The sequence below is a fragment of the Escherichia sp. E1130 genome (genome assembly GCF_005781065.1).
GTDB lineage: Bacteria > Pseudomonadota > Gammaproteobacteria > Enterobacterales > Enterobacteriaceae > Escherichia.
Genome location: NZ_VATL01000005.1, coordinates 168,457 through 224,184 on the forward strand (window position 1 = coordinate 168,457; position 55,728 = coordinate 224,184).

A 55,728-nucleotide genomic window follows, 5' to 3' on the forward strand; every position below is an offset into this window, starting at 1 on the left:
ATTTTGTCAGTCATTCAAATCCTCTCAATCGATATCTTCTGGCGCCTCAGTGGTAGCAACAACTGTGCCAGAGCTTAAGAGCAATGAGGTTATCATTCACTGTTTTATCAGACCGTGATTTTATCCACAAGTTCAATGCAACGCTGTGAATAAATTACGCACAAAATGTGACATAGAGATGAAATACCGGGAAGAGACAACGGGGTCTCTTTCCCTGCTACGGAACCCATTGCAGGGAAAGAGTATAACACGCTTTTATTATTCAGGCGTAAAATGGCGTAAATGTTGTACCGTGGCAAGCCAGGCTGCCACCCAGCCAATCATCGAACACACCAGCAGCAAAAGCAGACATTCATCGAACGATAAGCCATTGATATCAAACTTAGTTCCGAAAACCTGCGCCACTTCCGCCACCGCTGACGACAAACGCAGTACCAGAATTTCTGACAAAATTAATGACAACAATGCGCCAGAAAATCCCAACAGCGCACCGCCGTACAGGAACGGGCGAAGGATGAAACCATCCGTCGCACCAATCAGTTTCTGCACGTTGATGGAGTCACGGCGAGCAAAGATGCTCAGACGCACACTGTTGCCGATGACGAGGAACACAGCCGCCACCATCAATACGCCGATCATCGCCGAAACGCGCCCGACCAGCCCGGTCAACGCCGCCAGACGGGCAAACCAGCTGTCATCCATCCGCACTTCGTCAATGCCGTTAATCTGAGTGATTCGATCGCGCAGCGTATTCAGTGACTCCGTCCCCTGAAAATCGAGTTTCGGGATCACCACCGCTACTGCCGGAAGCGGGTTTTCTTCCAGCATATCCAGCGCACCACCAAAGCCAGACCAGTTACGGAACTCGCCCAGTGCGTCTTCACGAGAAAGATAGTTCACTTTCTCCACGCCCTGCTCGGCCTGTAGCTGCGCCACTACGCCTGCTGCGGCGTCATCATCCAGTGTTTTTTGTAGATAAACGGTGATTTGTGGTGACGGATAATACTGCGTCGCCGCCTGGTTAACGTTTTTGTACACCATATAACAGACGCTTGGCAGCGTCAGGGAGATGGCGATGACCATCACGGTTAGAAACGTGGCGAACGGTTTGCTTTTCAGATCCTGCAAAGCGCCGTGGAACGCATAGCGCACCTGTTCGTTGAAAACGTTGGTTTTGCGATTTGCCGGTTTTGGCGAGGACTTCGCGCGTTTCGGCGCGTTACGCCCACCGTCGCCAGAGCCGCCAGCCGATTTACGGAAGCGATCAAGACGCCCGCCAAACTGCCGGATATGATTGATTGCATCGCGCTTATTCATGGCCCACGCCTCCATGCAAGTGACCATCGCTCAGGGTGAGCATGCGATAGGAACGTCGTGAAATCAGGTTGATGTCGTGTGTAGCCATCAATACTGTTACCCCAACGCGATTAAACTCTTCAAACAGACGTAAAATCCCTTCTGACAGCGCATCATCCAGGTTACCGGTCGGTTCGTCCGCCAGCAGTACCGCAGGTTTGTTCACCACCGCGCGGGCAATGCCAACGCGCTGCTGTTCACCGCCAGAAAGCTGTATTGGAAAGTTTTTCGCTTTGTCCAGTAGCCCGACTTTGTCCAGCGCCGCCGATACACGGCGACGAATATCGTCACCGCTGGCACCGGCGATAATCAACGGGATCGCCACGTTATCATAGACAGTACGGTCCATCAGTAGATGGTGATCCTGGAAAATCATGCCGATCTGGCGGCGCAGAAACGGAACTTCACGGTTTTTCAGACGCGTGATGTCATGGCCGCTAAACCAGATTTTCCCGGCGCTTGGCCGCTCAATCCCACAGATCAGCTTCAGGAGGGTACTTTTCCCTGCACCGGAATGACCGGTCAGAAACGCCATCTCACCCGGCTGCATATGAAACGTAACGCCCTGCAGCGCCTGTCTCCCACCGAGATAAGCCTTGCTGACATGTTCAAAGCGAATCATTGTTAATCCTCTCGGGCAAAAAGTGCCTCTATAAAGTCGTCCGCCTTAAACGGACGCAAATCCTCAATACGTTCGCCGACACCAATATAGCGGATAGGAATACCAAACTGGTCAGCCACCGAGAAAATTACCCCGCCTTTCGCCGTGCCGTCCAGTTTCGTTAACGTGATGCCGGTTAAGCCAACCGCTTCGTGGAACAGTTTGGCCTGGCTTACCGCATTCTGCCCGGTGCTGGCATCGATAGTCAGCATAACTTCATGCGGGGCTTCAACGTCGAGTTTCTTCATCACGCGGACGATTTTCTTCAGCTCTTCCATCAGGTGCGATTTGTTCTGCAAGCGTCCGGCGGTATCGGCAATCAGAACGTCAACATTACGCGCCTTCGCAGCCTGAATGGCGTCGAAGATAACAGAGGCGGAATCCGCACCGGTATGCTGAGCAATCACCGGGATATTGTTGCGCTGCCCCCAGACCTGAAGCTGCTCAACCGCTGCCGCACGGAAAGTATCGCCCGCCGCCAGCATGACAGATTTACCTTGCTGTTCAAACTGACGCGCCAGCTTGCCAATCGTCGTGGTTTTCCCCACGCCATTGACGCCGACCATCAGGATCACAAACGGCGCTTTGCCTTCGACGTTCAGTGGTTCATCGACTTTCGCCAGAATCTCGCCCATCTCTTCTTTCAGCAGGCCATAGAGCGCCTCGGCGTCACGAAGCTGCTTGCGGGATGCGCCTTCTGTCAGATTGGTGATGATTTTACGCGTGGTTTCCACACCCACATCGGCGATCAAAAGCTGCTCTTCCAGCTCCTCAAACAGATCATCGTCGATTTTTTTACCGCGGAACAGGCTGATAAATCCGGAACCGAGATTTTCTTTGGTTTTTAACAGGCTGCGTTTCAGGCGCGCGAAGAAACCTTCTTTGGTCGGTTTTTCTTGCTCCTGGGCAATTTCTTCAACCGGCTGCTCTTCTTCTGCCGGAGGAACCACCATCACCGCCTCTTCTGCCGCTTCGGCAGCCAGCGCCTGTGCTTCCAGCTCTTCGTCGGTGATTTCTTCTTTAGCCGCTTCTTCTTGCGCCGCTTCGACAATCTCCACGGTTTCCGCTTCTGCCTGCCATTCTTCTGGCGAAACCTCTTCGGCGTTGACGTCTTCCGGCAACGGCAGCTCTTCACGCTCGATAGCCACTGGCTCCGGCGTGACTTCAGGTTCAACTACCGGTGCTGGCGATTCTTCCACTACGAGTTCTGGCTGCGCACTGGCTTCCGCTTCGACAACAGCGTCAGGCTGCACTTTCTCGCTTTCGGCAACCTGTTCCGTCACTTCCACCACTTCGGCAGCAAAAGTTTCCGCCTCGGCTTCAGTATGGGACTGCGGCAACTCCTCAACAGGTTGTTCAGCAACCTTCGCAGGCTCTTCTGCCTGGACAGTTTCTTCTACAACCGATTGATCATTTTGGACTTCTGTCTCTTTTTCCGGTGTCTGCTCTTTTTGACCAAAGCCCAGCCAGGAAAAAAAGCCACGTTTTTTTTCTTTCGCCATCTGCGACTACACTCCTCGCTGTTGCTTCATGGCACAGCGTTAACGCTATGTACATAGCAGCTAAAAAAATGATGAAATAGTCTATCACTTAACTGAATACACATCACCGCCTGCAATTATGTGTTATCTGGCGGATTGAGCAATTTATCATGAAAAAACCGAATCATTCCGGTAGCGGCCAAATCCGCATTATTGGCGGGCAGTGGCGAGGCCGTAAACTCCCGGTTCCGGACAGCCCTGGCCTGCGCCCCACCACCGATCGCGTGCGCGAAACGTTATTTAACTGGCTGGCTCCGGTTATCGTCGATGCGCAATGTCTGGATTGCTTCGCCGGTAGCGGCGCGCTGGGGCTGGAAGCCTTGTCTCGCTACGCTGCGGGTGCCACGCTGATTGAGATGGATCGTGCGGTGCATCAGCAATTAATCAAGAATCTGGCAACCCTGAAAGCAGATAATGCGCGGGTAGTTAACAGCAATGCAATGTCATTCCTGGCGCAAAAAGGCACACCGCATAATATCGTGTTTGTCGATCCGCCATTCCGCCGAGGCTTGTTGGAAGAAACCATTAATTTACTGGAAGACAACGGCTGGCTGGCTGACGAAGCCTGGATATATGTCGAGAGTGAAGTAGAAAATGGCCTGCCCACTGTTCCGGCAAACTGGTCGTTATATCGGGAAAAAGTGGCGGGTCAAGTTGCTTATCGGTTGTATCAGCGTGAAACACAAGGAGAAAGTGATGCTGATTAATATTGGACGTTTGTTAATGCTTTGCGTATGGGGATTTTTAATCCTCAATCTTGTTCAGCCATTTCCGCGACCGCTGAATATTTTCGTTAACGTGGCGCTGATTTTTACCGTGCTGATGCATGGTATGCAGCTGGCGCTATTGAAATCCACTTTGCCGAAGGATGGTCCGCAGCTTACCACCGCCGAAAAGGTGCGTATTTTCCTTTTCGGCGTGTTTGAACTGCTGGCCTGGCAGAAGAAATTTAAAGTTAAAAAATAACCTTATTCTTCGCCAACAAAGCTGACAAAACGCGTGCCTTTATAGCTCAGCGTACCTTTATCGCCCACTGTCAGGGCGTGGTACTGCTGGGCGTCGAGGCGGAACGTCTGCTCCAGTCCACCGCTTTGCGGTTTGAAGCTTGCCTCATAGCGCATACTGGTGCCAGCCGGAGTCACTTCCTGCTGGCGCGAACGGCGATCGTTAATTGGTTTTTCCCGCTTGTTACTCACCACCACCAGTTTTTGCTGGAGCGGTGCCATATCATTATCAACTTTTTCCCGCCGCTGCTGCATAAAGCGAAATGATGCAGCGACAACAATTAAGCCAATGATAACAATAAAGAAAAGAGGTGGTTTACTCATCTTTGTACCTTATCGGAAAATGCGGAAATAAGCATACCCTGCCCGTTATGGTGTTGTCATCTGTCCGCCCTCGCCACTAAACTGAATAGCAAGACTGTAGGCATTCCGCTTACTAAATAATAACGAATTCAAGGAACTAAGATGCTTTGGTCGTTTATCGCTGTCTGTCTTTCCGCATGGCTATCTGTGGATGCCTCCTATCGTGGTTCAACCTGGCAACGCTGGGTGTTTAAGCCGTTAACTCTTCTTCTCCTGCTATTACTGGCCTGGCAAGCGCCGATGTTCGACGCCATTAGCTATCTGGTGCTGGCGGGGCTATGTGCGTCGCTGCTGGGCGATGCGCTAACGCTATTGCCACGTCAGCGTCTGATGTACGCCATTGGCGCATTTTTCCTCTCGCACCTGCTGTACACCATCTATTTCGCCAGCCAGATGACGCTCTCTTTCTTCTGGCCATTGCCGCTGGTGCTGCTGGTACTGGGCGCGCTGTTGCTGGCCATTATCTGGACACGCCTGGAAGAGTTACGTTGGCCCATTTGTACCTTTGTCGGTATGACGCTGGTGATGGTGTGGCTGGCAGGCGAACTGTGGTTCTTCCGCCCGACCGCTCCGGCGCTCTCTGCGTTTGTCGGCGCTTCGTTACTGTTTATCAGCAACTTTGTCTGGCTGGGTAGCCACTATCGCCGCCGCTTCCGGGCCGATAACGCGATTGCTGCTGCCTGCTACTTTGCCGGTCACTTCCTCATCGTCCGCTCGCTGTATCTCTGATAAAACTTGACTCTGGAGTCGACTCCAGAGTGTATCCTTCGGTTAATGAGAAAAAACTTAACCGGAGGATGCCATGTCGACTCCTGACAATCTCGGCAAGAAAGCCCCTCAATTTGCTGCGTTCAAACCGCTAACACCAGTAAAGAACGCTAACGACTGTTGCTGCGACGGCGCATGTTCCAGTACGCCAACACTCTCCGAAAACGTCTCCGGCAACCGCTATAGCTGGAAAGTCAGCGGTATGGACTGTGCCGCCTGTGCGCGCAAGGTAGAAAATGCCGTGCGCCAGCTTGCAGGCGTGAATCAGGTGCAGGTGTTGTTCGCCACCGAGAAGCTGGTGGTTGATGCCGACAATGACATCCGTGCACAAGTTGAATCTGCGGTGCAAAAAGCAGGCTATTCCCTGCGCGATGAACAGGCCGCCGACGAACCGCAAGCATCGCGCCTGAAAGAGAATCTGCCGCTGATTACGCTTATCGTGATGATGGCAATCAGTTGGGGACTGGAGCAGTTCAATCATCCGTTTGGTCAACTGGCGTTTATCGCGACCACGCTGGTTGGGCTGTACCCAATTGCTCGTCAGGCATTACGGCTGATCAAATCCGGCAGTTACTTTGCTATTGAAACGTTAATGAGCGTAGCCGCCATTGGTGCGCTGTTTATTGGCGCAACGGCTGAAGCCGCGATGGTGTTGCTGCTGTTTTTGATTGGTGAACGACTGGAAGGCTGGGCCGCCAGCCGCGCGCGTCAGGGCGTCAGCGCGCTAATGGCGCTGAAACCGGAAACCGCCACGCGCCTGCGTAACGGTGAGCGGGAAGAGGTGGCGATCAATAGCCTGCGCCCTGGCGATGTGATTGAAGTTGCGGCAGGTGGGCGTTTGCCTGCCGACGGTACACTGCTCTCGCCATTTGCCAGTTTTGATGAAAGCGCCCTGACCGGCGAATCCATTCCTGTGGAGCGCGCGACGGGCGATAAAGTTCCTGCAGGCGCCACCAGCGTAGACCGTCTGGTAACGCTGGAAGTGCTGTCAGAACCGGGTGCCAGCGCCATTGACCGGATTCTGAAACTGATCGAAGAGGCCGAAGAGCGCCGCGCGCCCATTGAGCGGTTTATCGACCGTTTCAGCCGTATCTATACGCCCGCGATTATGGCCGTCGCTCTGCTGGTAACGCTGGTTCCGCCGCTGCTGTTTGCCGCAAGCTGGCAGGAGTGGATTTATAAAGGGCTGACGCTGCTACTGATTGGTTGCCCGTGTGCGCTGGTGATTTCTACGCCTGCGGCGATAACCTCCGGGCTGGCGGCTGCAGCGCGTCGTGGGGCATTGATTAAAGGTGGCGCGGCACTGGAACAGCTAGGTCGCGTTACCCAGGTGGCGTTTGATAAAACCGGAACGCTGACCGTCGGGAAACCACGCGTTACCGCCATCCATCCGGCAACGGGTATTAGCGAATCTGAACTGCTGACACTGGCGGCGGCAGTCGAGCAAGGCGCAACGCATCCACTTGCGCAAGCCATAGTTCGTGAAGCGCAGGTCGCTGCACTCGCCATTCCCGCCGCCGAGTCACAGCGGGCGTTGGTCGGGTCTGGCATTGAAGCGCAGGTTAACGGTGAGCGCGTATTGATTTGCGCTGCCGGAAAACATCCTGCTGATGCATTCGCCGGTTTGATTAATGAACTGGAAAGCGCCGGGCAAACGGTAGTGCTGGTGGTACGTAACGATGACGTGCTGGGTGTCATTGCATTGCAGGACACCCTGCGCGCCGATGCCGCAACTGCTATCAATGAACTGAACGCGCTGGGCGTCAAAGGGGTGATCCTCACCGGCGATAATCCACGCGCAGCGGCGGCAATCGCCGGGGAGCTGGGGCTGGAGTTTAAAGCTGGATTGTTGCCGGAAGATAAAGTCAAAGCGGTGACTGAGCTGAATCAACATGCGCCGCTGGCAATGGTCGGTGACGGTATTAACGACGCGCCAGCAATGAAAGCTGCCGCCATCGGAATTGCAATGGGTAGCGGCACAGACGTGGCGCTGGAAACCGCCGACGCAGCATTAACCCATAACCACCTGCGCGGTCTGGTGCAAATGATTGAACTGGCGCGCGCCACTCACGCCAATATCCGCCAGAACATCACCATTGCGCTGGGGCTGAAAGGCGTTTTCCTCATCACTACGCTATTAGGGATGACCGGGTTGTGGCTGGCAGTGCTGGCAGATACGGGGGCGACGGTGCTGGTGACGGCGAATGCGTTAAGGTTGTTGCGCAGGAGATAAAGGTGTTGCCTGATAGCCTCTGGCTATCAGGCTTAGTGCTGAGGCGGGAACGGCGGCATGGTCAGAATAGCGTAATATAGCGCTAACATCAGAATGACTGAGATAACACAGCATGCAGCAACCAGGCGGGATGCTAATGATGGCCTTTTGAACATCAACCACAGGGCATAAGCAAGCCCAACACCGTTAAGTAAAGGTAAAAAAATCATTAGCCAGAGCCAACCCCAGGCAAGTACCCCCAGCCATCCCCCCACGACGATAAAAACAGGGATCAGCCAATTGGGAGTGAAGATCGCCAGCAATCCCAGCAATGCCAGACAAACTGGAATTAAATAATCCATTTTTGTATTCCATTACGCTTGCGTGCCGGATGCGGCGTGAACGCCTTATCCGGCCTACATAAGGCATCGAACTCGTAGGCATGATAAGACGCGACAGCGTCGCATCAGGCATTGCGCACCGTATCGCCAGATGCAGCTTGAACGTTTTATCCGTCCTACAAACCCGTTGCAAACCGCAAAATTGAGCGCGATCGGTCCGCTAGCCTGCTCCACCTTAACCCGATTTGCGAATCAAATAACGATAAGGCAGTCCATCCGTCTCTTTAGCAACCAGTTCGTGTTCCATAAAGGTACAAAACCCAGGAATATCTCGGGTCGTCGCCGGATCGTCGGCGATAATCAGTAACGTTTCGCCAGGCTGCATATTGCGCACGGTTTTGCGCACCATCATCACCGGTTCCGGGCAGCGCAGGCCAAGCGCGTCGAGTGTGTGGTCAGGGCTGGAAAAGAGATCGGTCATTTTCTTCTCATCACATAAAAAAACGGCGCTAGTTTACGCTCTGTATGTCCGTTAGCAAACCAGGTTAACGATTGCGTGAAAATTAGCCATTGCATTGTCAACGTAAAGCAGTATCATGCGGCGGCTCGAAAAAAGGGTAAGAACGTTATTTAATCAAGGTAAAATAGCGTGTCGTACGTATTGGGTTCCCTCACCCCAATGGTTAATCAAAAAGGTACAATATGAACGTTTCCTCACAAACTCAACGCTATAAGGCGTTGTTCTGGTTATCGTTATTTCATCTGCTGGTGATCACCTCCAGTAACTATCTGGTTCAGCTTCCGGTCTCCATTTTTGGTTTTCACACCACCTGGGGTGCGTTTAGCTTTCCGTTTATCTTTCTCGCTACCGACCTGACCGTGCGTATTTTTGGCGCACCGCTGGCCCGTCGTATCATCTTTGCAGTGATGATCCCGGCGTTATTGATCTCCTATGTCATCTCGTCGCTGTTCTATATGGGTTCATGGCAGGGATTCGGCGCTCTCGCCCACTTCAACCTGTTTGTCGCCCGTATCGCTGCCGCCAGTTTTATGGCCTACGCACTGGGGCAGATCCTCGACGTGCATGTATTTAACCGCCTGCGCCAGAATCGCCGCTGGTGGCTGGCACCGACGGCGTCCACACTGTTCGGTAACGTCAGTGACACACTGGCCTTCTTCTTCATTGCTTTCTGGCGTAGTCCGGATGCCTTTATGGCCGAACACTGGATGGAAATCGCGCTGGTTGATTACTGTTTCAAAGTGTTAATCAGCATCGTTTTTTTCCTGCCAATGTATGGCGTATTACTCAATATGCTATTGAAAAGACTGGCAGATAAATCCGAAATCAACGCTTTGCAGGCCAGTTAAAGGTTCGTTATCAGACTTGTGATAAGATGGATGAATGAGCCGTTATGGCCGTTTATCGAAAGGAAGATGTCAATGCGCAATCTGGTTAAATATGTCGGAATTGGCCTGCTGGTTATGGGGCTTGCGGCCTGTGATGATAAAGACACTAACGCTACAGCGGAAGGTACAGTCGCGGAAAGTAACGCTACCGCGAATCCCGTCAACCTGCTTGATGGCAAGTTAAGCTTCTCGCTGCCAGCGGATATGACCGACCAGAGCGGTAAGCTGGGAACACAGGCCAATAACATGCACGTCTGGTCCGACGCCACCGGGCAGAAAGCGGTGATTGTTATTATGGGCGATGATCCGAAAGAAGACCTGGCTGTGCTGGCGAAGCGTCTGGAAGATCAGCAACGTAGCCGCGATCCACAGCTGCAAGTGGTGACCAACAAAGCCATTGAGCTGAAAGGTCACAAAATGCAGCAGTTAGACAGCGTTATCTCTGCTAAAGGCCAGACGGCGTACTCTTCCGTCATTCTGGGTAACGTGGGCAACCAACTGCTGACAATGCAAATCACACTGCCTGCTGACGATCAGCAAAAAGCGCAGACCACCGCAGAAAACATCATTAACACGCTGGTTATTCAGTAAGTTTTAAGATGACGAAACGGCCTCAGGTGCTTCCACCGGAGGCCGTTTTTTTAATCGCCACGTCAGCAATAACGCGATTGCGACCAGCCCCGCCGCCGCCAGATAAATCACCGGTACGCCCGCCCAACTCATCACCAGCCCTGCCAGTGGTCCGGTCACGCCAAGCGATAAATCCATAAATACGGTGTAGGTTGCCAGCGCCGCCCCCTGATTCTGCTGCGGCACCGCTTTGACCGCCACTACGCCCAATGCCGGGAACACCAGCGAAAAGCCCGCCCCCGCCAGTAAGACGCCGATTTTCGCCATCCACGGCATAGTCGCCACGCCAACCAGCAGTAGGCCGATTATCTCAACGCTAAAGCAGAGCATCGCCACGTTTAAGCCACCAATGCGGTTTATGCCGTTAGGGAATAACAATCGCGTTCCAACAAACGCACAGCTAAACAACGTCAGCGCGAAGGCCGCACCGTCCCAGCCTTTAGCGTCATAAAACAGCGTGATAAAGGTGGCGATAACGCCAAACCCGGCGGAAGCCAACGCCAGCGCCATACCGTACAGCCAGACGCGCCCAAGTACCGCGCGAAACGGCAGAGGTTTGCCTTTACTGGCTTTCACCGTCGGACGCGGTATTGCCAACAAAATAGCCACCAGCGCCACGCCCATAATGATTAATGCCAACGCCTGCAAACCGCCCCAGTGATAAAACACCACACCTAACGGCGCGCCCATCGCCATCGCTCCGTAAGTGACAATGCCATTCCACGAAATCACTCGCCCGATATGCAGCGAACCGACCACGCCAACGCCCCACAGTGTCGACCCCGTTCCGGCAAAACTTTGCCCAATCCCAAGAATCACGCGCCCCAGGCAAAGTAATAACAGACTGATAATTGGCAGACTGGCGGTTAACCCAGCCACCAGATAACCCAGCCCGCTCAAAAAGCAGCCGCACAAACCGAAGACGACAATCTTTTTTGGCCCCAGCAAATCAGCATAACGCCCGGCATGAGGACGACTCAGCAACGTGGCGAAATATTGCAGACTGATAACCAACCCCGCCCAGAAGGCGCTAAAGCCCATCACATCATGGACATAGCCCGGTAGCACGGCGAGCGGTAACCCAATGGTCAGATAGCTGGCGAAGTTAAACATGACAATGGAGACAATGCGCAAATTCAGGCGCATTCCGTTAAGCGCCGGTTCGGCAACAGGTACGGGCATGAGAAGCACCACATTTTTACAACAGTGTTTCATTTTTACCACGTGGTGGCGTGTAAATCAGCAAGAAGAATCAGAATATTGCTGGCGTGACTCCCGCTACACTTAATACAAAAAGTCATAAGGAAGCCCCAATGGAAACATCTCAACCCGATAAAACGGGCATGCACATTCTACTCAAGCTGGCTTCACTGGTAGTAATCCTCGCGGGTATTCACGCAGCGGCAGATATCATTGTGCAATTGTTACTGGCGCTGTTTTTCGCCATCGTCCTCAATCCACTGGTGACCTGGTTTATTCGTCGCGGAGTTCAGCGTCCCGTTGCCATTACGATTGTAGTCGTAGTGATGTTGATAGCGCTTACTGCGCTGGTCGGTGTGCTGGCGGCATCGTTTAACGAATTCATCTCTATGCTGCCGAAGTTTAATAAGGAGCTGACGCGCAAGCTTTTTAAATTGCAGGAGATGCTGCCTTTTCTTAATTTGCATATGTCGCCGGAACGAATGTTGCAGCGGATGGATTCAGAAAAAGTGGTTACCTTCACCACCGCTTTAATGACCGGGCTTTCCGGGGCCATGGCGAGCGTACTTCTGCTGGTGATGACCGTTGTTTTTATGCTGTTTGAAGTACGCCACGTCCCTTACAAAATGCGCTTTGCGTTGAATAACCCACAGATTCACATCGCCGGATTACACCGCGCATTAAAAGGCGTTTCGCATTATCTGGCATTAAAAACGCTGCTAAGTTTATGGACGGGCGTTATCGTCTGGCTGGGGCTGGCGCTGATGGGCGTGCAGTTTGCGCTGATGTGGGCGGTACTGGCTTTTTTACTCAACTACGTCCCCAATATCGGCGCGGTAATTTCCGCCGTACCGCCAATGATTCAGGTGCTGCTGTTTAATGGTGTTTACGAATGTATTCTGGTCGGCGCATTGTTTTTAGTTGTCCATATGGTCATCGGCAATATTTTAGAACCACGGATGATGGGCCATCGCCTGGGGATGTCCACCATGGTGGTATTTCTTTCGTTGTTGGTTTGGGGATGGCTGCTCGGTCCGGTAGGGATGCTACTTTCGGTGCCATTAACCAGCGTCTGTAAAATCTGGATGGAAACCACTAAAGGCGGTAGCAAACTGGCGATTTTACTGGGGCCAGGCAGACCGAAAAGTCGGTTACCGGGGTAATAGCGCACCCTGATCAGACAATGGCCACCGTTTATCTAACGGTGGCCATTTGATTCGAGAAAATGATGCAATATTATTCAGAAAATTAATTTCTAAAAACCACTCCTTAAGTCAAATATATATAAACACCGAATAATCATTAAATTCCCATCCCAGAGAACGCACTGATTATATTGTGTTATTTTTATTGCCTCATTTTTCTCACTCACTTATAGTTGGTCCCCGCTGGCAGTAATTTAGTCATCTCAAAATGATTTGTTCTGATGTGCACTTACTGACTTATCTCATAAGTAAATTTTTCGCTAAATAAAGAATAGTGATACCAGCAATTACAGTTAAATCCTGCTTTACTCGTAAAAACAATACTTTAATGGGGCTTTAATGAAACACTACATGAAATGGTTTGCTGCTATTGCTGTTGTCGGCGCTTTAGCGGGTTGTGCGCGTACTGCACCAATTGATCAAGTCCACTCAACCGTCAGCGCCGGTCATACCCAGGATCAAGTTAAAAAAGCGATTCTGAAAGCTGGCGTTGAACGCAAATGGATTATGTCCGAAGCCGGACAAGGTGTAATTAAAGCACGTCAACAGTCACGCGATCATTCAGCAGAAATTCGCATTAACTACACGGCATCCAGCTACGATATCAATTATGAAAATAGTCAGAACCTGCAAGCATCAGGCGGACAAATTCATAAAAACTATAATCGCTGGGTCCGCAATCTCGACAAAGATATTCAACTGAATTTGTCGGCTGGCGCAGATTTGTAATTTCCCCTAAAGTCGGGCCGCTTCGGTCCGATAATAATTTAATTCCCTCTTAACAGGTTGTGCCCAACATGTACGAACAGGATTCTCTTAGCGCACTGGATGCGATTACCGAAGCTCAACGCATTGCCTTTGCCCCCATGCTTTTTCAAACAGCTCTCTGCCTGCGTAATGCGGGTGTACTTTCTTATCTGGATCGGCAAGGCAAACATGGCGCAACGCTGTCTGATATCACCGAAAATAGTCATATCAACGAATATGCTGCCAGCGTTCTGTTAGATATGGGCTTAAGCGGGCGAATTATTACCTGCAAAGAGGGAATTTATTACCTGGCGAAAATCGGTCATTACCTCCTGCATGACACCATGACGCGCGTGAATATGGATTTCACCCAGGATGTCTGTTATCAGGGGCTATTCTTCCTCGCCGATTCACTCAATGAAGGCAAACCTTCCGGGTTAAAAGTATTTGGCGACTGGCCGACGATATATCCGGCACTTTCACAATTACCTGACGCTGCCCGTGAAAGCTGGTTCGCGTTTGATCATTACTATTCAGATGGCGCATTTAACGCCGCACTGCCTTATGTATTCGCCAACAACCCCACAACCTTGTACGATGTAGGCGGCAATACCGGTAAGTGGGCTTTGCGCTGCTGTAAATACAACGAAAACATCACCGTTACGTTATTAGATCTGCCACAACAAATCGTGCTCGCCAAAGAAAATATCACGAATGCAGGCTTTTCTGATCGTATAGATTTCCATGCTGTGGATATGCTAAGCGATGCGCCGTTACCGGGCGAGGCTGATATCTGGTGGATGAGTCAATTTTTAGACTGTTTTTCACCCGAACAAATAATTAGCATACTCAGCAAAGTTGCCAGCGTAATGAAGCCCGGGGCAAAACTTTGCATTATGGAGTTGTTCTGGGATGCGCAGCGGTTTGAAGCGGCATCGTTTAGCCTGAATGCCTCCTCACTTTATTTCACCTGCATGGCAAACGGTAACAGTCGTTTCTATAGCGCAGAGAAATTTTACGACTATCTGAATAAAGCAGGATTTCAGGTAGCAGAGCGCCACGATAATTTAGGCGTTGGGCATACATTATTGATATGCCAAAAGAAATAATCGTCACTTAATAATTTTGGTTTACCGCGGGCGCGCGTTGATGAAATTTACATTAAATATTACCGACTGGAAGGCACTGGCGCCTGGACTTAGCGAAGCCCAGCAATGGCAAGCATGGTCGCGCCAGCCTTGGGCGGTTGACCCTGCGGCACCGTTGGCAAAATTATGCGAATTGCCAATGATGACCGCCCGCCGTCTCAGTTCTGGCAGTAAACTGGCCGTGGAGTGCGGTCTGGCAATGCTACGCCGCCATCAAATAGACGCCGTTTTGTATACCAGTCGTCATGGCGAACTGGAACGCAATTACCGCATTGTTCATGCACTGGCAACCGAACAGGCACTCTCTCCGACAGACTTCGCGCTCTCCGTACACAACTCTTCCGTGGGCAACCTGACCATTGCGGCCAAACAACCGATCGTTTCGTCATCGCTTTCGGCTGGTCGCGACAGTTTCCAGCAAGGTTTATGTGAAGTGCTTAGCCTGTTACAAGCGGGATACCAGCGCGTGTTGATGGTCGATTTTGATGGCCTTCTGCCTGAGTTCTATCACCCACAACTGCCAGCAGAAATGCCGACCTGGCCGTACGCCGTCGCGCTGGTGATTGAAGCTGGCGATGACTGGCAATGTGAAACACAGCCAGCCATTGCGGGCAATGAAACATCACTGCCGCAAAGCATGTTATTTTTACAGCACTATTTACAAAACGCTAATAAATTTTCACTGCCTGGCGAGCGCGTGCAATGGCGCTGGAGCCGCAGATGCGTAAGCTGATGTCGCGCCTGGAGTGGGCATGGCGACTGGTTATGACCGGGTTGTGTTTTGCCCTGTTTGGCCTCGGCGGACTACTGCTCTCTGTGGTGTGGTTTAACGTATTGTTAGTTTTGGTGTGGGATACTTCCCGCCGCCGTCGTGTGGCGCGCCGCAGCATTGCCGCCAGTTTTCGTCTGTTTTTAACAGTCGCAAAAGGGCTTGGCGTGCTGGATTATCGGATTGATGGGGCTGAAATTTTACGTCAGGAACGCGGTTGCCTCGTCGTAGCCAATCATCCCACGCTGATCGATTACGTACTGCTGGCGTCAGTCATGCCAGAAACTGACTGCCTGGTGAAAAGCGCGCTGTTAAAAAATCCTTTTCTTGGCGGCGTCGTGCGGGCGGCAGATTATTTAATCAACAGCGAAGCTGAAACCCTCTTACCCCGTTGCCAACAGCGACTGGCACAGGGCGACACTATCTTGATTTTCCCCGAAGGCACGCGAACGAAGCCTGGTGAAAAAATGACGTTGCAGCGCGGGGCAGCGAATATTGCCGTGCGCTGTGCCAGCGATTTACGCATCGTGACGATCGGCTGTAGCGAGCATCTGCTGGATAAACAAAGTAAATGGTATGACGTTCCGCCTGCCAGGCCGTTTTTTACGGTTGAAGTCCGTGGGCGGGTAGAAATCAATAAATTTTACGATGCAACTTCACAAGAACCGGCGCTGGCAGCAAGGCAGTTAAACCGGCATCTTTTGCTTCAATTACAACAAGGTTGTTTACCTCTCTCAGGAATAAATAATGCAAGCGCTTTATCTGGAAATTAAAAATCTCATCATCAGCACCCTCAATCTGGACGAGTTGACTCCTGATGATATCGATACCGATGCGCCGCTGTTCGGCGACGGTTTAGGGCTGGATTCCATCGATGCCCTGGAACTGGGGCTGGCAGTGAAAAATGAATATGGCGTTGTACTTTCCGCGGAAAGTGAAGAGATGCGTCAGCACTTTTTCTCCGTCGCCACTCTGGCCTCTTTCATTGCTGCACAACGCGCCTGAGGAAAGCCATCATGACAGAACAACAAACCGTCTATCAGGAAGTCTCAGCCCTGCTGGTCAAGCTGTTTGAAATCGATCCGCAGGACATCAAACCTGAAGCGCGCCTGTACGAAGATCTGGAACTGGACAGCATCGACGCCGTTGACATGATTGTGCACCTGCAAAAGAAAACCGGTAAGAAAATCAAGCCGGAAGAGTTTAAAGCAGTGCGTACAGTCCAGGATGTCGTAGAGGCCGTAGAACGCCTGCTACAAGAAGCCTGATCTGATGTCGGGCATTCGCTCGCTACCGATTATTAAGCTGCTGACCGGATTATTGCTGCTCGCCTGGCCGTTCGTGATTTGGCTTGGTTTGGCACATAACGGCCTGCATTGGCTGTTGCCGCTGATGGCGCTGCTGCTTTTGTTGCGCCTGCGCCAGACCCGTCGCCAGGCGGGGCCACTACAAGCCGTCACACAAATCGTCGCTGTCGTAGGCATCGCCTTGTGTGTCGCCAGCTTTCTGTTGAAAACGCACCAGCTACTGCTGTTTTACCCGGTAGTGGTTAATACGGTAATGCTGGCGGTTTTTGGCGGTTCGCTGTGGTCGGCAATGCCGATAGTTGAGCGGTTGGCGCGTTTGCAGGAGCCAGACCTTCCAGAAAAGGGCGTGCACTATACCCGCCACGTCACGCAAATCTGGTGCGGCTTTTTCATCATCAACGGCGGAATTGCCCTCTTTACCGCGCTGCATGGCGATATGTCGTTATGGACTGCCTGGAACGGCATGATCGCTTATTTGTTGATGGGAACATTAATGGCTGGTGAATGGCTGGTGCGCCGTCAGGTGATGAAAAGAGATCGCTCATGAAGCAGACCTTACCGCTTGCACGCTGGCTGACTGCGCCACGCCCTGATGACACGCCCATTGCGTGGCTGGACGAAAGCACCTGGACGCTGGGCGATTTGCGTCACGATGTCGCGCAACTTATCTGCCGTTTACAGCAACAGCCCGGGAAACGCTGGGCGCTATGCTTTGAGAACAGCTATCTGTTTATCGTTGCCCTGCTCGCCACGCTACACGCCGGAAAAACGCCGGTGCTTCCGGGGCATAACCGCGTCATCCAGCTTAATGAGCAACGTGAACTGTTCGATGGTGTGCTTAGCGACAGCGAACTTAACTGGCAAGGTTCATTGCTGTTGGTAGCAAGTTCCCCACAAGTCGCGCCACAATCATTCACCTTTGCTGCTATAGCGCCAGACGCTTATATCGAGCTATTTACCTCTGGTTCCACGGGACAGCCGAAGCGGGTGATTAAACCTGTTCATTTGCTGGACCGTGAAGCAGAACTGCTGGCTGAACGATTAGGCGCACGTCTGGCGGGTTGTCGGGTGGTCGGTTCCGTATTACCGCAGCATTTGTACGGCCTGACTTTTCGCATTTTCTTGCCAATGGCGCTGGGATTACCCCTGCATGCCGCCATGCTCTGGTATGTCGAACAGTTTGCCGCGTTGAGTCATCAGCATCGCTATATCTTCATCAGCAGCCCGGCATTTTTGAAGCGTCTGGATGCTCAGCTATCCCCGCCGCCTGTTCAGGTGCTTCTCTCTGCTGGTGGTGAGCTACCGTGGCAGGACGTACAACACACCGCGAGCTGGCTACGCGTCTGGCCTGATGAAATCTACGGCAGCACGGAAACCGGCGTCATTGCCTGGCGTTACCGCGATCAGGAGCAACGACGCTGGCTGCCCTTTCCAGGTATGAAGTTCCAGGCCGAAGGTGATTCTTTTCGCCTCTTTTCACCGCTGATGACGGAAGATAACGGCCTGTTGCTCGACGATGCCTTACAGTTTAGCGAAGACGGCCAGTTCCATCTGATGGGGCGTCGCGGACGCATCGTTAAGATTGAAGAAAAACGTATTTCTCTGCAGGAAGTGGAACAACGTCTGCTGGCGCTGGACGGTATTCGCGAGGTGGCGGCAGTTCCCGTTACGCGCGGCGGGCGTCAGTGCATTGGCGTTTTGCTGGTGCTGGATGACGAAGCTCATCTGCAATGGCAGAACGGTGGCGGGCATAGCCAGGAAATGACCTGGCGGCGATTACTGCGCCCGACGCTGGAGCCAGTTGCCATTCCGCGTTACTGGCGCGTTATTGATGAAATGCCAGTAAACAGTATGAACAAGCGTGTCTATGCGCAATTACAGGAGTTATTTCATGAAGCCCCATGAAATCGAGCGCCATCAGGCACAAGCGAATCACCTTGAGATTGTTTTGCATCTCAGGGCAGATCTGTTCTGGTTTCGCGGTCATTTTGCCGTGCAACCATTACTCCCCGGCGTGGCGCAAATCGACTGGGCGATGAGCTACGCGCTTGCCCTGCTCGCGCCCGGCTGGCGTTTTCACTCCATTCAGAACATAAAATTCCAGGCGCCTTTACTGCCGGATAACCACGTCACCCTCACGCTTAACTGGCAGGAAGATCGCCAGATTCTGAGCTTTAGCTATCAGCGTCACGACGGTGACGCCCGCCACACCGCCAGTAGCGGGAAGATCCGCCTATGTCGGTAAACTTTTCTCCCTGCGTGTTGATCCCCTGCTATAACCACGGCGCAATGATGCCGGGCGTGCTGGCGCGTCTTAAGCCATTTAATCTGCCCTGTATTGTGGTGGATGATGGCAGCGATGCCGCCACGCAACAGCAACTGGATAAGCTGGTTAGCGAACAGCCTGGCGTGACCTTAATTCGCCTGGCAGAAAACGCAGGTAAAGGCGCGGCGGTGATGCGCGGCTTACAGGCGGCGGCAGACGCAGGGTTCAGCCATGCGGTACAGGTGGATGCTGACGGCCAGCACGCGATTGAAGATATCCCCAAACTGCTGGCACTTGCCGAACAGCACCCTGCGGCGCTGATCTCCGGCCAGCCGATTTACGATGAATCCATCCCCCGCTCACGGCTGTACGGGCGCTGGGTCACCCACGTCTGGGTATGGATCGAAACGCTCTCCCTGCAACTGAAAGACAGCATGTGCGGCTTTCGCGTTTATCCGGTTGCGCCAACGCTGCAACTGGCAAAACACGCCACCATCGGCAAGCGGATGGATTTCGACACCGAAGTGATGGTGCGCCTCTACTGGCAGGGAAATACCAGTTATTTCGTGCCGACCCGCGTCACCTATCCGCTGGACGGGCTTTCGCATTTTGATGCCCTGAAAGATAACGTCCGCATCTCGCTCATGCACACGCGTCTGTTTTTCGGCATGTTGCCGCGTATTCCTTCGCTGTTAATGCGCCGCTCTTCCAGCCACTGGGCGCGGCAGAGTGAAGTGAAAGGATTATGGGGAATGCGCCTGATGCTGCTGGTCTGGCGTCTGCTGGGAAGAACGGCGTTTAGCGCGCTGCTTTACCCGGTAGTGGGCGTCTACTGGCTCACCGCCTCCCGTGCGCGTAAAGCATCGCAAGACTGGCTCGCCCGTGTGCGCCAGCATCAACCACAGGCAGCAAAACTCAACAGCTACCAGCACTTTTTACGTTTCGGCAACGCCATGCTCGACAAAATCGCCAGTTGGCGCGGCGAGCTGCAACTGGGGCGCGATGTGCTGTTTGCGCCAGGCGCAGAAGCGGCGCTTGACGTCCGCGATCCGCGCGGCAAATTGCTGCTGGCCTCGCATCTTGGCGATGTGGAAGTGTGCCGGGCGCTGGCAAAAATTCAGGGCTACAAAACCATTAACGCGCTGGTGTTTAGCGAAAACGCCCAACGCTTTAAACAGATAATGCAAGAGATGGCTCCTCAGGCAGGCATTAACCTGCTCCCGGTAACAGATATCGGCCCGGAAACCGCCATCCTGCTGAAAGAGAAGCTGGATAACGGCGAATGGGTGGCGATTGTCGGTGACCGCATCGCCGTCAACCCGCAACGCGGCGGCGACTGGCGCGTCTGCTGGAGTCCGTTTATGGGTCAGCCTGCACCTTTCCCACAGGGGCCGTTTATTCTCGCGTCCATTTTGCGCTGCCCGGTGAATCTGATTTTCGCCCTGCGCCAGCACGGCAAGCTGCATATTCACTGCGAAACCTTTGCCGACCCACTGCAGCTGCCGCGCGGCGAACGCCAACAGGCGCTGCAAAACGCTATCGACCACTACGCCGCGCGTCTGGAACATTACGCGCTCCAGTCGCCCCTCGACTGGTTTAATTTTTTCGATTTCTGGCAACTGCCGGAAATTCAGGACAAGGAGTAAAGGGTGCTTAACGATCCCCGATTTACCGCTGAAGTCGAGCTGACCATTCCCTTTCACGACGTCGATATGATGGGCGTGGCCTGGCACGGTAACTATTTTCGCTACTTTGAAGTGGCCCGCGAGGCGCTGCTCAACCAGTTCAATTACGGCTATCGGCAGATGAAAGAGTCCGGTTATTTGTGGCCGGTGGTCGATGCGCGGGTGAAATATCGCCACGCCCTCACCTTTGAGCAACGCATCCGCGTGCGTGCGCATATCGAAGAGTTCGAAAACCGTCTGCGGATTGGCTATCAGATTTTCGATGCCGAAACGGGAAAACGCGCCACCACCGGATACACCATCCAGGTCGCAGTAGACGAGCAAAGCCGCGAACTGTGCTTTGTCAGCCCCGATATTCTGTTTGAACGCATGGGAGTCAAACCATGAAATTTTTACCGCTGCTGGCGCTGCTGGTTAGCCCGTTTGTCAGCGCCCTGACCCTGGACGATCTTCAGCAACGCTTTACCGAACAGCCGGTGATCCGCGCCCATTTCGATCAAACCCGGACGATTAAAGATCTGCCGCAGCCGCTGAGATCGCAGGGCCAGATGTTGATCGCCCGCGACCAGGGGCTATTGTGGGATCAAACCTCACCGTTCTCCATGCAGCTATTGCTGGACGATAAACGCATGGTGCAGGTGATCAACGGTCAGCCGCCGCAAATCATCACGGCAGAAAATAACCCGCAGATGTTCCAGTTTAACCACCTGCTGCGCGCGCTGTTCCAGGCCGATCGCAAAGTGCTGGAACAAAACTTCCGCGTCGAATTTGCTGACAAAGGCGAAGGCCGCTGGACGCTGCGCCTGACCCCAACCACCACGCCGCTGGATAAAATTTTCAACACCATCGATCTCGCCGGGCAAACCTATCTGGAGAGCATTCAGCTTAATGATAAACAGGGCGATCGCACCGATATTGCTCTTACCCAACATCAACTGACGCCAGCGCAACTGACCGATGACGAACGCCAACGTTTTGCCGCCCAGTAAACGCCCCGCGCTGTTATGGGGGATCGTCTGCCTGGTCATGGCGGCGGCGTTGCTGATTCTGCTGCCGCAATCACGGCTGAACAGTAGCGTGCTGGCAATGTTACCCAAACAGGCGATGGGCGATATTCCCCCAGCGCTGAATGACGGCTTTATGCAGCGTCTGGACCGCCAACTGGTGTGGCTGGTCAGCCCCGGTAAAGAGGCTAATCCCAGGGTGGCTCAGGAGTGGCTGACGCTGCTGCAAAAATCCGCTGCGCTCGGCGACGTTAAAGGGCCAATGGATGCTGCCAGCCAGCAGGCGTGGGGAGCATTTTTCTGGCAGCACCGCAACGGCCTGATTGACCCCGACACTCGCGTCCGCCTGCAAAACGGCGGCGAAGCGCAGGCGCAGTGGATCCTCTCCCAGCTTTATTCTGCGTTCTCCGGGGTAAGCGGCAAGGAGCTGCAAAACGATCCGCTGATGTTAATGCGCGGCTCGCAGCTGGCGATGGCGAAAAACGGCCAGCGTTTACGACTGATGGACGGCTGGCTGGTGACGCAGGATCCCCAGGGCAACTACTGGTATCTGCTGCACGGAGAACTGGCGGGATCGTCGTTTGATATGCAGCAAACCCACAAGCTCATCACGACCCTGAATACGCTGGAAAAAGATCTGAAAACACGTTACCCGCAGGCGCAGCTGCTCTCGCGCGGCACGGTGTTTTACAGCGATTACGCCAGCCAACAGGCGAAGCAGGATATCTCCACCCTGGGCGTGGCAACGCTGCTGGGGGTGATATTGCTGATTGTGGCGGTGTTCCGCTCTCTACGTCCGTTGCTGCTTTGCGTGATTTCCATCGGCATCGGCGCGCTGGCGGGAACGGTCGCCACCTTGTTGATTTTCGGTGAATTACACCTGATGACGCTGGTGATGAGCATGAGCGTTATCGGCATTTCCGCTGACTACACGCTCTATTACCTCACCGAACGGATGGTGCACGGCAACGACGTTTCGCCGTGGCAAAGCCTGGCGAAAGTGCGTAATGCCCTGCTTCTGGCGCTGCTCACCACCGTGGCGGCATATCTGATTATGATGCTCGCCCCCTTCCCCGGTATTCGCCAGATGGCGATTTTTGCCGCCGTCGGGTTGAGCACCTCCTGTCTGACCGTCCTGTTCTGGCATCCGTGGCTGTGTCGTGGCCTGCCGGTGCGTCCGGTTCCGGCGATGGCGCTGATGCTGCGCTGGCTGGCAGCGTGGCGGCGTAATAAAAAACTGTCGCTGGGTCTGCCCGTCGCGCTGGCGCTGTTTTCGCTGGCGGGGATGTCAATGCTGCGCGTCGATGACGATATCTCGCAGTTACAGGCGCTGCCGCAGCATATTCTGGCCCAGGAGAAAGCCATTACCGCCCTGACCGGACAAAGCGTCGATCAAAAATGGTTTGTGGTTTACGGCGACTCCCCACAGCAAACATTAAGACGGCTGGAGAAATTTACCGCTTCGCTGGAGAAGGCGAAAAAAGACGGCCTTATCAGCAACTACCGCACCATTCCGCTGAACTCCCTGGCGCGGCAGGAGGAAGATTTACACCTGCTGAAAACGGCGGCCCCGACGGTAACAAAAGCACTGCAAAATGCCGGGCTGACGGCAGTGAATCCGGATCTCAACGCCATGCCGGTGAACGTTGATGAATGGCTGGCAAGCCCCGCCAGTGAAGGCTGGCGTCTGCTGTGGCTGACGCTGGAAAACGGCGCAAGCGGCGTGCTGGTGCCAGTTGAAGGGGTTAAAAATAGCGCGGCGCTACAGGAAATCTCCACATATTACCCTTGTGGCATTGCCTGGGTTGATCGCAAAAACACCTTTGATGAATTATTCGCACTTTACCGCTACGTCTTAACCGGTTTGTTGCTGGTGGCGCTGGCGGTTATTGCCTGCGGCGCAGTGGCCCGCCTCGGCTGGCGCAAAGGGCTTATCAGCCTTGTACCTTCGGTGCTTTCGCTGGGCTGCGGTCTGGCGGTGCTGGCAATGAGCGGGCAGGCGGTGAATCTCTTTTCGCTGCTGGCGCTGGTGCTGGTGCTTGGCATCGGTATCAACTACACGCTGTTTTTCAGTAATCCGCGCGGTACACCGTTAACTTCACTACTGGCGATCACGCTGGCAATGCTCACCACCTTGCTGACGCTGGGTATGCTGGTATTCAGCACCACCCAGGCCATCAGCAGTTTTGGCATTGTGCTGGTGAGCGGTATTTTCACTGCCTTCCTGCTTTCGCCGCTGGCTATGCCCGATAAAAAGAGAACAAAAAAATGATCAAACCTACCTTCTGGCGAGCGCTCGCCCTGACCGCTACGCTTATCCTCACCGGCTGTAGCCACTCGCAACCAGAACAGGAAGGCCGCCCACAGGCGTGGCTGCAACCTGGCACGCGCATCACGCTACCGGCACCAGGGATTTCACCCGCCGTCAATTCCCAACAACTATTGACCGGCAGCTTCAACGGCAAAACCCAGTCGCTGCTAGTGATGCTTAACGCCGACGACCAGAAAATAACCCTTGCCGGGCTGTCGTCGGTCGGCATTCGCCTGTTTCTGGTGACCTACGATGCGCAAGGGCTACGCGCCGAGCAATCCATCGTCGTCCCACAGTTACCGCCCGCAAGTCAGGTACTGGCTGACGTAATGCTCAGCCACTGGCCGATTAGCGCCTGGCAACCGCAACTCCCCGCAGGCTGGACGCTTCGCGACAACGGCGACAAACGCGAGCTGCGTAACGCCAGCGGCAAACTGGTCACGGAAATCACCTATCTGAATCGCAAGGGCAAACGCGTGCCAATCAGCATTGAGCAGCATGTCTTTAAATACCACATCACCATTCAATACTTAGGTGACTGATATGATTTATATTTCCGTCGTCGGCATGATCAACGCCCTGGGAAATAACCTTGACGAAATCGCGACCAACCTGACTCGCGGTGCCGCTCCCGGAATGCGCCCACGCGCAGGCTGGTTGCAGGGGCATCCGCAGGCAGTCCTGGCTGGCGTGGATGGCGAGCTTCCGCTTATCCCGGAAAAATTCGCTGCGCACCGCTCGCGCAACAATCAGATCCTGCTGGCGGCGCTGGCGCAGATCCAGCCGCAGGTTGATGACGCTATCGCGAAATATGGCCGCGAGCGCATCGCGATTGTGCTTGGCACCAGCACCTCCGGCCTGCATGAAGGCGACACGCACGTTAAGCTGCGCACCAACGGACAGCCGAGCACCACGTGGCACTATGCACAACAGGAACTCGGCGATCCGTCGCGTTTTCTCAGCCACTGGCTGGCGCTCGACGGCCCGGCCTATACCCTTTCAACCGCCTGCTCCTCCAGCGCCAGAGCGATGATCAGCGGGCGCAGACTTATCGAAGCGGGGCTGGTCGATGCCGCCATTGTGGGTGGCGCAGATACCCTGAGCCGAATGCCGATTAACGGTTTTCACAGCCTCGAATCGCTCTCGCCAACCTTATGTCAGCCGTTTGGTCGTGACCGCGCAGGTATCACCATTGGCGAAGGGGCTGGACTAATGCTGCTGACCCGCGAACCGCAGCCCATCGCGTTGCTGGGCGTTGGTGAATCAAGCGACGCTTACCATATTTCGGCCCCGCATCCGCAGGGCGAAGGGGCGATCCGCGCTATTAATCAGGCGCTGACCGATGCGCAGCTTACGCCAGATGACGTCGGCTATATCAACCTGCACGGCACCGCCACACAACTCAACGATCAGATTGAATCAATGGTGGTTAACGCCCTGTTTGGCGAACGCGTACCTTGCAGCTCCACCAAACATTTGACCGGACACTCGCTGGGCGCGGCGGGCATTACCGAGGCGGCAATCAGCATGTTGATCTTACAGCGTGATTTACCGCTGCCCGCTCAGGACTTCAGCCTGTCGCCGCGCGATCCCAGGCTGCCACCGTGTGGCATTATCGAACAACCGCAGCCGCTGGCACGTCCGGTGATCCTGTCCAATTCCTTCGCCTTTGGCGGCAATAACGCCAGCATTCTGCTCGGGAGGGTTTCGTGAGCCACTATTTATCACCCGGCGCTTATCTGCCCCACGACGCGCCCATGTTACTGCTGGAAGAAGTGGTGAGCGTCAGCGATGACAGCGCGGTCTGCCGCGTAACAGTCTCGCCCAGTGGCGTACTGGCACCGTTTCTCGACCCGGACGGCAATCTCCCTGGCTGGTTTGCCCTTGAACTGATGGCGCAAACCGTCGGCGTCTGGTCTGGCTGGCATCGCCACCAGCAGGGCAAAAACAGTATTGAGTTAGGGATGGTACTGGGCGCGCGTGAATTGCTTTGCACCACTGGCATTCTGCTCACAGGCCAGACGCTGACCATTACCGTCAAACTGCTGATGCAAGACGATCGCTTCGGCAGTTTTGAGTGCAGCATCAACGACGGCGAGGCGACGGGCCGCATTAACACCTTCCAGCCGACCGCGGAAGAACTTACCACCCTGTTTCAACAAGGAGCGTCCTGATGAGTCGTTCAGTTCTGGTTACTGGTGCCAGCAAAGGCATTGGTCGCGCCATCGCCTGCCAACTGGCGGCAGACGGCTTTAACATTGGCGTTCACTATCACCGTGACGCCGCAGGCGCTCAGGAAACGCTGAATGCCATTGTCGCCAACGGTGGTAACGGGCGTTTGCTCAGTTTCGACGTCGCAAACCGCGAACAATGTCGGGAAGTGCTGGAGCACGAGATCGCGCAACACGGCGCCTGGTACGGCGTAGTCAGTAACGCCGGGATCGCCCGCGACGCCGCTTTTCCGGCTTTAAGCGATGACGACTGGGATGCAGTGATCCACACCAATCTCGACAGTTTCTACAACGTCATTCAGCCGTGCATTATGCCGATGATCGGTGCGCGCCAGGGCGGACGCATCATCACGCTGTCCTCGGTTTCCGGCGTAATGGGCAATCGCGGCCAGGTGAATTACAGCGCTGCCAAAGCCGGAATTATCGGCGCAACAAAAGCACTGGCTATCGAACTCGCGAAGCGCAAAATCACCGTCAACTGCATCGCGCCGGGACTTATTGATACCGGGATGATCGAAATGGAAGAGAGCGCCCTGAAAGAGGCAATGTCGATGATCCCAATGAAACGCATGGGCCAGGCGGAAGAAGTTGCCGGGCTTGCCAGCTATTTAATGTCTGATATTGCGGGTTACGTCACCCGCCAGGTTATTTCCATCAACGGAGGGATGTTATGACACGTCGCGTAGTGATTACAGGAATGGGCGGCGTGACTGCCTTTGGTGAAAACTGGCAGGACGTTTCTGCACGCTTACTGGCGTATGAAAACGCGGTGCGCAAAATGCCGGAGTGGCAGGTCTACGATGGCCTGCACACCCTGCTTGGCGCGCCTATTGATGATTTCACGCTGCCGGAGCACTACACCCGCAAGCGTATCCGTGCGATGGGCCGCGTGTCGCAAATGTCGACCCGCGCCAGCGAGCTGGCGTTAGAGCAGGCAGGGTTGATTGGCGATCCGATATTAACCAGCGGCGAAACGGGCATTGCGTACGGTTCATCGACCGGCAGTACCGGCCCGGTAAGCGAGTTCGCCACCATGCTGACTGAAAAGCACACCAATAACATCACTGGCACCACCTATGTGCAGATGATGCCGCACACCACCGCCGTTAATACTGGCCTCTTTTTCGGCCTGCGCGGGCGGGTGATCCCAACCTCCAGCGCCTGTACCTCCGGCAGCCAGGCGATCGGTTATGCGTGGGAAGCCATTCGCCACGGTTATCAAACGGTGATGGTTGCTGGTGGTGCCGAAGAGTTATGCCCTTCAGAAGCAGCGGTATTTGATACGCTTTTCGCCACCAGCCAGCACAATGATGCGCCGAAAACCACACCTTCACCGTTCGATGAAAACCGCGACGGGCTGGTGATTGGTGAAGGCGCAGGGACGCTCATCCTCGAAGAACTGGAGCACGCCAAAGCGCGCGGCGCGACCATTTACGGTGAAATCGTCGGCTTTGCGACTAACTGCGACGCCGCGCATATCACCCAGCCACAGCGTGAGACCATGCAGTATTGTATGGAGCAATCGCTGAAAATCGCCGGGTTAAGCGCACAAGATATCGGCTATATTTCAGCGCATGGCACGGCGACCGATCGTGGTGATATGGCAGAAAGTCTGGCGACAGCAACCATTTACGGTGATAATGTGCCGCTCTCCTCGCTGAAAAGTTATTTTGGTCATACGCTTGGTGCCTGTGGCGCGCTCGAAGCCTGGATGAGTCTGCAAATGATGCGCGAAGGCTGGTTTGCTCCTACGCTAAACCTGAATAAACCAGACCCGAATTGTGGCGCGCTGGATTACATCATGCATGAAGCCCGCAAGGTTGATTGTGAGTTTTTGCAGAGTAACAACTTTGCCTTTGGCGGCATTAATACATCCATCATCATTAAACGTTGGCCCTGATATGTATCGGATAGTTCTGGGGAAAGTTTCGACCTTAAGCGCAGCTCCACTGCCACCGGCTTTACACGATCAAGCACCGCAAGGTCCACGACGCGAACGCTGGCTGGCGGGGCGTGCATTGCTTTCGCACACGCTTTCCCCGCTACCGGAGATCATCTATGGCGAACAAGGCAAACCTGCATTCGCGCCGGAAACGCCGCTATGGTTCAACTTAAGCCATAGCGGTGACGATATCGCCCTGCTGTTGAGCGATGAAGGCGAAGTCGGCTGCGATATCGAAGTGATTCGCCCGCGCGCCAACTGGCGCTGGCTGGCGAACGCCGTGTTCAGCCTCGGGGAACATGCTGAGATGGACGCCGTGCATCCTGATCAGCAACTGGAAATGTTCTGGCGCATCTGGACGCGCAAAGAAGCCATCGTTAAACAGCGTGGTGGCAGCGCCTGGCAAATCGTCAGCGTAGACAGCACCTATCAGTCATCGCTGTCAGTTAGCCATTGCCAGCTCGACAATTTAAGCCTGGCAATCTGCACCCCTACCCCCTTTACGCTCACCGCCGACAGTGTGCAATGGATCGATTCAGTTAACTGATCCGCCCGTCCGACTGCCTATCTCTTGATCCAGAACAGGTAATCAGTATGACGAATACTTAAAATCGTCATACTGATTTCCGCCATCTATTTTAATCCATTGGGGTTACCATGCTCTCCACACTCCGCCGCACTCTATTTGCGCTGCTGGCTTGTGCGTCTTTTATCGTTCATGCCGCCGCGCCAGATGAAATCACCACCGCCTGGCCGGTGAATGTCGGGCCACTAAACCCGCATCTTTACACGCCTAACCAGATGTTCGCCCAGAGCATGGTTTATGAACCGCTGGTGAAATATCAGGCAGACGGTTCGGTGATCCCGTGGCTGGCAACAAGCTGGACCCATTCGGAAGATGGCAAAACCTGGACCTTCACTCTGCGTGATGGCGTGAAATTCTCTAACGGCGAACCGTTTGATGCAGAGGCGGCGGCAGAAAACTTCCGCGCAGTGCTCGATAACCGTCAACGTCACGCCTGGCTGGAGCTGGCAAACCAGATTGTTGATGTCAAAGCACTCAGTAAAAACGAGCTGCAAATCACCCTGAAAAGCGCCTACTATCCTTTCCTGCAAGAACTGGCCCTGCCCCGCCCTTTCCGCTTTATCGCCCCCTCGCAGTTTAAAAACCATGAAACCATGAACGGGATTAAAGCGCCGATTGGCACTGGGCCGTGGGTTTTGCAGGAATCGAAACTGAATCAGTACGATGTCTTCGTCCGAAACGAAAACTACTGGGGCGAAAAGCCGGCGATTAAAAAGATCACTTTTAACGTGATCCCGGACCCGACTACCCGCGCGGTAGCGTTTGAAACTGGCGATATCGACCTGCTGTACGGAAACGAAGGGTTATTACCGCTCGATACCTTCGCCCGCTTTAGCCAGAACCCGGCTTACCACACTCAACTGTCACAGCCGATCGAAACCGTGATGCTGGCGCTCAATACCGCCAAAGCCCCCACCAACGAGCTGGCAGTACGTGAAGCTCTTAATTACGCGGTGAACAAAAAATCGCTGATTGATAACGCGTTGTATGGTACCCAGCAAGTCGCCGACACCCTGTTTGCCCCTTCTGTGCCCTACGCCAACCTCGGCCTGAAACCACGCCAGTACGATCCGCAGAAAGCGAAAGAGTTGCTGGAAAAAGCCGGTTGGACGCTACCTGCGGGCAAAGACATCCGCGAGAAAAACGGTCAGCCGCTGCGCATTGAACTGTCGTTCATCGGCACCGATGCGTTAAGTAAATCGATGGCGGAAATCATTCAGGCTGATATGCGCCAGATTGGCGCAGATGTCTCGCTGATTGGCGAAGAAGAGAGCAGTATCTATGCTCGTCAGCGCGACGGTCGTTTTGGCATGATTTTCCACCGCACCTGGGGCGCGCCATACGACCCACACGCCTTCCTGAGTTCAATGCGCGTACCGTCGCACGCTGATTTCCAGGCACAGCAAGGATTAGCCGACAAGCCGCTGATTGATAAAGAGATCGGCGAAGTGCTGGCGACCCATGACGAAACGCAACGTCAGGCGCTGTATCGCGACATTCTGACCCGTCTGCATGACGAGGCGGTTTATCTGCCTATCAGTTACATCTCAATGATGGTGGTATCAAAACCGGAGCTGGGTAACATCCCCTACGCGCCGATCGCCACCGAAATTCCGTTCGAACAGATTAAACCGGTGAAACCTTAATGTTGCGTTACGTATTACGCCGCTTTCTGCTGCTGATCCCGATGGTGCTCGCCGCCTCGGTGATCATTTTTCTGATGCTGCGCCTCGGCACCGGCGACCCGGCGCTCGATTATCTGCGTCTGTCTAACCTGCCGCCGACGCCGGAGATGCTGGCTTCTACCCGCACCATGCTGGGACTGGATCAGCCGCTGTACGTCCAGTACGGCACCTGGTTGTGGAAGGCGCTGCATCTTGACTTTGGTATCTCATTCGCCAGCCAACGCCCGGTGCTGGACGATATGCTGAACTTCCTGCCCGCCACGCTGGAACTTGCAGGTGCGGCGCTGGTATTAATTCTGCTTACCTCAGTGCCACTCGGTATCTGGGCGGCGCGCCATCGCGACCGTCTGCCGGATTTCGCCGTACGTTTTATCGCGTTTCTCGGCGTGTCGATGCCCAACTTCTGGCTGGCGTTTTTACTGGTGATGGCGTTTTCGGTGTATCTGCAATGGCTACCTGCGATGGGCTACGGCGGCTGGCAGCACATCATTTTGCCTGCGGTTTCCATCGCCTTTATGTCGCTGGCGATTAACGCGCGGCTGCTGCGCGCCAGTATGCTGGACGTTGCCGGTCAGCGTCATGTGACCTGGGCGCGACTGCGCGGTTTGAACGACAAACAGACCGAACGCCGCCATATTCTGCGCAATGCGTCGCTGCCGATGATCACCGCCGTGGGGATGCACATCGGCGAGCTTATCGGCGGGACGATGATTATCGAAAACATCTTTGCCTGGCCGGGCGTCGGGCGCTATGCGGTGTCGGCGATTTTTAACCGTGACTATCCGGTTATTCAGTGCTTTACGCTGATGATGGTGGTGGTTTTTGTGGTCTGTAATTTGATTGTTGATTTGCTCAACGCCGCGCTGGACCCGCGCATTCGTCGTCATGAAGGAGCGCACGCGTGAACTTTTTCCTCTCTTCCCGCTGGTCGGTTCGCCTGGCGCTGATCATTATCGCCCTGCTGGCGCTGATTGCGCTCACCAGCCAGTGGTGGCTGCCGTATGACCCCCAGGCGATTGATTTGCCTTCGCGCCTGCTTTCACCGGATGCGCAGCACTGGCTGGGCACCGATCATTTAGGGCGCGATATTTTCTCGCGGCTGATGGCAGCGACCCGCGTGTCGCTCGGTTCGGTAATGGCCTGCCTGCTGCTGGTACTGACATTAGGGCTGGTTATTGGCGGCAGCGCCGGACTGATTGGCGGGCGCGTTGATCAGGCCACCATGCGCGTCGCCGATATGTTTATGACCTTCCCGACCTCGATTCTGTCGTTCTTTATGGTTGGCGTGCTCGGCACCGGGCTGACCAACGTAATTATCGCCATCGCCCTGTCGCACTGGGCGTGGTATGCACGCATGGTGCGCAGCCTGGTGATTTCACTGCGCCAGCGCGAGTTTGTGCTGGCGTCACGGCTTTCTGGTGCGGGCCATGTGCGGGTGTTTGTTGATCATCTGGCAGGTGCGGTGATCCCCTCGCTGCTGGTGCTGGCAACGCTGGATATCGGCCATATGATGCTGCACGTCGCGGGTATGTCCTTCCTCGGCCTCGGCGTGACCGCGCCGACCGCCGAATGGGGCGTGATGATTAACGACGCGCGCCAGTATATCTGGACCCAGCCGCTGCAAATGTTCTGGCCGGGGCTGGCGCTGTTTATCAGCGTGATGGCCTTTAACCTGGTGGGTGACGCACTGCGCGATCATCTGGACCCTCATCTGGTGACGGAGCACGCACACTAATGCCGCAACAGATTGAACTGCGCGATATCGCGCTACAGGCCGCGCAGCCGCTGGTGCACGGCGTATCGTTAACCCTGCAACGCGGGCGTGTGCTGGCGTTAGTCGGCGGTAGCGGCAGCGGAAAATCACTGACCTGCGCCGCGGCGCTGGGCATTCTGCCCGCAGGAGTTCGCCAGACGGCGGGGGAAATTTTAGCCGATGGCAAACCGGTTTCGCCTTGCGCCCTGCGCGGTATCAAAATTGCCACTATCATGCAGAACCCGCGCAGTGCCTTTAATCCGCTGCACACCATGCAGACCCACGCGCGGGAAACCTGCCTGGCGTTAGGGAAACCCGCCGACGACGCCACGCTTACCGCGGCCATAGAAGCGGTGGGGCTGGAAAACGCCGCACGCGTGCTGAAGCTGTACCCGTTCGAGATGAGCGGCGGCATGTTGCAGCGCATGATGATTGCGATGGCGGTGCTGTGTGAATCACCTTTTATCATCGCTGATGAACCCACCACCGACCTTGACGTGGTGGCGCAGGCGCGCATCCTCGATCTGCTGGAAAGCATTATGCAAAAACAAGCGCCGGGAATGCTGCTGGTCACCCATGATATGGGCGTGGTGGCGCGTCTGGCGGATGACGTGGCGGTGATGTCGCACGGTAAGATTGTCGAACAGGGTGATGTAGAAACGCTGTTTAACGCCCCCAAACATGCGGTGACGCGCAGCCTGGTTTCTGCGCATCTCGCCCTCTACGGTATGGAGCTGGCATCATGACTTTACTTAACGTCTGCGACCTTTCCCATCACTATGCGCACGGTGGATTTAGCGGTAAGCACCAGCATCAGGCGGTGCTGAATAACGTTTCCCTGACCCTGAAAAGCGGTGAAACCGTCGCTCTGTTAGGGCGCAGTGGCTGCGGAAAAAGTACCCTCGCGCGGCTGCTGGTAGGCTTAGAATCGCCCTCACAGGGAAATATTAGCTGGCGTGGCGAACCGCTGACGAAACTTAATCGCGCGCAACGTAAAGCGTTTCGCCGCGATATTCAGATGGTGTTTCAGGACTCCATCAGCGCCGTGAATCCGCGCAAAACCGTGCGCGAGATCCTGCGTGAACCGATGCGCCACCTGCTATCGCTGAAAAAATCCGAACAACTGGCGCGCGCCAGCGAAATGCTGAAGGCGGTCGATCTTGACGACAGCGTGCTCGACAAACGCCCACCGCAGTTAAGCGGCGGCCAGCTCCAGCGCGTCTGCCTGGCGCGCGCGCTGGCGGTCGAACCGAAACTGCTGATTCTGGATGAAGCCGTTTCTAACCTTGATCTCGTGTTACAGGCGGGCGTCATTCGCCTGCTGAAAAAGCTACAACAACAGTTTGGCACCGCCTGCCTGTTCATCACCCACGACTTACGTCTTGTAGAACGCTTCTGTCAGCGGGTGATGGTGATGGACAACGGACAAATCGTCGAAACCCAGGTGGTGGGAGATAAATTAACCTTTTCCTCTAACGCCGGACGTGTGCTACAAAACGCGGTATTACCCGCATTCCCCGTGCGCCGTCGCGCCACAGAAAAGGTTTAACGCAAATGCAACGAGTCACCATCACGCTTGATGACGATTTACTGGAGACGCTGGACAGCCTGAGCCAGCGTCGTGGTTATAACAACCGTTCCGAAGCTATCCGCGATATTCTGCGTAGCGCCCTGGCGCAGGAAGCTACCCAGCAGCACGGCACACAAGGTTTCGCGGTGCTGTCGTATGTGTATGAACACGAAAAACGCGACTTAGCCAGCCGTATTGTCTCCACGCAGCATCACCACCACGATCTCTCGGTCGCCACGCTGCATGTGCACATTAATCACGACGACTGTCTGGAAATTGCCGTGCTGAAAGGTGACATGGGCGACGTGCAGCATTTTGCCGATGACGTTATCGCCCAACGCGGCGTGCGGCACGGGCATTTGCAGTGCTTGCCGAAGGAAGATTGAGTTATTTCTAAAACGAGGAAAGAAAAGATATTAACTGAACTTAATTTATATAATTAAGTTCAGTTGCATAGATAGCTCCTGTAAAGGCAGATATTCTGCGTAATGTACGCCGCTAAAATTTATAAATGATTCAAACGCTCATTCAGCGTTTCAATAATATAAGTATTAACAGAGACTTGTTGCTGCGCAGCCGCATTATTAAGGCGTTCACTCAGCGATTCTGGATAGCGTAACGTAAAGGTTTTAATCTTTTCTGTACGCGCATACGGCTCAATACCCGCAGCTTTACAATCCTCAAGATACTCTCGCAGGGAAAGCTCCCCTTCTTTTTGCAGCCCCTGAATGCTGTCAGAGACAAAATCACAATAACCTGACAAGCCCAGGAATTTGCCACGAAATGCATTTAGTTCTGGCACGTAGGTAATAACAGCAGGTTGCCCGGCAATCTCCATAGAGTTTGGCGTCTTCAGTTTGATCATGGTTTTACCCCTATACTTAGTAACCAGTCACGCACGCTTTCTACAGCGCCTTTATCGGTATCTGGCGACGGATGAGGCCGATGGAAACACGCAACGCTCATATTTAGTATGAACTTACAACGCGAACCTCTTCCTTCCTTAATTTCTCCGCCTAATGCTTTAACCAGTGACTCTATATCAGACCACTTGATCCCTTGAGGAACAGGAGATTTAAATATTTGATCCAATGTGTTTTTTTGTTTCTTCCGTAAAGCCTGTACCTGGGTTCTCATGGCATGTCCTTATGACTTCACTTTATGACATCAATAGTATGACATCACAGTATGAAGTCAAGTTTCCCTTCCTTACGCCATTGTCCCAATCGTCTTCCTGAATCGCAGCAGCGCGATGGTGAAAAACGCGCCGCCAATTGCCATCAGCGTCAGGAACTGCGGCCAGACGATTTCGAATCCGGCACCACGGTAGAGAATGGCCTGTGCAAGGCTGACAAAATGTGTCGTCGGCATGGTCAGCATAATGTCCTGCACCATCTGCGGCATACTTTCGCGCGGCGTGGAGCCACCAGAAAGCATTTGCAGCGGCAGCAGCACCAGAATCACCAGCAGCCCCAGTTGCGGCATTGAACGCGCTATCGTCCCCATAAAAATGCCAATTGACGTAGTGGCAAACAGACTGAGCGCCACGCCCAACATAAACAGCGGGATAGAGCCTTCAATCGGTACGCCCAGCACGCCTTTCACCATCAATACCAGCGATAATCCCGATACCACCAGCACCACCAGCCCCATCGACCAGACCTTCGCCATCATGATCTCAAACGGCGTTATCGGCATCACCAATAAATGTTCCACCGTGCCGTGTTCACGCTCGCGGATCAGCGCCGATCCGGTCAGCACAATCGCCAGCATGGTAATGTTGTTGATGATCGCCATCACCCCGCCAAACCACGCAGGATCAAGGTTCGGGTTAAAGCGCATCCGGGTTTCCAGCGATACCAACGGTTCGCTGTTATCACGGTAGCGTGCGACAAAGCTGTTCACTTCACCGTTGATAATATTCTGGATATACCCGTTGCCAGTGAATGCCTGGCTCATGCGCGTGGCATCAACGTTCACCTGAATATCCGGCTGGCGTCCGGCGAGGACATCACGCTGAAAATTAGGCGGGATATTTATCGCGAAGGTATAGCGTCCGGCGTCCAGTCCGGCATCCATCTCATCGGCGGTGATCATCTCCGGTGGCAAAAACCACGGGCGATAGAAGCTGTTAACGATCCGGTTCGATAACTGCGATTGATCCATATCGGCAATGGCGATCGGCGCCAGGTTCAATGATCCTGGCGTGACGGTCGCTGACGAATACACCGACACCGTAAACGAGAAGACAATCAGCGTCAGCATCGCTTTATCGCCGAGCAGGCTGCGCAACTCTTTGATACCCAGATTAAAAATATTGCGTAAATGGCGCATCATCCCTCCTGTTTTTTCAGCAGCAGGATGCTTAAGCCCATCACCAGCGGGATGGCTATCAGCAACGGGATAAAAAGTTGCCACAAATCAGTCAGATCAAGTGCCTTCGAGAACGTCCCGCGGGCGATAGTCAGAAAATGACTGGTCGGGTAAACCTCGCCGATCCAACGTCCAGGCCCTTCCAGCGAAGCTACCGGATCGATCATCCCGGAAAACTGTGTCGCCGGGATCAACGTGATAATCGCCGTACCGAAAATGGCGGCAATCTGGCTTTTCATAAAGGTGGAGATCAGCAGCCCCATTCCAGTGGCGATGATGATATACAGCAGCGCCGCCAGGGTGAGCGTCAGGAAACTGCCTTTATGCGGTACGCCAAACACAAACACCGACAGGCCGCAGAGCAGGAAAAAGTTCAGCATCCCCAGCGCGATGTACGGCAGCTGTTTGCCAAGCAAAAATTCGCTGCGGGTGGTAGGAGTCACGTAAAGGTTGATAATCGACCCAAGCTCTTTTTCCCGCACCACGCTAAGGGCGCTTAGCATTGATGGAATCATCATCAGCAGAAGCGGGATCACCGCCGGAACAATCGCTGGCAGGCTTTTTACGTCCGGGTTATAGCGATAGCGCGTCTCAATGTTCATCAGCCCGCTTTGGCTGGCTGGCGTGGATTGTCGACTCGCCACATCCTGTAGCCAGCTCTGGTGCATGGCCTGCACGTAACCTTTTACCGTTTCGGCACGGCTCGGCATCGCACCGTCGATCCAGACACCGAGTTCCACAGGCGTACCACGCGCGATATCGCGCCCGAAATTGGGTGGGATCTCAATCGCCACCGTGATATCGCCCGCACGCATCCGACGGTCAAGTTCGTCATAACTGGTGAGCGGCGGCTGTTCGATAAAGTAACGGGAACCGGAGAGATTGAGCGTCCACGCCTGGCTACTGACGGTCTGGTCGCGGTCAAGCACCGCAAAGCGCAGGTTTTCCACATCCATACTGATGCCGTAACCCATTATCAGCATCAGGATCACCGTTCCCATCAGCGCCAGCGTCGAACGTACCGGATCGCGTCGCAGTTCCAGTGCTTCGCGACGGCTGTAGCTAAACAGACGGCGCAAGCTAAATCCCTGACGCGGCGCGTGGGTAGTGTCATGTACCACAGGTGGCGCTTCGGCTTCGTTGCTCTGCCCTGCCGCCTCCTGCAAATAGGCGATAAATGCCTCTTCCAGACTGGCGGCTCCACGTTTTTCAACCAGTTCCTGCGGTGTACCGCTGGCAAGCACTTTTCCGGCGTGCATCAGTGAGATACGGTCGCAGCGTTCCGCTTCGTTCATAAAGTGGGTGGAGATGAAGATAGTCACTTTGTCCTGGCGCGAGAGATCGACCATCAACTGCCAGAACATATCCCTCGCCACCGGATCGACGCCAGAAGTGGGTTCATCGAGGATTAACATTTCCGGGCGATGAATCACCGCCACCGCCAGCGAAAGCCGCTGGCGAATGCCGAGCGGCAATGACTCCGGCAGAACATCTTCAACGTCGTTGAGCTTAAAACGCTTGCTCATTTCAGCCACTCGCGCGGGAATTTCCGCTTCCGTGATGTGAAACAAACGGGCATGTAACTCCAGGTTTTGCCGCACGGTGAGTTCGTTATAGAGCGAAAACGCCTGCGACATATAGCCCACCCGACGGCGAGTATCGATATCTTTTGGATCAACCGGTTGCCCGAACAGCCACGCCTCACCTTCGCTGGCGGGCAGTAGTCCGGTAAGCATTTTCATGGTGGTGGATTTACCGCAGCCGTTCGAACCGAGAAAGCCAAAAATCTCCCCGCGTGGAATGCGGAAATTGACGTGATCAACAGCGACAAAGGAACCAAAACGCATGGTCAGATCGCGCGCTTCGATGGCAATCTCTGCGTTTTCAGCTTGATACGGTGGGATCACTACCGCCTGATGCGCCTGGCGTTGCGCTTCTGGTAACAAAGCGATAAACGCTTCTTCCAGCGTGGCGCTTTGCGTTTGCTGCCGCAGCTCTTCGGCGCTGCCGGTCGCCAGCACTTCTCCGGCATTCATCGCTACCAGCCAGTCGAAGCGTTCGGCCTCTTCCATGTAGGCGGTGGCGACCAGCACACTCATGTTGCTTTGTCGCTGGCGAATACTGTCGATCAGATCCCAGAACTGGGCGCGGGAGAGCGGGTCAACCCCCGTTGTTGGCTCATCAAGAATCAACAGTTCCGGGTCGTGGATTAACGCACAGCACAGCCCAAGTTTTTGCTTCATCCCGCCGGAGAGTTTCCCTGCCGGACGATCGCGAAATGGTGCTAACCCGGTGCTGGTCAGCAGCTCATTAATTCGCACTTCCCGCTCCGCTTTGTCGTGACCGAACAGGCGGGCGAAAAAATCGACGTTTTCATACACCGACAAGGTGTGGTAGAGGTTTTTGCCCAGCCCTTGCGGCATCCAGGCGATGCGCGGGCAAACGTCGCGGCGATGCTTCGGGTCGCGCATATCGCCGCCCAGCACCATCACGTTGCCCTGCTCAATGACACGAGCACCGGAAATCAATGACAATAAACTCGACTTACCGACGCCGTCCGGGCCAATCAGCCCGACCATGCAGCGGGCCGGAATCTCGAGAGTGATATTGTTCAGCGCAACGGTTTTTCCATAATGCTGGCTCACGCCCACCAGTTGCGCGACAGGCGGGACGGGAACCAGTTCCAGATGCGTCATTGCGGCAACCTCACCACCAGGTCTTCAGGCCACGGAAGTTCTTCATTCACCCGCACCCACGCCACGCCCGGCAAGCCCGTTTTGACATATTCCAGATGCTGCTGGAGTAATTCCGGTGGGATGCGCGCTTTGACGCGAAACATCAGTTTCAGCCGTTCATCGCTGGTTTCGACGGTTTTTGGCGTGAACTGGGCGACGCTGGCGACAAAGCTGATGGTCGCAGGAATACGCAGATCTGGCGCAGCATCGAGGATCAGCCGTGCTTCACCGCCAAGTTTCAGCGTGCCCGCCTGTTCGGTTGGCAGGAAGAAGGTCATGTAGACGTCGCTCAAATCGACCATATTCAGCACCCGACCACCTGCCGCCAGCACTTCGCCTGGCTCGGCAACCCGATACTGCACGCGTCCGTCACGCGGGGCTTTCAGTTCACTGTCATCGATATCTGCGGCAATGCGCCGCTCAGTGGCTTGTGCCGCTTCGACGCGCGTTTGCGCCTGAATGATATTGGTGCGTGCCGCCTCTATAGCGGCTTTAGAAGCCGAAACCTGGGCTTTTGCCGATTCCAGCGCAGCACGGGCGCCTTCGGCAGCGGCGCGGTCGTCATCCAGCTGTTGCGCAGAAATAGCCCCACGATGGGCGAGCGAGCGGGAACGGGTATGACGTTTGGCTACGGAGTCCAGTTCAGCCTGGCGTTGATTAACCAGCGACTGTGCGGCACGAGTTTCACTTTGCCGCTGTTCCAGCAGAGCCTGCGCGGCGGCAACGGCACTTTGCGCCTCTTTGATTTGCGCGATGGCCTCCAGTCGCTGTTCCTGCAACACACGAGTATCCATCTTCGCCAGCACTTCGCCTTTGCGAACAAACTGGCCTTCTTTCACCAGAATGGTGTCGATACGCCCGGCAATTTTGCTGGCGATATCCACTTCCGTCGCTTCAATGCGCCCATTGCTGACGGCAAAGCCTTCCGGCACACCTGCTGGACGCAACAGCCACCACGCCACGATAGCAGCCACCGCCAGTAACCCGACAACCCACCACGCCAGATGGCGCTTAATATTATCCATAATCGACCCGCCATAATCCCTGTAAGCAATCGACGCGTGTTACAACTGCCACCGAACGACGTTCAGCGAATTATTCCATCCGGGATAAGAAGGAAACGGCAAAGGCGGCCAGGGCGCAGCAAACTGAGCACCAACGGGGAAGGTCTGGTGAAAACGGGTAGTAATGTTGTCATCATCAGCATTCCTGGCCGTAAATGAAACACGCATACTCATAAGTTAAATCAATTAAATACTAACAGTTATATTCATGTTGTCTATTTGATTACCATCAGCTTGTGATACATCGCGATGTTCTTCTGTTCGATAGCGTTTTTAACCAAAAATCTTCTGCACAGGTTCTCAGGCACTACTGCGCAGGTTTCCGTAACAGAAAACCCGATGACTATCACATAGCGTTATTATCGCCGAGGTGCAAATATTTACCGAAAGCGAAATAATTTTTTGAAAAGATGATAAAGGCTTATGTATTAAATAAAGCGGTCTCGAACAAGGTCGTTTAAAGCAACAAAATAAAAATATACTCGTCATACTTCAAGTTGCATGTGCTGCGTCTGCGTTCGCTCACCCCAGTCACTTACTCATGTAAGCTCCTGGGGATTCACTCGCTTGTCGCCTTCCTGCAACTCGAATTATTTAGAGTATAAGATAAAGATATTAACTCGGAATTTACCTTAGGATAAATATTTATTTATCAGCATTAACTCACATCTAAAACTTAACACTCCGGGCAATAAATCCGGCTATAGTAAAGTTACTTGTTACATTTGGTGGTATCTCATTGTTATATTTAACTGACTAAAAATACTACTGATACGCTTTCTTATATTAGCAGAAAGTACACATGGAGTTTAAAATGAATATATATATCGGATGGCTATTTAAATTAATCCCTTTAATTATGGGGATAATATGTATTGCATTGGGTGATTTTGTATTAGCAGGTTCCGGGCAAAGTGAGTATTTTGTGGCGGGACATGTACTTATTTCGCTTTCTGCAATATGTCTGGCGTTATTCACTACTGCATTTATTATTATTTCGCAGTTAACGCATGGTGTGAATAAGCTCTACAGCACACTTTTTCCTGTTATTGGTTACGCTGGGTCTGTCGCAACTATGATTTGGGGATGGTTGCTGCTGGCAAGTGATAATGTCATGGCCGATGAATTTGTTGCCGGACATGTTATTTTCGGTGTTGGGATGATTGCTGCCTGCGTATCAACCGTGGCGGCGTCTTCCGGGCATTTTCTGCTAATTCCCAAAAACGCCTCGGGCAGTAAGAGTGATGGTACGCCGTTGCAGGCTTATTCTTCGACAATCGGTAATGGCTTAATTGCCGTTCCCGTTCTGCTTACTCTCTTTGGTTTCATTTGGTCAGTCGCGCTGTTACGTAGTGCAAATATCACACCACATTATGTTGCTGGTCACGTACTGCTGGGGTTAACGGCAATTTGCGCTTGTCTTATTGGTCTTGTCGCCACTATTGTCCATCAAACGCGGAATACGTTCTCAATGAAAGAGCATTGGCTGTGGTGCTATTGGGTTATTTTACTTGGCTCACTGACGGTTATTCAGGGGATCTACGTTTTAGTCAGTTCTGATGAAAGTGCTAGACTGGCACCCGGCATTATTCTTATTTGTCTGGGAATGATTTGCTACAGTATTTTCTCCAAAGTGTGGTTGTTGGCGCTGGTATGGCGACGCACCTGTTCGTTAACCAACAGAATACCCATGATTCCGGTATTTACCTGTCTGTTTTGCCTGTTCCTCGCAGCGTTCCTTGCTGAAATTGCGCAAACCGACATGGCTTATTTTATTCCTTCGCGAGTTTTGGTTGGCTTAGGTGCAGTGTGTTTTACACTGTTTTCCATCGTTTCTATATTAGAAGCGGGGTCTGCGAAAAAATAATAGAAAAGGCTTCAGATAAGGCGTCGAGCGTCTTATCTGGACTTTGTTCAGGTAATCCCCCCCTGGTTACACCGCGAAAACGAGGGGGGGGCATTTTGCCTCTTATTCTGCCGCCAAATCCTGCGCACAAGCCCACGCACTGGACCACGCCCACTGGAAGTTATAGCCCCCTAGCCAGCCGGTAACGTCCATCACTTCGCCGATAAAGTACAAGCCCGGAACTTTACGTGCTTCCATCGTTCGTGAAGAGAGTTCATTGGTGTCCACGCCGCCGAGCGTCACTTCGGCGGTGCGATAGCCTTCAGTGCCGTTAGGTTGTACGCGCCAGTCGGTCAATGTGGCAATGAGCGCCTGTTGGTCACGCACGTTGAGCTGTTTTAACGAGACGTCCGGGATTTGCCCGAGTTGTTGTAACCGTTCAACCAACCGTTTCGGCAAATGAACCGCCAGCGTGTTCTTCAGGCTCTGATTCGGATGCGCGTTACGCTGTTCATTAAGAAAAGTGTCCAGGTCGACATCCGGTAGCAGATTGATGCTGACAAATTCACCCGGTTGCCAGTAGCTGGATATCTGCAATACCGCAGGGCCAGACAAGCCGCGGTGGGTGAAGAGTAAGTTTTCACGGAACACGGTGCCGTTTTCAGCGGTGATCACCGACGGTACCGCCACGCCCGCCAGCACCTGTAACTCGTCCAGCAACGGTTTATGCAGGGTGAATGGCACCAGGCCTGCGCGCGTCGGCAACACGTTGAGGCCAAATTGTTCGGCAATCTTATAACCAAACGGCGACGCGCCCAGACCCGGCATCGAGAGGCCTCCGGTCGCGATGACCAGTTTATCGCAACCTACGGTCATGCCGTTCAGTTCAAGCGTGAATCCCGCGTCATCCTTCGCCACGCTCAACACTTCGCTACGTAATCTGAAGGTCACATTGCCCTTCTCGCACTCATCCACCAGCATGTCGACAATCTGCTGAGCGGAGTCATCACAGAAGAGTTGCCCTAACGTTTTCTCGTGCCAGGCGATGCAGTGCTTATTGACCAGATCAATGAAATCCCACTGAGTAAATCGGGCAAGCGCAGACTTGCAAAAATGCGGATTCTGGCTCAGATAGGCACCTGGTTCGACATAAAGGTTGGTGAAGTTACAGCGCCCACCACCAGACATGAGGATTTTGCGCCCCGGTTTTTTGCCATTATCGATCAGCAAAACTCTGCGCCCTGCCTGACCTGCCAGCGCAGAACAGAACATACCCGCCGCGCCAGCGCCTATAATAATGGCATCAAACTTTTCCACGTTGCGTTCCTCTTAGAAAAAACGGGCGTGAATTGTAAAGATTCCTCAGTGGTCGCACCAGCATCAATATTACTTAGGGGAAGTATTTGTCTGAATTATATAAGATAATTATTTTTTGAGCGAAATTCATACAGGAGGCAAATCAAAAAAATCTATATTTCACTTTGCCCGCGCCGCGAAAGTCACTGATAATGCGCCGCGTTCATGTCCTCAAAATGGCGTAACGTCCTATGCTACATTTGTTTGCTGGCCTGGATTTGCATACCGGGCTGTTATTATTGCTTGCACTGGCTTTTGTGCTGTTCTACGAAGCCATCAATGGTTTCCATGACACAGCCAACGCCGTGGCAACTGTCATCTATACCCGCGCGATGCGTTCTCAGCTCGCTGTGGTTATGGCGGCAGTGTTCAACTTCCTGGGTGTTTTGCTGGGTGGTCTTAGTGTTGCCTATGCCATTGTGCATATGCTGCCGACGGATCTGCTGCTTAATATGGGATCGTCCCATGGTCTTGCCATGGTGTTCTCTATGTTGCTGGCAGCAATTATCTGGAACCTTGGTACCTGGTACTTTGGTTTACCTGCATCCAGCTCCCATACGCTGATTGGCGCGATCATCGGTATTGGTTTAACCAATGCGTTGATGTCCGGTACGTCAGTGGTGGATGCACTCAATATCCCGAAAGTATTAAGTATTTTCGCATCTCTGATCGTTTCCCCTATTGTCGGCCTGGTGTTTGCTGGCGGTCTGATTTTCTTGCTGCGTCGCTACTGGAGCGGCACCAAGAAACGCGCCCGTATCCACCTGACCCCAGCGGAACGTGAAAAGAAAGACGGCAAGAAAAAGCCGCCTTTCTGGACGCGTATCGCGCTGATCCTTTCCGCTATCGGCGTGGCGTTTTCTCACGGCGCGAACGATGGTCAGAAAGGCATTGGTCTGGTTATGTTGGTTCTGATTGGCGTCGCACCAGCGGGCTTCGTGGTGAATATGAATGCCACTGGCTACGAAATCACCCGTACCCGTGATGCCATCAACAATGTGGAAGCTTACTTTGAGCAGCATCCTGCGCTGCTTAAACAGGCGACCGGTGCCGATCAGTTAGTACCGGCTCCGGAAGCAGGCGCAACACAACCTGCGGAGTTCCATTGCCATCCGTCGAATACCATTAACGCGCTCAACCGCCTGAAAGGCATGCTGACCGCCGATGTGGAAAGCTACGACAAGCTGTCGCTTGACCAACGTAGCCAGATGCGCCGCATTATGCTGTGCGTTTCTGACACTATCGACAAAGTGGTGAAAATGCCTGGCGTCACTGCGGATGATCAGCGTCTGTTGAAGAAACTGAAGTCCGATATGCTGAGCACCATCGAGTATGCTCCGGTGTGGATCATCATGGCGGTCGCGCTGGCGTTAGGTATCGGTACGATGATTGGCTGGCGTCGTGTGGCGACCACTATCGGTGAGAAAATCGGTAAGAAAGGCATGACCTACGCTCAGGGTATGTCTGCTCAGATGACGGCAGCGGTGTCTATCGGTCTGGCGAGTTATACCGGGATGCCGGTTTCCACCACTCACGTACTCTCCTCTTCCGTAGCGGGGACAATGGTGGTTGACGGCGGCGGCTTACAGCGTAAAACCGTAACCAGCATTCTGATGGCCTGGGTGTTTACCCTCCCGGCTGCAGTTCTGCTCTCCGGTGCGCTGTACTGGATCTCCTTGCAGTTCCTGTAATCGCACGCATAAAAACGAGCGGGTCAGTTTACTGGCCCGCTTCAGATTGTTGACACAGTGCGCTTTGTTCATGCCGGATGCGGCGTGAACGCCTTATCCGGCCTACAAAAACATGCAAATTCAAGAGATTGCAGAGATTATGTAGGCCTGATAAGCGTAGCGCATCAGGCAATTTTGCGTTTGTAATCAGTCTCGAGCGGGTCAGTTTACTGGCCCGCTTTTTTTATGCGTTATTACCGTGGCGCTTAATGCCAAATCACCAACGCAATCAGGCTTACCACCACCAGGCCACACAATGCGCTGGTCAGAATAAACTGACGACGCACGCGCTCGCAGCGACGGATAAACTCATCATCGTGATGATCGCGATAACGTTGGGCATAGATATACCAAACGAGACGCACCTGTTTGTTGGGTTGGCCATGTGAGGTAAAAAAGCCCCCTCCATCAACATATTGATAGAGCAATGGATCGCAATTACGCAGTACCACTAACAACGCGCGTAGTGATGAGAAATAGCGCGCCATGTTAACAATGCAAACGACACATAAAGCCCAAAATAATGCGACGGTGCTTATCATACCCCCTCCCCGGCGACCTGCCCGCGGAGTTCCCCTCCGGGGCTACCGCTCCCGATACGCTGCCAATCAGTTAACACCAGGTCCTGGAGAAACCGCTTTTGTGATGACAAACATCCGAGCGGCTCTATAGATAGTGTAGGAGATCAGGTTGTTTTTTTTCCATAAGGTTAACCACTATCAATACATTCATGTAGAAAATTTGATTATCTGATTGGTAAGCAAGGCGGATTGACGGATCATCCAGGTCGCTATAAGGTAAGGATGGTCTTTTCACTGAATCTTTACGGCTGGGTTAGCCCCGCGCACGTAGTTCGCAGGACGCGGGTGACGTAACGGCACAAGAAACGCAAGCTGGCCAGTCATCGACAACTTTATGGAAGGAGTAACACTATGGCTTATAAACACATTCTCATCGCGGTCGATCTCTCCCCGGAAAGCAAAGTTCTGGTAGAGAAAGCAGTCTCTATGGCTCGCCCCTACAATGCGAAAGTTTCTCTGATCCACGTAGATGTAAACTACTCTGACCTATACACCGGACTTATTGATGTAAATCTGGGTGACATGCAGAAACGCATTTCCGAAGAGACTCATCATGCATTGACCGAACTCTCCACCAACGCAGGCTACCCAATTACTGAAACCCTTAGCGGCAGCGGCGATTTGGGTCAGGTGCTGGTTGATGCGATCAAGAAATACGACATGGACCTGGTTGTTTGTGGTCACCACCAGGACTTCTGGAGCAAACTGATGTCTTCCGCGCGTCAGCTGATCAACACCGTTCACGTTGATATGCTGATTGTTCCGCTGCGCGACGAAGAAGAATAATATCTCCCCTACTTGCTCCTGGACGCCCGCTTATGCGGGCGTTCTGCTTTTTGTGTTGTACCCGAATGCGACGTGCGGGTACAAACACGAGGTCGCTCAATCAAGCCGGTATTCATCTGCGGTCAGAAACTTCAACTACGCATCGAATAATTCAAATTTACCCCACCAAAAAAACAGCATTTAACGCCATCATAACTCAAACAATCAGCATGATTAGCTGGTTATTTTTTGCTGAGATAGTGCATTAATGCATTCATTGCATCAATATTAAGAATTTTAGACATGTGTAAACTCTTTCGCGCGCAATCACTTACGCGTTCATACTTTTCATGATGGTATTGAAAGGCTAAAAATTATGAATACAACAACACCCACTGGGATGCTGCAACAACCTCGCCCATTCTTCATGATCTTTTTTGTCGAACTATGGGAGCGATTCGGTTACTACGGCGTGCAAGGCGTCCTGGCCGTTTTCTTCGTTAAACAGCTCGGTTTCTCACAAGAACAGGCTTTTGTCACCTTTGGTGCCTTCGCTGCGCTGGTCTATGGCCTTATCTCGATCGGTGGTTATGTTGGCGACCATCTGTTAGGAACTAAACGCACCATTGTCCTTGGGGCAATTGTTCTGGCGATGGGCTACTTCATGACCGGGATGTCGCTACTCAAGCCAGACCTGATATTCATCGCGCTGGGAACAATCGCCGTCGGCAACGGCCTGTTTAAAGCCAACCCGGCAAGCCTGCTTTCGAAGTGCTATCCACCGAAAGATCCACGTCTCGATGGCGCTTTCACCCTGTTCTATATGTCGATCAATATCGGCTCGTTGATTGCGCTGTCGCTAGCACCGGTTATCGCTGACAGATTTGGCTATTCCGTCACCTATAACTTATGCGGAGCAGGATTGATTGTCGCGCTACTGGTTTACATCGCCTGTCGCGGAATGGTGAAAGATATTGGTTCTGAACCAGATTTCCGACCGATGAACTTCAGCAAATTGTTGTACGTGCTGATGGGCAGCGTGGTGATGATTTTCGTTTGCGCATGGCTGATGCACAACGTGGAAGTCGCCAATCTGGTACTGATTGTTCTCTCTATCGTCGTGACCATTATCTTCTTCCGTCAGGCATTCAAGCTGGATAAAACCGGGCGCAATAAGATGTTTGTCGCCTTTGTGCTGATGCTTGAAGCGGTAGTGTTTTACATCCTCTACGCCCAGATGCCAACGTCGCTGAACTTCTTTGCTATCAACAACGTGCATCATGAAATTCTCGGTTTTTCCATCAACCCGGTGAGCTTCCAGGCGCTTAACCCGTTCTGGGTGGTGCTCGCCAGCCCAGTTCTGGCAGGCATTTACACGCATCTGGGTAACAAAGGCAAAGACCTCTCCATGCCGATGAAATTTACTCTCGGTATGTTTATGTGCTCGCTAGGCTTTTTGACAGCCGCAGCAGCGGGAATGTGGTTTGCGGATGCCCAGGGGCTGACATCGCCATGGTTTATCGTGCTGGTTTACTTATTCCAGAGCTTAGGTGAACTGCTTATTAGCGCCCTGGGCCTGGCAATGATTGCCGCTCTGGTGCCACAACATTTGATGGGCTTTATTCTCGGGATGTGGTTCCTTACGCAGGCTGCCGCGTTCTTGCTGGGCGGCTATGTGGCAACATTTACCGCAGTACCAGACAACATTACCGACCCGCTTGAGACGCTGCCTGTCTATACCAACGTGTTTGGTAAGATTGGTCTGGTTACACTGGCCGTTGCAGTAGTGATGCTGTTGATGGTGCCGTGGCTGAAACGCATGATTGAGACGCCGGAAAGCCATTGATTATTTTGGAAGAAAACAGGGTAGCGATAACGCTACCCTGTTTTACTTTTATGCCGGTGTACCCGCATAAATATCAAAGCGATGCCCTTTGGTGACAACCGCGTTTGGCGTGGCGACATTCGCCAGCGGCGGCGCGTAGTCCGGGCGCTTTACCACCACACGTTTGGTCGCCAGCAGCCGCGCAGGCTCCAGCAACCCATCGGCGTCGAGATCCGGCCCCACCAGCGACTGAAACACGCGCATCTCTTTTTTCACCAGCGCGCTTTTCTGCTTATGCGGGAACATCGGATCGAGATAGACCACCTGCGGGCGCGGGGTAATATCAGTCAGCGCCGTCAGGCTGGAGGCGTGGATCAGCTGCAAACGCTCCTGCAACCAGCCGCCGATCTCCGCATCCGCATAACCACGCGCCAGGCCATCGTCGAGCAATGCAGCAACCACTGGATTACGCTCCAGCATCCGTACGCGGCAGCCGACCGAAGCCAGCACAAAGGCATCGCGCCCCAGCCCTGCGGTAGCATCGACGACATCCGGCAGATAATCGCCTTTAATGCCCACCGCTTTCGCCACCGCCTCACCGCGACCACCGCCAAATTTGCGGCGGTGTGCCATCGCCCCGCCAACAAAATCAACGTAAATGCCGCCAAGCTTTGGCTCATCGCGCTTGCGCAGTTCCAGATGCTCCGGCGTTAACACCAGCGCCATCAGGTTGTCTTCATCATGTTCCAGCCCCCAGCGGGCCGCCAGAACAGATAAGGCGCCGTCTCCGGCGCCCGTTTCATCAATTAAGCAGATTTTCACTGAATGATCAGCCCTTAATGCCGTAATGCTCCAGCATCGCATCCAGTTGCGGTTCACGACCACGGAAACGTTTGAACAGATCCATCGGCTCTTCTGAACCACCACGGCTCAGAATATTGTCGAGGAACGACTGCCCGGTTTCACGGTTGAAAATGCCCTCTTCCTCAAAACGCGAGAAGGCATCTGCTGCCAGCACATCGGCCCACAGGTAGCTGTAGTAGCCTGCCGCATAACCACCGGCGAAAATATGGCTGAAAGCGTGCGGGAAACGGCCCCATGACGGAGACGGTACCACGGCAACCAGTTTCTTGATTTCTGCCAGAGTTTCGAGGATTTTCGCTCCCTGATCCGGGCGGAACTCTGCATGGAGGCGGAAATCGAACAGGCCGAACTCCAGCTGACGCAGAATAAACAGCGCCGCCTGGTAGTTTTTCGCTGCCAGCATTTTATCCAGCAACTCCTTCGGCAGCGGTTCGCCGGTTTCATAGTGACCGGAGATAAACGCCAGCGCCTCAGGCTCCCAGCACCAGTTTTCCATAAACTGGCTCGGCAGTTCGACCGCATCCCACGGCACGCCGCTGATCCCGGAAACACCAGCGGTTTCAATGCGGGTAAGCATATGATGCAGGCCGTGACCGAACTCGTGGAACAGGGTGATCACTTCGTCGTGGGTAAACAGCGCCGGTTTGCCATTTACCGGGCGGTTGAAGTTACAGGTCAAATACGCGACCGGTTTTTGCAGCGAACCGTCTGCTTTACGCATCTGGCCTACGCAGTCATCCATCCACGCCCCGCCGCGCTTGTTCTCACGGGCATACAGGTCGAGGTAGAAGCTACCGCGCAGTTCGTTGTTTTCGTCATACAGTTCGAAGAAACGTACATCCGGATGCCAGACATCAACATCTTTACGCTCTTTAGCGGTGATTCCGTAAATACGTTTCACCACTTCAAACAAGCCGTTAACCGCTTTGTTTTCCGGGAAGTACGGACGCAGCTGTTCGTCACTGATGCTGTAAAGATGCTGTTTTTGTTTTTCGCTGTAGTAAGCGATATCCCACGGCTGCAGCTCATCGACACCAAATTCGGCTTTGGCGAAGGCGCGCAGCTGCGCCAGCTCTTTTTCGCCCTGCGGACGCGCGCGTTTTGCCAGATCGGTTAAGAAATCCAGCACCTGCTGCGGGTTTTCTGCCATTTTAGTGGCGAGGGATTTAAAGGCGTAGTTTTCAAAGCCCAGCAGTTGCGCCAGTTCGTGACGCAGCGCGAGGATCTCTTCCATCACCTTGCTGTTATCCCACTTACCGGCATTCGGCCCTTGATCGGAGGCGCGGGTGCTGTAAGCGCGATACATCTCTTCACGCAGAGCCTGGTTGTCGCAGTAGGTCATTACCGGCAGGTAGCTTGGGATATCCAGCGTCAGCAGGTAGCCTTCCAGTTCTTTCGCTTCGGCCTGGGCTTTTGCCGCAGCCAGTGCGCTTTCTGGCATACCCGCCAGCTCAGCTTCGTCGGTAACGAGTTTGGTCCAGCCCATCGTCGCATCAAGGACGTTGTTGCTGTACTGGTTGCCCAGCTCGGAAAGACGGGTAGCAATTTCGCCGTAACGCTGCTGTTTCTCTTTCGGCAGACCGATGCCAGAGAGTTCGAAGTCGCGCAGTGCGTTATCAACCGCTTTCTTCTGCGCCGTATTCAGCGTGGCGTAGTTATCGCCATCGCGCAGATCGCGATACGCTTTATACAGCCCTTCATGTTGCCCTACCCAGGTGCTGTATTCTGACAGCAGCGGCAAGGTTTGTTCGTAGGCTTCGCGCAGTTCCGGGCTATTTTTCACCGAGTTCAGGTGGCTGACCGGGGAGAAGATACGCCCCAGCACATCGTCCACTTCCGCCAGCGGCTGGCAGAGATTTTCCCAGGTGTACGGTGCCCCTTGCGCTACTACGCGCTCCACATTTTCGCGGCAGTCGTTCAGCGCCTTAGTCACGGCTGGAACCACATGTTCCGGGAGAATTTTAGAAAACGGAGGCAATTCAAAGGGAGTCAGTAACGGATTCGTCATAGGTACAGTCCTGGTTAAAGAGGGGAACAAAACGCTCACAGGCGCTTTCGCCGGGTGTGACACAAAGCATCTCGTCCGGCGCGTAATGGCAATAGCATGGGGTTAAGTGTAGTGAATTTCAATGAGAAACGTTACGCTTTCGCGGCGGCGGCCTCTTTTCGGTATACTGTCCAGATACGCTTTTGTGCGCCCCAAATACGGGCCGATTTTTACTTACCGGAACACCTTTACCCATGCTCAGTTATCGCCACAGCTTTCACGCTGGCAACCACGCCGACGTCCTTAAACATACCGTTCAGAGCCTGATCATCGAGTCGCTGAAAGAGAAAGATAAACCGTTTCTCTATCTCGACACCCACGCAGGCGCCGGGCGTTATCAGTTAGGCAGCGAACATGCCGAGCGTACCGGCGAATATCTCGAAGGTATCGCCCGTATCTGGCAGCAGGAGGATTTGCCTGCGGAGCTGGAGCCGTACATCAATGTGGTAAAACACTTCAACCGTAGCGGTCAGTTGCGTTACTACCCCGGTTCGCCGTTGATTGCTCGCCAGCTACTGCGCGAACAAGACAGCCTGCAACTGACCGAGCTGCACCCGAGCGATTACCCGTTGCTGCGTTCTGAATTTCAGAAAGACAGCCGTGCGCGCGTGGAAAAAGCCGACGGTTTCCAGCAGCTTAAGGCCAAGCTGCCGCCGGTTTCCCGCCGAGGTTTAATCCTTATCGACCCGCCGTATGAAATGAAAACCGACTATCAGGCGGTGGTCAGCGGGATAGCAGAAGGTTACAAACGTTTCGCCACTGGCACTTACGCATTGTGGTATCCAGTAGTGCTGCGCCAGCAAATTAAGCGCATGATCCACGACCTGGAAGCGACCGGCATTCGCAAAATTCTGCAAATTGAACTGGCGGTGCTGCCAGACAGCGATCGCCGTGGCATGACCGCTTCCGGCATGATTGTGATTAACCCGCCGTGGAAGCTGGAACAGCAGATGAATAACGTGCTGCCGTGGCTGCACAGCAAACTGGTTCCGGCTGGCACCGGGCACGCCACCGTAAGCTGGATCGTGCCGGAGTAATTGCAGCCATTGCTGGCACCTATTACGTCTCGCGCTACAATCGCGGTAATCAACGATAAGGACACTCTGTCATGACTAAACACTATGATTACATCGCCATCGGCGGCGGCAGCGGCGGTATCGCCTCCATCAACCGCGCGGCTATGTACGGCCAGAAATGCGCGCTGATTGAAGCCAAAGAGCTGGGCGGCACCTGCGTGAACGTCGGCTGCGTGCCGAAAAAAGTGATGTGGCACGCGGCGCAAATCCGTGAAGCGATCCATATGTACGGCCCGGATTATGGTTTCGATACCACTATCAATAAATTCAACTGGGAAACGTTGATCGCCAGCCGTACCGCTTATATCGACCGTATTCATACTTCCTATGAAAACGTGCTCGGTAAAAATAACGTTGATGTAATCAAAGGCTTTGCCCGCTTCGTTGATGCCAAAACGCTAGAGGTAAACGGCGAAACCATCACGGCCGATCATATTCTGATCGCCACCGGCGGTCGTCCGAGCCACCCGGATATTCCAGGCGTGGAATATGGTATTGATTCCGATGGTTTCTTCGCCCTTCCTGCTTTGCCAGAGCGTGTAGCGGTTGTTGGCGCAGGTTACATCGCTGTTGAGCTGGCGGGCGTGATTAACGGCTTGGGCGCGAAAACGCATCTGTTTGTGCGTAAACATGCGCCGCTGCGCAGTTTCGACCCGATGATCTCTGAAACGCTGGTTGAAGTGATGAACGCCGAAGGCCCGCAGCTGCACACCAACGCCATCCCGAAAGCGGTGGTGAAAAATGCCGATGGCAGCCTGACGCTGGAGCTGGAAGATGGTCGCAGTGAAACGGTGGATTGCCTGATTTGGGCGATTGGTCGCGAGCCTGCCAATGACAACATCAACCTGGAAGCCGCTGGCGTAAAAACCAACGAAAAAGGCTATATCGTCGTCGATAAATATCAAAACACCAACGTTGAAGGTATTTACGCGGTGGGCGATAACACGGGTGCAGTGGAACTGACACCGGTGGCAGTTGCAGCGGGTCGCCGTCTCTCTGAACGCCTGTTTAATAACAAGCCGGATGAGCATCTGGATTACAGCAACATTCCGACCGTGGTCTTCAGCCATCCGCCGATTGGTACTGTTGGTTTAACGGAACCGCAGGCGCGCGAGCAGTACGGCGACGATCAGGTGAAAGTGTATAAATCCTCTTTCACCGCGATGTATACCGCCGTCACCACTCACCGCCAGCCGTGCCGCATGAAACTGGTGTGCGTTGGACCGGAAGAGAAGATTGTCGGTATTCACGGCATTGGCTTTGGTATGGACGAAATGTTGCAGGGCTTCGCGGTGGCGCTGAAGATGGGCGCAACCAAAAAAGACTTCGACAACACGGTTGCCATTCACCCAACGGCGGCAGAAGAGTTCGTGACAATGCGTTAAATGTTAAAGGGCTAAGAGTAGTGTGCTCTTAGCCCTTAATTACGTTTCCGCTATCAGTTCAGAAGCTGAAGCAGAAAGCGGATCAGTTCCAGCAGCGCAATTAACGCCCCAAGAACGATGATTGCTTTATCAATCACCCGTTTTCTCCATGCGATGGAGTGAGAATGCATCCGCTTACTCATCCACTGCCTGTCACGGCGCATACCCCATTGTTAGATAATGGCATTCTCACTCCGGCCAGAGCATCAGTTAACGGCACCACCCGTACCACTGATCAGGACTTTGAAAGCGTTTATGCGCATTGCCAGAGTGAAAATGCCTCAGAGCTAACTGGATAATCATACAGTGAAATTAGGCTAAATAACCAGCATAACCTTGCAATGTATCCTTTAAGGTAATAGCATGGAAAAGTTAGATGTGGGCATTCTCACTCCAGTCAGAGCCACCAACTCAGGGCTGAAGAGTAAAAAAACCGACGCAAAGTCGGTTTTTTTACGTCCTGATTCGGACAAGGCTTAATACGGCGATAATCCGGTGAAAGTATATAAATCATCTTTCACTGCGATATATACCGAAGTGCTCCCTCTGCCAGCTGAAGAAATAGCTAATTCTTGCAATGTTAGCCACTGGCTAATAGTATTGAGCTGTTAGATGATGGCATTCTCACTCCAGCCAGAGCCACCAACTCAGGCTGAAGAGTAAAAAAACCGACGCAAAGTCGGTTTTTTTACGTCCTGATTCAGACCGCCTTTCAAATGAATACCCAACTCAAAATTCACACCTATTACCATCTTCTGCACTTACACATTCATTAATTCATATATGTTTTTGACTTATCCGCTTTGAAGAGAGACACTGCCTGTAACAATCAGGAGCGCAATATGTCATTTATGTTACCCATCCAACTGTTCAAAATTCTTGCCGATGAAACCCGTCTGGGCATCGTTTTACTGCTCAGCGAGCTGGGAGAGTTATGCGTCTGCGATCTCTGCACTGCCCTCGACCAGTCGCAGCCCAAGATCTCCCGTCACCTGGCATTGCTGCGTGAAAGCGGACTATTGCTGGACCGCAAGCAAGGAAAGTGGGTTCATTACCGCTTATCGCCGCATATTCCAGCATGGGCAGCGAAAATTATTGAGCAGGCCTGGCGATGTGAGCAAGAAAAGGTTCAGGCGATTGTCCGCAACCTGTCTCGACAAAATTGTTCCGCAGACTGTAATAACATTTGCAGTTAAAAAATTTATCCAAACACATATGGATTTTCGCATGTGTTTTATCCGGGAGGCATTATGTTACTGGCAGGCGCTATCTTTGTCCTGACCATCGTATTGGTTATCTGGCAGCCGAAAGGTTTAGGCATCGGATGGAGTGCAACGCTCGGCGCAGTACTGGCGTTAGTTACGGGCGTGGTACATCCGGGTGATATTCCGGTGGTGTGGAATATCGTCTGGAACGCGACGGCTGCGTTTATTGCCGTCATTATCATCAGCCTGCTACTGGATGAGTCCGGCTTTTTTGAATGGGCGGCGCTGCACGTCTCACGCTGGGGCAATGGACGCGGTCGCCTGCTGTTTAGCTGGATTGTCCTGCTCGGTGCCGCCGTTGCGGCCCTGTTTGCCAATGATGGCGCGGCGCTTATTTTGACGCCGATTGTCATCGCCATGCTGCTGGCTTTAGGTTTTAGCAAAGGCACGACGCTGGCGTTCGTGATGGCAGCGGGATTCATTGCCGATACAGCCAGCCTGCCACTTATTGTCTCTAACCTGGTGAATATCGTTTCGGCAGATTTCTTTGGTCTTGGCTTTCGCGAATATGCCTCGGTGATGGTGCCGGTGGATATCGCCGCGATACTAGCGACCCTGGTGATGTTGCATCTCTATTTCCGCAAAGATATTCCGCAGAACTACGATATGGCGCTGCTAAAATCTCCCGTAGAAGCGATTAAAGATCCTGCTACGTTCAAAACTGGCTGGGTTGTTTTACTGCTTCTGCTGGTGGGATTTTTCGTTCTGGAACCACTCGGCATTCCGGTAAGCGCCATTGCGGCAGTGGGCGCGCTGATTTTGTTTGCGGTCGCTAAACGCGGTCATGCGATTAATACGGGCAAAGTCCTGCGCGGTGCCCCCTGGCAGATTGTCATCTTCTCGCTCGGCATGTATCTGGTGGTTTATGGCCTACGCAATGCAGGACTAACGGAATATCTTTCTGGCGTACTCAACGTGCTGGCAGATAACGGCCTGTGGGCCGCGACGCTCGGCACCGGATTCCTCACCGCCTTCCTCTCTTCTATTATGAACAATATGCCAACGGTGCTGGTTGGCGCATTGTCCATTGATGGCAGCACGGCATCTGGCGTTATCAAAGAAGCGATGGTTTATGCCAACGTGAT

60 protein-coding genes and 1 pseudogene (2 of these 61 cut by a window edge) are annotated in these 55,728 nt (G+C 53.5%); 42 read left to right on the forward strand and 19 right to left on the reverse strand.

Going from position 1 to position 55,728, the window contains the following annotated elements; translation table 11 throughout:
* From rpoH to ftsY, 4 genes are all read right to left on the reverse strand, one after another.
* A protein-coding gene (gene rpoH / locus FEK66_RS06635; protein WP_000130217.1) for an RNA polymerase sigma factor RpoH crosses the window boundary here: on the reverse strand, positions 1 to 14 show its 5' portion. Its footprint begins 841 nt before the window's first position; only the first 14 of its 855 coding nucleotides appear in the window; the start codon lies at positions 12 to 14; its stop codon lies beyond the left edge, outside the window.
* 244 nt (positions 15 to 258) lie between these two features.
* Positions 259 to 1,317 carry a permease-like cell division protein FtsX gene (gene ftsX, locus FEK66_RS06640; RefSeq protein WP_130209080.1) on the reverse strand — a complete coding sequence of 353 codons (1,059 nt, stop codon included), beginning with the start codon at positions 1,315 to 1,317 and terminating at the stop codon, positions 259 to 261.
* Positions 1,310 to 1,978, reverse strand: a complete 669-nt coding sequence (gene ftsE, locus FEK66_RS06645; protein WP_000617723.1) for a cell division ATP-binding protein FtsE — start codon at positions 1,976 to 1,978, stop codon at positions 1,310 to 1,312. Before ftsE ends, ftsX begins: the two co-directional genes overlap by 8 nt.
* 2 nt (positions 1,979 to 1,980) lie before the next feature.
* A complete protein-coding gene (gene ftsY, locus FEK66_RS06650; protein ID WP_130260966.1) occupies positions 1,981 to 3,519 on the reverse strand; it encodes a signal recognition particle-docking protein FtsY in 1,539 nt (512 codons plus the stop codon).
* 149 nt (positions 3,520 to 3,668) lie between these two features.
* Between ftsY and rsmD the strand changes: the two genes are divergently transcribed.
* A complete protein-coding gene (rsmD, locus tag FEK66_RS06655; protein ID WP_130209084.1) occupies positions 3,669 to 4,265 on the forward strand; it encodes a 16S rRNA (guanine(966)-N(2))-methyltransferase in 597 nt (198 codons plus the stop codon).
* Positions 4,255 to 4,524, forward strand: a complete 270-nt coding sequence (locus tag FEK66_RS06660) for a DUF1145 family protein (protein ID WP_089635439.1) — start codon at positions 4,255 to 4,257, stop codon at positions 4,522 to 4,524. The genes rsmD and FEK66_RS06660 overlap by 11 nt, the downstream gene beginning before the upstream one ends.
* Positions 4,525 to 4,526: 2 nt before the next feature.
* Here FEK66_RS06660 and FEK66_RS06665 read toward each other — a convergent pair whose 3' ends face one another.
* Positions 4,527 to 4,886: a DUF2500 domain-containing protein gene (locus FEK66_RS06665; RefSeq protein WP_135408152.1), complete on the reverse strand. Its 360-nt coding sequence runs from the start codon at positions 4,884 to 4,886 to the stop codon at positions 4,527 to 4,529.
* Positions 4,887 to 5,027: 141 nt separating this feature from the next.
* Between FEK66_RS06665 and FEK66_RS06670 the strand changes: the two genes are divergently transcribed.
* On the forward strand, positions 5,028 to 5,654 hold the full coding sequence (locus FEK66_RS06670; RefSeq protein WP_064527705.1) for a lysoplasmalogenase: 627 nt from the start codon (positions 5,028 to 5,030) through the stop codon (positions 5,652 to 5,654).
* Positions 5,655 to 5,727: 73 nt separating this feature from the next.
* On the forward strand, positions 5,728 to 7,926 hold the full coding sequence (gene zntA, locus FEK66_RS06675; RefSeq protein ID WP_135495278.1) for a Zn(II)/Cd(II)/Pb(II) translocating P-type ATPase ZntA: 2,199 nt from the start codon (positions 5,728 to 5,730) through the stop codon (positions 7,924 to 7,926).
* A 32-nt stretch (positions 7,927 to 7,958) separates the two neighbouring features.
* Here the strand turns inward: zntA and FEK66_RS06680 are convergent, their stop codons facing one another.
* Positions 7,959 to 8,267: a hypothetical protein gene (locus FEK66_RS06680; protein WP_131161863.1), complete on the reverse strand. Its 309-nt coding sequence runs from the start codon at positions 8,265 to 8,267 to the stop codon at positions 7,959 to 7,961.
* Positions 8,268 to 8,481: 214 nt separating this feature from the next.
* On the reverse strand, positions 8,482 to 8,727 hold the full coding sequence (tusA, locus tag FEK66_RS06685; RefSeq protein ID WP_000130623.1) for a sulfurtransferase TusA: 246 nt from the start codon (positions 8,725 to 8,727) through the stop codon (positions 8,482 to 8,484).
* Positions 8,728 to 8,948: 221 nt separating this feature from the next.
* Between tusA and FEK66_RS06690 the strand changes: the two genes are divergently transcribed.
* Both FEK66_RS06690 and dcrB read left to right on the forward strand, forming a co-directional pair.
* Positions 8,949 to 9,614 (forward strand): 7-cyano-7-deazaguanine/7-aminomethyl-7-deazaguanine transporter, encoded by a 666-nt coding sequence (locus FEK66_RS06690; RefSeq protein WP_130209094.1) that lies wholly within the window; start codon positions 8,949 to 8,951, stop codon positions 9,612 to 9,614.
* A 72-nt stretch (positions 9,615 to 9,686) separates the two neighbouring features.
* Positions 9,687 to 10,244 (forward strand): phage sensitivity protein DcrB, encoded by a 558-nt coding sequence (gene dcrB / locus FEK66_RS06695; protein WP_130209096.1) that lies wholly within the window; start codon positions 9,687 to 9,689, stop codon positions 10,242 to 10,244.
* 3 nt (positions 10,245 to 10,247) lie between these two features.
* On the opposite strand, the gene FEK66_RS06700 is transcribed toward dcrB, so the two are convergent.
* Entirely contained in the window at positions 10,248 to 11,498 is a 1,251-nt protein-coding gene (locus FEK66_RS06700; protein WP_130209098.1) for an MFS transporter, read from the reverse strand.
* 98 nt (positions 11,499 to 11,596) lie between these two features.
* Here FEK66_RS06700 and FEK66_RS06705 point away from each other — a divergent pair, with 98 nt between their 5' ends.
* From FEK66_RS06705 to nikR, 26 genes are all read left to right on the forward strand, one after another.
* Complete coding sequence (locus FEK66_RS06705; RefSeq protein ID WP_130209100.1) at positions 11,597 to 12,646, forward strand: AI-2E family transporter; 1,050 nt, start codon at positions 11,597 to 11,599, stop codon at positions 12,644 to 12,646.
* A 393-nt stretch (positions 12,647 to 13,039) separates the two neighbouring features.
* Entirely contained in the window at positions 13,040 to 13,417 is a 378-nt protein-coding gene (locus FEK66_RS06710; RefSeq protein WP_130209208.1) for a hypothetical protein, read from the forward strand.
* A gap of 68 nt (positions 13,418 to 13,485) precedes the next feature.
* Positions 13,486 to 14,544: a methyltransferase gene (locus FEK66_RS06715; RefSeq protein ID WP_135495279.1), complete on the forward strand. Its 1,059-nt coding sequence runs from the start codon at positions 13,486 to 13,488 to the stop codon at positions 14,542 to 14,544.
* A gap of 40 nt (positions 14,545 to 14,584) precedes the next feature.
* The gene (locus tag FEK66_RS06720) at positions 14,585 to 15,316 is read left to right on the forward strand and encodes a beta-ketoacyl synthase chain length factor (protein ID WP_135495280.1); all 732 of its coding nucleotides are present in this window, start codon (positions 14,585 to 14,587) and stop codon (positions 15,314 to 15,316) included.
* A complete protein-coding gene (locus FEK66_RS06725) occupies positions 15,304 to 16,125 on the forward strand; it encodes a lysophospholipid acyltransferase family protein (protein WP_135408162.1) in 822 nt (273 codons plus the stop codon). Before FEK66_RS06720 ends, FEK66_RS06725 begins: the two co-directional genes overlap by 13 nt.
* On the forward strand, positions 16,100 to 16,357 hold the full coding sequence (locus FEK66_RS06730) for a phosphopantetheine-binding protein (RefSeq protein ID WP_047643688.1): 258 nt from the start codon (positions 16,100 to 16,102) through the stop codon (positions 16,355 to 16,357). Before FEK66_RS06725 ends, FEK66_RS06730 begins: the two co-directional genes overlap by 26 nt.
* 11 nt (positions 16,358 to 16,368) lie before the next feature.
* Positions 16,369 to 16,620, forward strand: coding sequence for an acyl carrier protein (locus FEK66_RS06735; RefSeq protein ID WP_000139646.1), 252 nt, complete (start codon positions 16,369 to 16,371; stop codon positions 16,618 to 16,620).
* A gap of 4 nt (positions 16,621 to 16,624) precedes the next feature.
* Entirely contained in the window at positions 16,625 to 17,206 is a 582-nt protein-coding gene (locus FEK66_RS06740) for a hypothetical protein (RefSeq protein WP_135495281.1), read from the forward strand.
* Positions 17,203 to 18,564, forward strand: coding sequence for an acyl-CoA synthetase (locus FEK66_RS06745; protein ID WP_135495282.1), 1,362 nt, complete (start codon positions 17,203 to 17,205; stop codon positions 18,562 to 18,564). The genes FEK66_RS06740 and FEK66_RS06745 overlap by 4 nt, the downstream gene beginning before the upstream one ends.
* A complete protein-coding gene (locus FEK66_RS06750; protein WP_130260974.1) occupies positions 18,551 to 18,904 on the forward strand; it encodes a beta-hydroxyacyl-ACP dehydratase in 354 nt (117 codons plus the stop codon). The genes FEK66_RS06745 and FEK66_RS06750 overlap by 14 nt, the downstream gene beginning before the upstream one ends.
* Positions 18,895 to 20,571 (forward strand): glycosyltransferase, encoded by a 1,677-nt coding sequence (locus tag FEK66_RS06755; RefSeq protein WP_131161871.1) that lies wholly within the window; start codon positions 18,895 to 18,897, stop codon positions 20,569 to 20,571. The genes FEK66_RS06750 and FEK66_RS06755 overlap by 10 nt, the downstream gene beginning before the upstream one ends.
* A 3-nt stretch (positions 20,572 to 20,574) precedes the next feature.
* Positions 20,575 to 20,997 carry a thioesterase family protein gene (locus FEK66_RS06760; protein WP_000930891.1) on the forward strand — a complete coding sequence of 141 codons (423 nt, stop codon included), beginning with the start codon at positions 20,575 to 20,577 and terminating at the stop codon, positions 20,995 to 20,997.
* On the forward strand, positions 20,994 to 21,599 hold the full coding sequence (locus FEK66_RS06765; RefSeq protein ID WP_135495283.1) for an outer membrane lipoprotein carrier protein LolA: 606 nt from the start codon (positions 20,994 to 20,996) through the stop codon (positions 21,597 to 21,599). Before FEK66_RS06760 ends, FEK66_RS06765 begins: the two co-directional genes overlap by 4 nt.
* Complete coding sequence (locus FEK66_RS06770; RefSeq protein ID WP_135495284.1) at positions 21,568 to 23,886, forward strand: MMPL family transporter; 2,319 nt, start codon at positions 21,568 to 21,570, stop codon at positions 23,884 to 23,886. The genes FEK66_RS06765 and FEK66_RS06770 overlap by 32 nt, the downstream gene beginning before the upstream one ends.
* On the forward strand, positions 23,883 to 24,467 hold the full coding sequence (locus FEK66_RS06775) for a DUF3261 domain-containing protein (RefSeq protein ID WP_103253585.1): 585 nt from the start codon (positions 23,883 to 23,885) through the stop codon (positions 24,465 to 24,467). The genes FEK66_RS06770 and FEK66_RS06775 overlap by 4 nt, the downstream gene beginning before the upstream one ends.
* Before the next feature lies 1 nt (position 24,468).
* Positions 24,469 to 25,638: a beta-ketoacyl-[acyl-carrier-protein] synthase family protein gene (locus tag FEK66_RS06780; protein WP_135495285.1), complete on the forward strand. Its 1,170-nt coding sequence runs from the start codon at positions 24,469 to 24,471 to the stop codon at positions 25,636 to 25,638.
* Positions 25,635 to 26,099: a 3-hydroxy-fatty acyl-ACP dehydratase gene (locus FEK66_RS06785; protein ID WP_131161875.1), complete on the forward strand. Its 465-nt coding sequence runs from the start codon at positions 25,635 to 25,637 to the stop codon at positions 26,097 to 26,099. Before FEK66_RS06780 ends, FEK66_RS06785 begins: the two co-directional genes overlap by 4 nt.
* A complete protein-coding gene (locus tag FEK66_RS06790) occupies positions 26,099 to 26,830 on the forward strand; it encodes a 3-ketoacyl-ACP reductase FabG2 (protein ID WP_000091660.1) in 732 nt (243 codons plus the stop codon). The genes FEK66_RS06785 and FEK66_RS06790 overlap by 1 nt, the downstream gene beginning before the upstream one ends.
* Positions 26,827 to 28,056: a beta-ketoacyl-ACP synthase gene (locus FEK66_RS06795; protein ID WP_000198469.1), complete on the forward strand. Its 1,230-nt coding sequence runs from the start codon at positions 26,827 to 26,829 to the stop codon at positions 28,054 to 28,056. Before FEK66_RS06790 ends, FEK66_RS06795 begins: the two co-directional genes overlap by 4 nt.
* Position 28,057: 1 nt before the next feature.
* Positions 28,058 to 28,645 carry a 4'-phosphopantetheinyl transferase AcpT gene (gene acpT / locus FEK66_RS06800; RefSeq protein WP_130209127.1) on the forward strand — a complete coding sequence of 196 codons (588 nt, stop codon included), beginning with the start codon at positions 28,058 to 28,060 and terminating at the stop codon, positions 28,643 to 28,645.
* A 110-nt stretch (positions 28,646 to 28,755) separates the two neighbouring features.
* Positions 28,756 to 30,330, forward strand: a complete 1,575-nt coding sequence (gene nikA / locus FEK66_RS06805) for a nickel ABC transporter substrate-binding protein (RefSeq protein ID WP_130209129.1) — start codon at positions 28,756 to 28,758, stop codon at positions 30,328 to 30,330.
* On the forward strand, positions 30,330 to 31,274 hold the full coding sequence (gene nikB / locus FEK66_RS06810) for a nickel ABC transporter permease subunit NikB (protein ID WP_000947068.1): 945 nt from the start codon (positions 30,330 to 30,332) through the stop codon (positions 31,272 to 31,274). Before nikA ends, nikB begins: the two co-directional genes overlap by 1 nt.
* The gene (gene nikC / locus FEK66_RS06815; protein ID WP_001008963.1) at positions 31,271 to 32,104 is read left to right on the forward strand and encodes a nickel ABC transporter permease subunit NikC; all 834 of its coding nucleotides are present in this window, start codon (positions 31,271 to 31,273) and stop codon (positions 32,102 to 32,104) included. Before nikB ends, nikC begins: the two co-directional genes overlap by 4 nt.
* Positions 32,104 to 32,868, forward strand: a complete 765-nt coding sequence (nikD, locus tag FEK66_RS06820; protein WP_135410741.1) for a nickel import ATP-binding protein NikD — start codon at positions 32,104 to 32,106, stop codon at positions 32,866 to 32,868. Before nikC ends, nikD begins: the two co-directional genes overlap by 1 nt.
* Positions 32,865 to 33,671 (forward strand): nickel import ATP-binding protein NikE, encoded by an 807-nt coding sequence (gene nikE, locus FEK66_RS06825; RefSeq protein WP_135495286.1) that lies wholly within the window; start codon positions 32,865 to 32,867, stop codon positions 33,669 to 33,671. The genes nikD and nikE overlap by 4 nt, the downstream gene beginning before the upstream one ends.
* 5 nt (positions 33,672 to 33,676) lie before the next feature.
* Complete coding sequence (gene nikR, locus FEK66_RS06830) at positions 33,677 to 34,078, forward strand: nickel-responsive transcriptional regulator NikR (protein ID WP_001190062.1); 402 nt, start codon at positions 33,677 to 33,679, stop codon at positions 34,076 to 34,078.
* A gap of 119 nt (positions 34,079 to 34,197) precedes the next feature.
* Here nikR and FEK66_RS06835 read toward each other — a convergent pair whose 3' ends face one another.
* The 6 genes from FEK66_RS06835 to FEK66_RS25925 all read right to left on the reverse strand — a co-directional run bounded on the left by FEK66_RS06835 (position 34,198) and on the right by FEK66_RS25925 (position 40,001).
* A complete protein-coding gene (locus FEK66_RS06835) occupies positions 34,198 to 34,557 on the reverse strand; it encodes a type II toxin-antitoxin system HicB family antitoxin (RefSeq protein WP_000593555.1) in 360 nt (119 codons plus the stop codon).
* Positions 34,554 to 34,829: a type II toxin-antitoxin system HicA family toxin gene (locus tag FEK66_RS06840; protein WP_001260301.1), complete on the reverse strand. Its 276-nt coding sequence runs from the start codon at positions 34,827 to 34,829 to the stop codon at positions 34,554 to 34,556. Before FEK66_RS06840 ends, FEK66_RS06835 begins: the two co-directional genes overlap by 4 nt.
* A 72-nt stretch (positions 34,830 to 34,901) precedes the next feature.
* On the reverse strand, positions 34,902 to 36,026 hold the full coding sequence (locus FEK66_RS06845; RefSeq protein WP_001314210.1) for an ABC transporter permease: 1,125 nt from the start codon (positions 36,024 to 36,026) through the stop codon (positions 34,902 to 34,904).
* Positions 36,026 to 38,761 carry a ribosome-associated ATPase/putative transporter RbbA gene (gene rbbA, locus FEK66_RS06850; RefSeq protein ID WP_135495287.1) on the reverse strand — a complete coding sequence of 912 codons (2,736 nt, stop codon included), beginning with the start codon at positions 38,759 to 38,761 and terminating at the stop codon, positions 36,026 to 36,028. Before rbbA ends, FEK66_RS06845 begins: the two co-directional genes overlap by 1 nt.
* Positions 38,758 to 39,825 (reverse strand): HlyD family secretion protein, encoded by a 1,068-nt coding sequence (locus FEK66_RS06855; RefSeq protein WP_130209148.1) that lies wholly within the window; start codon positions 39,823 to 39,825, stop codon positions 38,758 to 38,760. The genes rbbA and FEK66_RS06855 overlap by 4 nt, the downstream gene beginning before the upstream one ends.
* Positions 39,826 to 39,887: 62 nt before the next feature.
* Positions 39,888 to 40,001, reverse strand: coding sequence for a hypothetical protein (locus tag FEK66_RS25925; protein WP_240782957.1), 114 nt, complete (start codon positions 39,999 to 40,001; stop codon positions 39,888 to 39,890).
* Between the two features lie 677 nt (positions 40,002 to 40,678).
* Here FEK66_RS25925 and FEK66_RS06860 point away from each other — a divergent pair.
* Positions 40,679 to 41,731, forward strand: coding sequence for a DUF2776 family protein (locus tag FEK66_RS06860; protein WP_135495330.1), 1,053 nt, complete (start codon positions 40,679 to 40,681; stop codon positions 41,729 to 41,731).
* Between the two features lie 102 nt (positions 41,732 to 41,833).
* Here FEK66_RS06860 and FEK66_RS06865 read toward each other — a convergent pair whose 3' ends face one another.
* On the reverse strand, positions 41,834 to 43,027 hold the full coding sequence (locus tag FEK66_RS06865; protein WP_135495288.1) for an NAD(P)/FAD-dependent oxidoreductase: 1,194 nt from the start codon (positions 43,025 to 43,027) through the stop codon (positions 41,834 to 41,836).
* 230 nt (positions 43,028 to 43,257) lie between these two features.
* Here FEK66_RS06865 and pitA point away from each other — a divergent pair, with 230 nt between their 5' ends.
* Positions 43,258 to 44,757, forward strand: a complete 1,500-nt coding sequence (gene pitA / locus FEK66_RS06870) for an inorganic phosphate transporter PitA (protein ID WP_130209156.1) — start codon at positions 43,258 to 43,260, stop codon at positions 44,755 to 44,757.
* Between the two features lie 72 nt (positions 44,758 to 44,829).
* Positions 44,830 to 44,928: pseudogene (locus tag FEK66_RS26180) on the forward strand (hypothetical protein); the annotation flags it as partial.
* Between the two features lie 74 nt (positions 44,929 to 45,002).
* On the opposite strand, the gene uspB reads toward FEK66_RS26180, so the two are convergent.
* Positions 45,003 to 45,338, reverse strand: a complete 336-nt coding sequence (gene uspB / locus FEK66_RS06875) for a universal stress protein UspB (protein WP_124038640.1) — start codon at positions 45,336 to 45,338, stop codon at positions 45,003 to 45,005.
* 390 nt (positions 45,339 to 45,728) lie between these two features.
* On the opposite strand from uspB, the gene uspA reads away from it, so the two are divergent.
* Together uspA and dtpB are read left to right on the forward strand one after the other, a co-directional pair.
* On the forward strand, positions 45,729 to 46,163 hold the full coding sequence (gene uspA, locus FEK66_RS06880) for a universal stress protein UspA (protein ID WP_000323571.1): 435 nt from the start codon (positions 45,729 to 45,731) through the stop codon (positions 46,161 to 46,163).
* A 355-nt stretch (positions 46,164 to 46,518) separates the two neighbouring features.
* A complete protein-coding gene (gene dtpB, locus FEK66_RS06885; RefSeq protein ID WP_130209158.1) occupies positions 46,519 to 47,988 on the forward strand; it encodes a dipeptide/tripeptide permease DtpB in 1,470 nt (489 codons plus the stop codon).
* 48 nt (positions 47,989 to 48,036) lie between these two features.
* Here the strand turns inward: dtpB and rsmJ are convergent, their stop codons facing one another.
* Complete coding sequence (gene rsmJ, locus FEK66_RS06890) at positions 48,037 to 48,789, reverse strand: 16S rRNA (guanine(1516)-N(2))-methyltransferase RsmJ (protein WP_130221308.1); 753 nt, start codon at positions 48,787 to 48,789, stop codon at positions 48,037 to 48,039.
* 7 nt (positions 48,790 to 48,796) lie between these two features.
* Positions 48,797 to 50,839 (reverse strand): oligopeptidase A, encoded by a 2,043-nt coding sequence (gene prlC, locus FEK66_RS06895; RefSeq protein WP_115423870.1) that lies wholly within the window; start codon positions 50,837 to 50,839, stop codon positions 48,797 to 48,799.
* 233 nt (positions 50,840 to 51,072) lie between these two features.
* Between prlC and rlmJ the strand changes: the two genes are divergently transcribed.
* Positions 51,073 to 51,915 (forward strand): 23S rRNA (adenine(2030)-N(6))-methyltransferase, encoded by an 843-nt coding sequence (gene rlmJ, locus FEK66_RS06900; RefSeq protein ID WP_130209162.1) that lies wholly within the window; start codon positions 51,073 to 51,075, stop codon positions 51,913 to 51,915.
* 71 nt (positions 51,916 to 51,986) lie between these two features.
* A complete protein-coding gene (gene gorA / locus FEK66_RS06905) occupies positions 51,987 to 53,339 on the forward strand; it encodes a glutathione-disulfide reductase (RefSeq protein WP_000160811.1) in 1,353 nt (450 codons plus the stop codon).
* 53 nt (positions 53,340 to 53,392) lie between these two features.
* Here gorA and dinQ read toward each other — a convergent pair whose 3' ends face one another.
* A complete protein-coding gene (gene dinQ / locus FEK66_RS06910) occupies positions 53,393 to 53,476 on the reverse strand; it encodes a damage-inducible type I toxin DinQ (protein ID WP_001295215.1) in 84 nt (27 codons plus the stop codon).
* Between the two features lie 27 nt (positions 53,477 to 53,503).
* Between dinQ and FEK66_RS25615 the strand changes: the two genes are divergently transcribed.
* The 3 genes from FEK66_RS25615 to arsB all read left to right on the forward strand — a co-directional run.
* Positions 53,504 to 53,677 carry a hypothetical protein gene (locus tag FEK66_RS25615; RefSeq protein ID WP_165383351.1) on the forward strand — a complete coding sequence of 58 codons (174 nt, stop codon included), beginning with the start codon at positions 53,504 to 53,506 and terminating at the stop codon, positions 53,675 to 53,677.
* A gap of 543 nt (positions 53,678 to 54,220) precedes the next feature.
* A complete protein-coding gene (gene arsR / locus FEK66_RS06915; RefSeq protein WP_130260989.1) occupies positions 54,221 to 54,574 on the forward strand; it encodes an As(III)-sensing metalloregulatory transcriptional repressor ArsR in 354 nt (117 codons plus the stop codon).
* 54 nt (positions 54,575 to 54,628) lie between these two features.
* Positions 54,629 to 55,728: the 5' portion of an arsenite/antimonite:H(+) antiporter ArsB gene (arsB, locus tag FEK66_RS06920; protein ID WP_135495289.1), read on the forward strand. Its footprint extends 190 nt past the window's final position; 1,100 of the gene's 1,290 nt are visible here — the first part of the coding sequence; its start codon is at positions 54,629 to 54,631; its stop codon lies beyond the right edge, outside the window.

What these genes read in the sequence shown, in the direction of transcription:
- FEK66_RS06730 (WP_047643688.1), top strand. Translation starts at nt 16,100, where the DNA reads ATGCAAGCGCTTTATCTGGAAATTAAAAATCTCATCATCAGCACCCTC.
- FEK66_RS25615 (WP_165383351.1), top strand. Translation starts at nt 53,504, where the DNA reads ATGCATCCGCTTACTCATCCACTGCCTGTCACGGCGCATACCCCATTG.
- acpT (WP_130209127.1), top strand. Translation starts at nt 28,058, where the DNA reads ATGTATCGGATAGTTCTGGGGAAAGTTTCGACCTTAAGCGCAGCTCCA.
- rbbA (WP_135495287.1), bottom strand. Translation starts at nt 38,761, where the DNA reads ATGACGCATCTGGAACTGGTTCCCGTCCCGCCTGTCGCGCAACTGGTG.
- FEK66_RS06845 (WP_001314210.1), bottom strand. Translation starts at nt 36,026, where the DNA reads ATGCGCCATTTACGCAATATTTTTAATCTGGGTATCAAAGAGTTGCGC.
- uspB (WP_124038640.1), bottom strand. Translation starts at nt 45,338, where the DNA reads ATGATAAGCACCGTCGCATTATTTTGGGCTTTATGTGTCGTTTGCATT.
- FEK66_RS06770 (WP_135495284.1), top strand. Translation starts at nt 21,568, where the DNA reads ATGACGAACGCCAACGTTTTGCCGCCCAGTAAACGCCCCGCGCTGTTA.
- ftsY (WP_130260966.1), bottom strand. Translation starts at nt 3,519, where the DNA reads ATGGCGAAAGAAAAAAAACGTGGCTTTTTTTCCTGGCTGGGCTTTGGT.
- FEK66_RS06680 (WP_131161863.1), bottom strand. Translation starts at nt 8,267, where the DNA reads ATGGATTATTTAATTCCAGTTTGTCTGGCATTGCTGGGATTGCTGGCG.
- FEK66_RS06765 (WP_135495283.1), top strand. Translation starts at nt 20,994, where the DNA reads ATGAAATTTTTACCGCTGCTGGCGCTGCTGGTTAGCCCGTTTGTCAGC.
- FEK66_RS06710 (WP_130209208.1), top strand. Translation starts at nt 13,040, where the DNA reads ATGAAATGGTTTGCTGCTATTGCTGTTGTCGGCGCTTTAGCGGGTTGT.
- FEK66_RS06720 (WP_135495280.1), top strand. Translation starts at nt 14,585, where the DNA reads ATGAAATTTACATTAAATATTACCGACTGGAAGGCACTGGCGCCTGGA.
- FEK66_RS06745 (WP_135495282.1), top strand. Translation starts at nt 17,203, where the DNA reads ATGAAGCAGACCTTACCGCTTGCACGCTGGCTGACTGCGCCACGCCCT.
- nikB (WP_000947068.1), top strand. Translation starts at nt 30,330, where the DNA reads ATGTTGCGTTACGTATTACGCCGCTTTCTGCTGCTGATCCCGATGGTG.
- gorA (WP_000160811.1), top strand. Translation starts at nt 51,987, where the DNA reads ATGACTAAACACTATGATTACATCGCCATCGGCGGCGGCAGCGGCGGT.
- FEK66_RS06840 (WP_001260301.1), bottom strand. Translation starts at nt 34,829, where the DNA reads ATGAGAACCCAGGTACAGGCTTTACGGAAGAAACAAAAAAACACATTG.
- FEK66_RS25925 (WP_240782957.1), bottom strand. Translation starts at nt 40,001, where the DNA reads ATGATGACAACATTACTACCCGTTTTCACCAGACCTTCCCCGTTGGTG.
- pitA (WP_130209156.1), top strand. Translation starts at nt 43,258, where the DNA reads ATGCTACATTTGTTTGCTGGCCTGGATTTGCATACCGGGCTGTTATTA.
- rlmJ (WP_130209162.1), top strand. Translation starts at nt 51,073, where the DNA reads ATGCTCAGTTATCGCCACAGCTTTCACGCTGGCAACCACGCCGACGTC.
- dcrB (WP_130209096.1), top strand. Translation starts at nt 9,687, where the DNA reads ATGCGCAATCTGGTTAAATATGTCGGAATTGGCCTGCTGGTTATGGGG.
- FEK66_RS06855 (WP_130209148.1), bottom strand. Translation starts at nt 39,825, where the DNA reads ATGGATAATATTAAGCGCCATCTGGCGTGGTGGGTTGTCGGGTTACTG.
- FEK66_RS06665 (WP_135408152.1), bottom strand. Translation starts at nt 4,886, where the DNA reads ATGAGTAAACCACCTCTTTTCTTTATTGTTATCATTGGCTTAATTGTT.
- FEK66_RS06715 (WP_135495279.1), top strand. Translation starts at nt 13,486, where the DNA reads ATGTACGAACAGGATTCTCTTAGCGCACTGGATGCGATTACCGAAGCT.
- FEK66_RS06860 (WP_135495330.1), top strand. Translation starts at nt 40,679, where the DNA reads ATGAATATATATATCGGATGGCTATTTAAATTAATCCCTTTAATTATG.
- nikD (WP_135410741.1), top strand. Translation starts at nt 32,104, where the DNA reads ATGCCGCAACAGATTGAACTGCGCGATATCGCGCTACAGGCCGCGCAG.
- FEK66_RS06660 (WP_089635439.1), top strand. Translation starts at nt 4,255, where the DNA reads ATGCTGATTAATATTGGACGTTTGTTAATGCTTTGCGTATGGGGATTT.
- FEK66_RS06775 (WP_103253585.1), top strand. Translation starts at nt 23,883, where the DNA reads ATGATCAAACCTACCTTCTGGCGAGCGCTCGCCCTGACCGCTACGCTT.
- tusA (WP_000130623.1), bottom strand. Translation starts at nt 8,727, where the DNA reads ATGACCGATCTCTTTTCCAGCCCTGACCACACACTCGACGCGCTTGGC.
- nikE (WP_135495286.1), top strand. Translation starts at nt 32,865, where the DNA reads ATGACTTTACTTAACGTCTGCGACCTTTCCCATCACTATGCGCACGGT.
- nikA (WP_130209129.1), top strand. Translation starts at nt 28,756, where the DNA reads ATGCTCTCCACACTCCGCCGCACTCTATTTGCGCTGCTGGCTTGTGCG.
- ftsX (WP_130209080.1), bottom strand. Translation starts at nt 1,317, where the DNA reads ATGAATAAGCGCGATGCAATCAATCATATCCGGCAGTTTGGCGGGCGT.
- FEK66_RS06725 (WP_135408162.1), top strand. Translation starts at nt 15,304, where the DNA reads ATGCGTAAGCTGATGTCGCGCCTGGAGTGGGCATGGCGACTGGTTATG.
- nikR (WP_001190062.1), top strand. Translation starts at nt 33,677, where the DNA reads ATGCAACGAGTCACCATCACGCTTGATGACGATTTACTGGAGACGCTG.
- FEK66_RS06705 (WP_130209100.1), top strand. Translation starts at nt 11,597, where the DNA reads ATGGAAACATCTCAACCCGATAAAACGGGCATGCACATTCTACTCAAG.
- rsmD (WP_130209084.1), top strand. Translation starts at nt 3,669, where the DNA reads ATGAAAAAACCGAATCATTCCGGTAGCGGCCAAATCCGCATTATTGGC.
- uspA (WP_000323571.1), top strand. Translation starts at nt 45,729, where the DNA reads ATGGCTTATAAACACATTCTCATCGCGGTCGATCTCTCCCCGGAAAGC.
- FEK66_RS06750 (WP_130260974.1), top strand. Translation starts at nt 18,551, where the DNA reads ATGAAGCCCCATGAAATCGAGCGCCATCAGGCACAAGCGAATCACCTT.
- FEK66_RS06780 (WP_135495285.1), top strand. Translation starts at nt 24,469, where the DNA reads ATGATTTATATTTCCGTCGTCGGCATGATCAACGCCCTGGGAAATAAC.
- FEK66_RS06670 (WP_064527705.1), top strand. Translation starts at nt 5,028, where the DNA reads ATGCTTTGGTCGTTTATCGCTGTCTGTCTTTCCGCATGGCTATCTGTG.
- FEK66_RS06755 (WP_131161871.1), top strand. Translation starts at nt 18,895, where the DNA reads ATGTCGGTAAACTTTTCTCCCTGCGTGTTGATCCCCTGCTATAACCAC.
- FEK66_RS06835 (WP_000593555.1), bottom strand. Translation starts at nt 34,557, where the DNA reads ATGATCAAACTGAAGACGCCAAACTCTATGGAGATTGCCGGGCAACCT.
- FEK66_RS06700 (WP_130209098.1), bottom strand. Translation starts at nt 11,498, where the DNA reads ATGAAACACTGTTGTAAAAATGTGGTGCTTCTCATGCCCGTACCTGTT.
- FEK66_RS06740 (WP_135495281.1), top strand. Translation starts at nt 16,625, where the DNA reads ATGTCGGGCATTCGCTCGCTACCGATTATTAAGCTGCTGACCGGATTA.
- arsR (WP_130260989.1), top strand. Translation starts at nt 54,221, where the DNA reads ATGTCATTTATGTTACCCATCCAACTGTTCAAAATTCTTGCCGATGAA.
- FEK66_RS06690 (WP_130209094.1), top strand. Translation starts at nt 8,949, where the DNA reads ATGAACGTTTCCTCACAAACTCAACGCTATAAGGCGTTGTTCTGGTTA.
- FEK66_RS06795 (WP_000198469.1), top strand. Translation starts at nt 26,827, where the DNA reads ATGACACGTCGCGTAGTGATTACAGGAATGGGCGGCGTGACTGCCTTT.
- FEK66_RS06790 (WP_000091660.1), top strand. Translation starts at nt 26,099, where the DNA reads ATGAGTCGTTCAGTTCTGGTTACTGGTGCCAGCAAAGGCATTGGTCGC.
- prlC (WP_115423870.1), bottom strand. Translation starts at nt 50,839, where the DNA reads ATGACGAATCCGTTACTGACTCCCTTTGAATTGCCTCCGTTTTCTAAA.
- ftsE (WP_000617723.1), bottom strand. Translation starts at nt 1,978, where the DNA reads ATGATTCGCTTTGAACATGTCAGCAAGGCTTATCTCGGTGGGAGACAG.
- FEK66_RS06735 (WP_000139646.1), top strand. Translation starts at nt 16,369, where the DNA reads ATGACAGAACAACAAACCGTCTATCAGGAAGTCTCAGCCCTGCTGGTC.
- dtpB (WP_130209158.1), top strand. Translation starts at nt 46,519, where the DNA reads ATGAATACAACAACACCCACTGGGATGCTGCAACAACCTCGCCCATTC.
- zntA (WP_135495278.1), top strand. Translation starts at nt 5,728, where the DNA reads ATGTCGACTCCTGACAATCTCGGCAAGAAAGCCCCTCAATTTGCTGCG.